Source organism: Serratia sp. 2723 (assembly GCF_050434425.1).
Lineage (GTDB): Bacteria > Pseudomonadota > Gammaproteobacteria > Enterobacterales > Enterobacteriaceae > Chania.
Window position 1 is genome coordinate 57672 of the sequence record NZ_JBNDIN010000017.1, and the last position, 57671, is coordinate 115342.

47 protein-coding genes (2 of these 47 cut by a window edge) are annotated in these 57671 nt (G+C 55.0%); 36 read left to right on the top strand and 11 right to left on the bottom strand.

Annotation, left to right across the window (positions count from 1 at the left end; all coding sequences use genetic code 11):
• Positions 1-780, top strand: the 3' portion of a protein-coding gene (rlmM, locus tag ABIE29_RS20775) for a 23S rRNA (cytidine(2498)-2'-O)-methyltransferase RlmM (RefSeq protein WP_021179890.1). The gene continues 324 nt to the left of window position 1, outside the view; 780 of the gene's 1104 nt are visible here — the last part of the coding sequence; its start codon lies off the left edge, out of view; the stop codon is at positions 778-780.
• 30 nt (positions 781-810) lie between these two features.
• Here rlmM and xni read toward each other — a convergent pair whose 3' ends face one another.
• The 3 genes from xni to queF all read right to left on the bottom strand — a co-directional run bounded on the left by xni (position 811) and on the right by queF (position 4020).
• Positions 811-1569, bottom strand: a complete 759-nt coding sequence (gene xni, locus ABIE29_RS20780; protein ID WP_429620904.1) for a flap endonuclease Xni — start codon at positions 1567-1569, stop codon at positions 811-813.
• Between the two features lie 58 nt (positions 1570-1627).
• Entirely contained in the window at positions 1628-2992 is a 1365-nt protein-coding gene (ppnN, locus tag ABIE29_RS20785) for a nucleotide 5'-monophosphate nucleosidase PpnN (RefSeq protein ID WP_429620906.1), read from the bottom strand.
• A 182-nt stretch (positions 2993-3174) separates the two neighbouring features.
• A complete protein-coding gene (gene queF, locus ABIE29_RS20790; RefSeq protein ID WP_429620908.1) occupies positions 3175-4020 on the bottom strand; it encodes an NADPH-dependent 7-cyano-7-deazaguanine reductase QueF in 846 nt (281 codons plus the stop codon).
• A gap of 63 nt (positions 4021-4083) precedes the next feature.
• Here queF and syd point away from each other — a divergent pair, with 63 nt between their 5' ends.
• Positions 4084-4632, top strand: coding sequence for a SecY-interacting protein (gene syd, locus ABIE29_RS20795; RefSeq protein WP_429620911.1), 549 nt, complete (start codon positions 4084-4086; stop codon positions 4630-4632).
• Positions 4633-5250: 618 nt separating this feature from the next.
• On the opposite strand, the gene ABIE29_RS20800 is transcribed toward syd, so the two are convergent.
• Complete coding sequence (locus tag ABIE29_RS20800) at positions 5251-6489, bottom strand: MFS transporter (protein ID WP_429620913.1); 1239 nt, start codon at positions 6487-6489, stop codon at positions 5251-5253.
• A 152-nt stretch (positions 6490-6641) separates the two neighbouring features.
• Between ABIE29_RS20800 and ABIE29_RS20805 the strand changes: the two genes are divergently transcribed.
• From ABIE29_RS20805 to ABIE29_RS20830, 6 genes are all read left to right on the top strand, one after another.
• Entirely contained in the window at positions 6642-6968 is a 327-nt protein-coding gene (locus tag ABIE29_RS20805; protein WP_429620915.1) for a YqcC family protein, read from the top strand.
• Between the two features lie 148 nt (positions 6969-7116).
• On the top strand, positions 7117-7560 hold the full coding sequence (locus ABIE29_RS20810) for a hypothetical protein (RefSeq protein WP_429620917.1): 444 nt from the start codon (positions 7117-7119) through the stop codon (positions 7558-7560).
• 69 nt (positions 7561-7629) lie between these two features.
• Complete coding sequence (locus tag ABIE29_RS20815) at positions 7630-13623, top strand: MG2 domain-containing protein (protein WP_429620919.1); 5994 nt, start codon at positions 7630-7632, stop codon at positions 13621-13623.
• 55 nt (positions 13624-13678) lie between these two features.
• On the top strand, positions 13679-16042 hold the full coding sequence (pbpC, locus tag ABIE29_RS20820) for a penicillin-binding protein 1C (RefSeq protein ID WP_429620921.1): 2364 nt from the start codon (positions 13679-13681) through the stop codon (positions 16040-16042).
• A 154-nt stretch (positions 16043-16196) separates the two neighbouring features.
• A complete protein-coding gene (truC, locus tag ABIE29_RS20825; RefSeq protein WP_429620923.1) occupies positions 16197-16955 on the top strand; it encodes a tRNA pseudouridine(65) synthase TruC in 759 nt (252 codons plus the stop codon).
• Positions 16956-16988: 33 nt separating this feature from the next.
• Positions 16989-17438 (top strand): flavodoxin, encoded by a 450-nt coding sequence (locus ABIE29_RS20830; RefSeq protein WP_429620925.1) that lies wholly within the window; start codon positions 16989-16991, stop codon positions 17436-17438.
• Between the two features lie 52 nt (positions 17439-17490).
• Here ABIE29_RS20830 and ABIE29_RS20835 read toward each other — a convergent pair whose 3' ends face one another.
• From ABIE29_RS20835 to map, 5 genes are all read right to left on the bottom strand, one after another.
• Positions 17491-18213 (bottom strand): 6-phosphogluconolactonase, encoded by a 723-nt coding sequence (locus ABIE29_RS20835; RefSeq protein WP_429620926.1) that lies wholly within the window; start codon positions 18211-18213, stop codon positions 17491-17493.
• Between the two features lie 215 nt (positions 18214-18428).
• The gene (locus ABIE29_RS20840; RefSeq protein ID WP_021179904.1) at positions 18429-18818 is read right to left on the bottom strand and encodes a DUF3461 family protein; all 390 of its coding nucleotides are present in this window, start codon (positions 18816-18818) and stop codon (positions 18429-18431) included.
• Between the two features lie 187 nt (positions 18819-19005).
• Complete coding sequence (dapD, locus tag ABIE29_RS20845; protein WP_429620929.1) at positions 19006-19830, bottom strand: 2,3,4,5-tetrahydropyridine-2,6-dicarboxylate N-succinyltransferase; 825 nt, start codon at positions 19828-19830, stop codon at positions 19006-19008.
• Positions 19831-19872: 42 nt separating this feature from the next.
• Entirely contained in the window at positions 19873-22551 is a 2679-nt protein-coding gene (gene glnD / locus ABIE29_RS20850; protein ID WP_429620932.1) for a bifunctional uridylyltransferase/uridylyl-removing protein GlnD, read from the bottom strand.
• A gap of 60 nt (positions 22552-22611) precedes the next feature.
• On the bottom strand, positions 22612-23406 hold the full coding sequence (gene map, locus ABIE29_RS20855; RefSeq protein ID WP_411753132.1) for a type I methionyl aminopeptidase: 795 nt from the start codon (positions 23404-23406) through the stop codon (positions 22612-22614).
• A gap of 360 nt (positions 23407-23766) precedes the next feature.
• Between map and rpsB the strand changes: the two genes are divergently transcribed.
• From rpsB to ABIE29_RS20980, 25 genes are all read left to right on the top strand, one after another.
• Complete coding sequence (rpsB, locus tag ABIE29_RS20860; protein WP_021179908.1) at positions 23767-24492, top strand: 30S ribosomal protein S2; 726 nt, start codon at positions 23767-23769, stop codon at positions 24490-24492.
• 117 nt (positions 24493-24609) lie between these two features.
• Positions 24610-25464 (top strand): translation elongation factor Ts, encoded by an 855-nt coding sequence (gene tsf, locus ABIE29_RS20865; protein WP_429620935.1) that lies wholly within the window; start codon positions 24610-24612, stop codon positions 25462-25464.
• A 132-nt stretch (positions 25465-25596) separates the two neighbouring features.
• The gene (gene pyrH, locus ABIE29_RS20870; protein WP_021179910.1) at positions 25597-26322 is read left to right on the top strand and encodes a UMP kinase; all 726 of its coding nucleotides are present in this window, start codon (positions 25597-25599) and stop codon (positions 26320-26322) included.
• A 126-nt stretch (positions 26323-26448) separates the two neighbouring features.
• Positions 26449-27006 carry a ribosome recycling factor gene (frr, locus tag ABIE29_RS20875; RefSeq protein ID WP_024484316.1) on the top strand — a complete coding sequence of 186 codons (558 nt, stop codon included), beginning with the start codon at positions 26449-26451 and terminating at the stop codon, positions 27004-27006.
• Between the two features lie 158 nt (positions 27007-27164).
• Positions 27165-28361 (top strand): 1-deoxy-D-xylulose-5-phosphate reductoisomerase, encoded by a 1197-nt coding sequence (gene ispC / locus ABIE29_RS20880; protein ID WP_429620937.1) that lies wholly within the window; start codon positions 27165-27167, stop codon positions 28359-28361.
• 370 nt (positions 28362-28731) lie between these two features.
• Positions 28732-29490 (top strand): (2E,6E)-farnesyl-diphosphate-specific ditrans,polycis-undecaprenyl-diphosphate synthase, encoded by a 759-nt coding sequence (gene ispU / locus ABIE29_RS20885; RefSeq protein WP_021179913.1) that lies wholly within the window; start codon positions 28732-28734, stop codon positions 29488-29490.
• Positions 29491-29499: 9 nt separating this feature from the next.
• Positions 29500-30348, top strand: coding sequence for a phosphatidate cytidylyltransferase (gene cdsA / locus ABIE29_RS20890; RefSeq protein ID WP_429620940.1), 849 nt, complete (start codon positions 29500-29502; stop codon positions 30346-30348).
• Between the two features lie 32 nt (positions 30349-30380).
• Positions 30381-31736, top strand: coding sequence for a sigma E protease regulator RseP (rseP, locus tag ABIE29_RS20895; RefSeq protein ID WP_429620942.1), 1356 nt, complete (start codon positions 30381-30383; stop codon positions 31734-31736).
• Between the two features lie 35 nt (positions 31737-31771).
• Complete coding sequence (bamA, locus tag ABIE29_RS20900) at positions 31772-34195, top strand: outer membrane protein assembly factor BamA (protein WP_429620944.1); 2424 nt, start codon at positions 31772-31774, stop codon at positions 34193-34195.
• Between the two features lie 162 nt (positions 34196-34357).
• On the top strand, positions 34358-34855 hold the full coding sequence (gene skp / locus ABIE29_RS20905; RefSeq protein WP_429620946.1) for a molecular chaperone Skp: 498 nt from the start codon (positions 34358-34360) through the stop codon (positions 34853-34855).
• Between the two features lie 3 nt (positions 34856-34858).
• Positions 34859-35881: a UDP-3-O-(3-hydroxymyristoyl)glucosamine N-acyltransferase gene (gene lpxD, locus ABIE29_RS20910; RefSeq protein ID WP_429620947.1), complete on the top strand. Its 1023-nt coding sequence runs from the start codon at positions 34859-34861 to the stop codon at positions 35879-35881.
• Between the two features lie 161 nt (positions 35882-36042).
• On the top strand, positions 36043-36498 hold the full coding sequence (fabZ, locus tag ABIE29_RS20915) for a 3-hydroxyacyl-ACP dehydratase FabZ (RefSeq protein WP_021179919.1): 456 nt from the start codon (positions 36043-36045) through the stop codon (positions 36496-36498).
• A gap of 3 nt (positions 36499-36501) precedes the next feature.
• Positions 36502-37290, top strand: coding sequence for an acyl-ACP--UDP-N-acetylglucosamine O-acyltransferase (gene lpxA, locus ABIE29_RS20920; protein ID WP_429620950.1), 789 nt, complete (start codon positions 36502-36504; stop codon positions 37288-37290).
• Positions 37291-37293: 3 nt separating this feature from the next.
• Positions 37294-38442: a lipid-A-disaccharide synthase gene (gene lpxB / locus ABIE29_RS20925; RefSeq protein ID WP_166733227.1), complete on the top strand. Its 1149-nt coding sequence runs from the start codon at positions 37294-37296 to the stop codon at positions 38440-38442.
• Positions 38439-39044 carry a ribonuclease HII gene (gene rnhB, locus ABIE29_RS20930; protein ID WP_179248318.1) on the top strand — a complete coding sequence of 202 codons (606 nt, stop codon included), beginning with the start codon at positions 38439-38441 and terminating at the stop codon, positions 39042-39044. Before lpxB ends, rnhB begins: the two co-directional genes overlap by 4 nt.
• A gap of 139 nt (positions 39045-39183) precedes the next feature.
• On the top strand, positions 39184-42672 hold the full coding sequence (gene dnaE, locus ABIE29_RS20935) for a DNA polymerase III subunit alpha (RefSeq protein WP_429620953.1): 3489 nt from the start codon (positions 39184-39186) through the stop codon (positions 42670-42672).
• Positions 42673-42684: 12 nt separating this feature from the next.
• Positions 42685-43644: an acetyl-CoA carboxylase carboxyl transferase subunit alpha gene (gene accA, locus ABIE29_RS20940; protein ID WP_021806103.1), complete on the top strand. Its 960-nt coding sequence runs from the start codon at positions 42685-42687 to the stop codon at positions 43642-43644.
• A gap of 125 nt (positions 43645-43769) precedes the next feature.
• Positions 43770-45908: a lysine decarboxylase LdcC gene (locus ABIE29_RS20945; protein ID WP_429620955.1), complete on the top strand. Its 2139-nt coding sequence runs from the start codon at positions 43770-43772 to the stop codon at positions 45906-45908.
• A gap of 339 nt (positions 45909-46247) precedes the next feature.
• On the top strand, positions 46248-46637 hold the full coding sequence (locus tag ABIE29_RS20950; RefSeq protein ID WP_429620957.1) for a VOC family protein: 390 nt from the start codon (positions 46248-46250) through the stop codon (positions 46635-46637).
• A gap of 89 nt (positions 46638-46726) precedes the next feature.
• Complete coding sequence (cadC, locus tag ABIE29_RS20955; protein ID WP_429620959.1) at positions 46727-48277, top strand: lysine decarboxylation/transport transcriptional activator CadC; 1551 nt, start codon at positions 46727-46729, stop codon at positions 48275-48277.
• A 343-nt stretch (positions 48278-48620) separates the two neighbouring features.
• Positions 48621-49967, top strand: a complete 1347-nt coding sequence (gene cadB, locus ABIE29_RS20960; RefSeq protein WP_429620960.1) for a cadaverine/lysine antiporter — start codon at positions 48621-48623, stop codon at positions 49965-49967.
• A gap of 96 nt (positions 49968-50063) precedes the next feature.
• The gene (gene cadA, locus ABIE29_RS20965) at positions 50064-52202 is read left to right on the top strand and encodes a lysine decarboxylase CadA (RefSeq protein ID WP_429620962.1); all 2139 of its coding nucleotides are present in this window, start codon (positions 50064-50066) and stop codon (positions 52200-52202) included.
• A 60-nt stretch (positions 52203-52262) separates the two neighbouring features.
• Positions 52263-53723 (top strand): dipeptide permease DtpD, encoded by a 1461-nt coding sequence (gene dtpD / locus ABIE29_RS20970; RefSeq protein ID WP_429620964.1) that lies wholly within the window; start codon positions 52263-52265, stop codon positions 53721-53723.
• Between the two features lie 56 nt (positions 53724-53779).
• Complete coding sequence (gene tilS / locus ABIE29_RS20975; protein WP_429620966.1) at positions 53780-55105, top strand: tRNA lysidine(34) synthetase TilS; 1326 nt, start codon at positions 53780-53782, stop codon at positions 55103-55105.
• 10 nt (positions 55106-55115) lie between these two features.
• Positions 55116-55430, top strand: a complete 315-nt coding sequence (locus tag ABIE29_RS20980) for a c-type cytochrome (protein WP_429620968.1) — start codon at positions 55116-55118, stop codon at positions 55428-55430.
• Between the two features lie 51 nt (positions 55431-55481).
• Here the strand turns inward: ABIE29_RS20980 and rof are convergent, their stop codons facing one another.
• Together rof and ABIE29_RS20990 are read right to left on the bottom strand one after the other, a co-directional pair.
• Positions 55482-55739, bottom strand: coding sequence for a Rho-binding antiterminator (rof, locus tag ABIE29_RS20985; protein ID WP_223499701.1), 258 nt, complete (start codon positions 55737-55739; stop codon positions 55482-55484).
• Positions 55732-55932, bottom strand: coding sequence for a YaeP family protein (locus ABIE29_RS20990; protein WP_024529521.1), 201 nt, complete (start codon positions 55930-55932; stop codon positions 55732-55734). Before ABIE29_RS20990 ends, rof begins: the two co-directional genes overlap by 8 nt.
• A gap of 214 nt (positions 55933-56146) precedes the next feature.
• Here ABIE29_RS20990 and ABIE29_RS20995 point away from each other — a divergent pair, with 214 nt between their 5' ends.
• The 3 genes in view from ABIE29_RS20995 to nlpE are tightly spaced (at most 41 nt apart) and all read left to right on the top strand, a layout consistent with a single transcriptional unit that may run on beyond the window.
• Positions 56147-56695: a YaeQ family protein gene (locus ABIE29_RS20995; RefSeq protein WP_429620971.1), complete on the top strand. Its 549-nt coding sequence runs from the start codon at positions 56147-56149 to the stop codon at positions 56693-56695.
• A gap of 3 nt (positions 56696-56698) precedes the next feature.
• The gene (arfB, locus tag ABIE29_RS21000) at positions 56699-57112 is read left to right on the top strand and encodes an alternative ribosome rescue aminoacyl-tRNA hydrolase ArfB (RefSeq protein ID WP_429620973.1); all 414 of its coding nucleotides are present in this window, start codon (positions 56699-56701) and stop codon (positions 57110-57112) included.
• A 41-nt stretch (positions 57113-57153) separates the two neighbouring features.
• A protein-coding gene (gene nlpE, locus ABIE29_RS21005) for an envelope stress response activation lipoprotein NlpE (RefSeq protein WP_429620974.1) crosses the window boundary here: on the top strand, positions 57154-57671 show its 5' portion. It continues 169 nt past the right edge of the window; 518 of the gene's 687 nt are visible here — the first part of the coding sequence; it begins with the start codon at positions 57154-57156; its stop codon lies off the right edge, out of view.

The window sequence follows — 57671 nt, forward strand, 5'->3', positions numbered from 1 at the left end:
GATACCAACGAAAGCAAAGAGTTGCTGAAGTTCTGCCGCAAGCTGACGGTGCCGCTGCGCGGCGCATTGCGTGAGCAGAAAGTGCTGATGGCGCGTGAGAATCCCTCTCGCCCGGTGGTACACGTGTTCTTTATCGCGCCGGGCTGTTGCTACGTGGGGTATTCCTACAGCAACAACAACTCCCCGTTCTATATGGGGATCCCACGGCTGAAGTTTCCGTCCGATGCGCCAAGCCGCTCTACGCTGAAGCTGGAAGAGGCTTTCCACGTTTTCATCCCGGCAGACGAATGGGACGAACGTTTAGGCAGCGGGATGTTTGCGGTCGATCTGGGGGCCTGCCCTGGCGGCTGGACCTATCAGTTGGTCAAACGCAGCATGATGGTGCATTCGGTGGACAACGGCCCGATGGCCCCGAGCCTGATGGATACCGGGCAGGTGACTCATCATCGTGTCGACGGCTTCCGCTTTGAACCGACCACCAGCAAAAACTACTGGGTGGTGTGCGATATGGTGGAGAAGCCGGCAAAAGTGACCAGCCTGATGATCCAATGGTTGCTCAAAGGCTGGTGCCGTGAGGCGATCTTTAACCTGAAGCTGCCGATGAAAAAGCGCTACGAAGAGGTGGCTCAGAACCTGCAAAGTATCCACGAAGCCTTGGCCAACGAGGGGATTAGCGCAGAGATCCACGCCAAGCAGCTGTACCACGATCGTGAAGAGATCACCGTACATGTGCGCCGCATGTGGTCGGCCATTCCCGGCCGCCGCGACGAGCGCGAGTAAGACGTAAGGGCGTTGCCGTTGGCAGCGCCCTTAATTTATTGGCAAACGTAACTGTTGCAGATTGCCGTCCAGCGTCAGATCGCTACGCAAGGTGGCGACCTGTTTGCTGATATAGGCCAGCTCGCGGTGCTCTAACAGCTTGCCGTGCCACTTCTCCGGCACCTGCTCCAGGTGTTGATACAGACCATCCAGATTCCCCATCTGTTGCAGCAGCAATACTGCCGTTTTTGGCCCGATACCGGCAACGCCAGGGATCTTGCTGCTACCAATGCCTGCCAGCCCCCAATAATCCGTTAGCTGTTGCGGTAACACGCCAAACTCTTGCTGCACAAACGGCAGATCCAACCAGCGTTTCTGGAAGTAGTCACGGATCTGTACGCTGGGTGCCAGTAGTTGGCAGTAGCCTTTGTCGGTAGAGACAATCGTCACCTGGTGGCCGCCAGCGGCAAGTTTTGCCGTCAGGGTGGCAGCCAGATCGTCCGCCTCATTGCCTGCGGAATGCCAACTGGTCACTCCAAGCTCGGCAAACGCTTCGCGCAGTTGCGGCATTTCCTGAAGCAGATTTTCCGGCATCGGCGAACGTCCGGCTTTGTAATTGGGCAGAATTTGATGGCGCCAGCTCTCGCTACGGTCGTCTTCGTCGAACACGGCCACGGCGTGGGTAGGTTGGCTGTGTTGAATCAACTGCTGTAGCGCATGCTTGCAAGCGTTGACACAAGGGGAGCCCTGCACCGCATGAATGCGGCGGATTAGGTTCAGAGCATCGACAATCAGTAAATGTATAGGCATAGGCAAGGCAACAACGTCAGAAAATTAGGGCGGCTATGACGCCGCCCGGAGGTGATGATCAGGCTACGATCTCGTAGCAAGGCACGTAGGCGGTACCCGGCAGTTTCATACGGTGCTGGGCGACAAAGCCCTGCAACAGGCTGTCCATCTGCTTCATCATCAACGGATCGCCATGCAGTTTGTAAGGGCCGAACTGTTCGATGGCATGAATGCCGTTCTCCTTCACGTTGCCCGCCACGATCCCTGAGAATGCACGGCGCAGGGCCGCAGCCAACTGTTCCGCCGGTTGGTTCGGGTACAGGTTGAGATTAGCCATGTTCTCATGGCTTGGCTCGAAGGGGAGCTGCAGGTCCGGTGCAATACGGATAGACCAGTTAAAGCTGTAGGCATCTCCGGTATTACGGCGGTTTTCTTTCACCAACGGCATGGCCTTTTTCATCTGACGGGCCACTTCGGCCGGATCGTCGATGATGATGGTGTAATGACGGCGGGCTTTCTCGCCCAGCGTATTCATGATGAATTCGTCCAGAACGCGGAAGTAATCGGCGCTTTCTTTCGGCCCGGTGAGGATCAGCGGCAGTACCTGTTCGCTGTTTTCCGGGTTCATCAGAATACCCAACAGATACAGCAGTTCTTCCGCAGTACCGACCCCGCCAGGGAAAATGATGATGCCGTGCGCGATCCGTACAAAGGCTTCCAGACGTTTTTCGATATCTGGCATGATCACCAGCTCGTTAACCAGCGGGTTCGGCGGCTCGGCGGCAATGATGGAAGGCTCGGTCATGCCGATAAAGCGGCTGTTGTGGTAGCGCTGCTGCGCATGACCGACGGCAGCCCCTTTCATTGGCGCTTCCATCGCCCCTGGCCCACAGCCGGTACAGATATTCAGCTCGCGCAGACCCAACTGGCTACCGACCTTACGGGCATACAGATATTCGTTTTCATTGATCGAGTGGCCGCCCCAGCACACCACCAGGTTAGGGTCTTCGTCGAGGTGCAGCGTACGGGCATTGCGCAGGATGGAAAACACCAGATTGGTGATATGAACGGAATCTTCCAGATCCAGGTGTTGGAAACGCCCGGCGCTGTCCATTTGGCCGTGGACAAACAGGATATCGCGCAGCACGGCAAACAGGTTGGCCTGCAGTGAGCGAATAATGCGGCCATCGACGAAAGCCTCTTCTGGCGGGTTCACCAGCTCCAGTTTTACGCCGCGTTCACGGCGCAACACGTTGATATCAAAGCTTTCATAACGCGACAGCAACTGCTTGCTGTTGTCGGTCTGGCTGCCGGAGTTTAATACCGCCAGGGAGCAGTTGCGGAACAAACGGTACAGGTCGCTGCTGGCGGTACGCTTCAGCATGTCAACTTCCAGCTGCGACAGCAAATCCATAGCGCCAAGTGGGCTGATATGTGTAATCAAGGTAACTCCTTTGCGCCCATGATGGGGCGATCATAATCCTTACCTGCCTCTGCGCACTGCGGTAAGAATGTTACATTGCCTGCCAGAATGTCTGAGCAAAAAGCGGGCATTCTTGATTTAACCTTACCGCCGTCTCCAGATTTTTACCAATACAAACCGCTTGTTAGCTCAGTTGTTGAGCATTATTGGCGAGCCAGACGGCCACGTGCCGGCTCGAACGCCACATTGCTGCGCCAAGGGTTGATATCCAGACCACCGCGCCGGGTATAGCGGGCATAAACGCTCAATTGTTGCGGCTGGCAGAAACGCAGCAGATCGTTAAAGATCCGCTCAACGCACTGTTCATGGAATTCGTTGTGATGGCGGAACGAAACCAGATAGCGCAGCAGGGCTTCGCGGTTGATCTGTGGGCCGCGATAGCGGATTTGCACCGAGCCCCAATCGGGTTGGTTGGTGATCAGACAGTTGGACTTCAGCAGATGGCTGACCAGCGTTTCCTCTACGATTTGGCTACCGGCGGCGTCTTCTAGGTAGCCCGTATTGAACTCATAGTTATCGATGCTGATGTCTTGCTGGTCGAGGCATTCACCCTCCAACCGGGCAATTGGGCTGCCTTCAAGCCGATCGACGCTGAACAGGCTCACGCTGACATCCCCTTGCGCACAGGCGGCGAGATCGCGTTGCAGCATAGAGCGTACCGCCTCCCAGTCTGGGAAGTGGGTTTGGTTAAAGCTGTTGAGATAGAGCTTGAAGCTTTTGGACTCGATCAGGTTGACGCTGTTGGCGTTCAAGCTGATTTCTCCCACCGCGACCTGCGGCAGCCCCTTGGCATTGAGCCAGGACAGTTCATACAGCGTCCAGATATCGGCACCGTGGAACGGCAGGTTATCGGGATAAAGCCCCAGCGGCTCCCGGTTCATGCTGCGAGGAACCGCTTGCAGCAGTGAGGCATCATAGCTGTCACGGTATGCGGTTGGCTTGCCCAGCGTCAATGCCGCCAGAGCCTGATGATCTTGATAGGAGGACATGAGCTGTCACCTTGGTGTGAGATAGGTACAATAGGCACCAGTTTACCGTATGCGAGAAAAAATATGGACCATGATGTATCGCACGCCCTGCGTGAATTTACCCAGCGCTATGTCGACGAGTGGCTACAGCAGTACGGCCATGCCCCGGCTAGCCAGGAATTGTACGGCGTGGCTTCCCCCTGTATTGTCGAAAATCGCGATGATACGGTACTGTGGCTGCCGCAGCCTTTTACGCCAGCGGCCAGTCTGGAAAAGGTGGAGCAGGCGTTGGAACTCCAACTACAGCCGGATATCCACACTTTCTATACCCAACACTATGCCGGGGATATGAGCGCGCAGTTTGGCGAGCACCCGTTGACGCTATTGCAGGTCTGGAGTGAAGACGACTTTATTCGGCTGCAGGAAAATCTGATTGGGCATCTGGTGACGCAAAAACGCCTTAAGCTCTCGCCTACGTTGTTCCTGGCGACCACGGAATCGGAAATGACGGTGGTGTCGCTGTGTAATGTCAGCGGCAACGTGCTGCTTGAGCAATTTGGCAGCAAAAAACGCACGCTATTAGCCGCCTGTCTGGGGGATTTTCTCAATGCTTTACGCCCCAGGGTTAATTAATCGGTTAATTTGCCTTTAGTACGTGTGAGAGATCTCTCACAAAAGCTGTGAGAGATCGCTTTTAATTTTTCAATTTAGTTAGCCTATTTTTAATTATTAATTATATATATCAATTTGTTATAGTTTTTTACCGGTGTAGGTTAAGTCAAATTTACTGTAATCCGTCCAGCATGCCCTTGTGAACGGAAAGGAAATAAGCGATCTTATGTCTACCGGAAGGAAGCCGGATGGAGCAGGAAAGCGTCAGGATGATGCAGCTTCAGGAAGAAGAAAGGGATGCACTCAGGAAGAGTGGAAGGGATTGGTATCAGGATGATACACAGGATGTTTCAGGATTGAAACCAAGGACACCTCCAGGACGGAGATAGAGAACCAGCACAGGATTGTTGGTGGGTCAGGAAGGCCGAGGAACCGCGTCAGGACGATGCTAGAGGATTTTGCGAAGGATTGTTTTGGTCAGGATGGCCGAAAGGAAAAGTTTTCAGGGATTGAGCAGGGAGCACACTTGTAGCGGGATTAGCTATAAAACGAACCGGGGGCACTGTTAACGCAGTGCCCCCAACTTTTTGTCTGGAGCAAAGGCCAGACAGCAAATCCTGCCTGGCTTCCCCCCAAGGTTTACCCGATTGCCCCCAACGTATCGCCCGTGCTTTGTTTCTTCGGTAGCAGGAACAGCGTGGCGAAAATATCCAACAGGTAAATAGCGGCCAGCAGGCTGATCGCGGCAGTAAAGGAAACCTGAGTGACCAGCGCACCGATCACCAATGGCCCCAGCCCACCGACGCCGCGCCCCAGGTTGAACAGGATATTCTGCGCCGTGGCGCGAGCCTGCACCGGGTAGGTGTCAGAAATCAGCGCACCGTAGCCACCTATCATCCCGTTAACAAACACCCCCATCAGCGCACCGGCAAACAGCATCAGCGTGGGATCGGTGAGTTGTGCATAGCTGATGACCATCACCACGGCACCAATCTGGTAAATGACAAAGATGATCCAACGGGGAAAACGGTCGGCCAATACGCCGAACAGCCAGATACCGAAGGTCATGCCGATCACCGTGACGCCCGTCCAGACGCCGGATTTGGTCAGCGAGAAGCCAAAGTTTTTGGCCAGATAGGTCGGCATCCAGATCATCAGCCCGTAATAACCAAAGTTCTGTACCGAGCAGAGGATAAAGATCCCCAGACTGGCCTTGCTGGTGGCGCGATCTTTAAATAGCAGCTTTAATCGTTGAGTAAAGGAGAGTTGCTGTTCACTGGTTTTTTGCTGCGTAAACGCTTTGGGTTCTCCCATGGTACGGCGAATAAGGAAGGAAACCAGCGCCGGTAGCAGGCCAACCAGGAACATGCCACGCCAGCCGATATAAGGTAGCAATAGCGGGGTGAGGAAGGCAGCAGCAAGTACGCCGAGCTGCCAGCCCATGCCCACATAGGCCGAGGCACGGTTGCGTTTCTCTGCGGGCCAGGCTTCGGCGATTAACGCCATGCCAATACCGAATTCGCCGCCCAGCCCGATCCCCGCCAGGGTGCGATAGGCAAGCAAGTCCCAGTAGCCAACGGCAACGGCGCACAGGCCGGTAAACAGCGAAAACATCAGGATAGTGATGGTCAGCACGCGGATGCGGCCAAAACGGTCGCTGAGATGGCCGAAGATCACACCGCCAATCACTGCGCCGATCAATGTCCAGGTTACCAGCGAACCGGCTTGTGATGAGGTGAGACCCAGTTCAGTGGTGATCACCGGCAGCATAAAGCCGAGTATCAACAGATCGAAGCCGTCCATGGCATAACCGGTTACCGAAGCCAGCATGGCTTTACCGGGCGTAGCGTGATTTTTATTGAGTGATGTTGCGGACATGTCTTTTATCATGAGTGATTTTTGGGTGCGCGTATTGTGCCGCGCCAGGCGTGGTGCCACCAGATAAAATTGGGCGCTTTGGGCTTAAATGTTATGCTTTGCGGCTTGCAGCCGTAGGCTGATTAACATGTTTAAATTGTTCGGGAATGTCGATGAGTATATCCAACCAGGTTCGCCACAATTTACGGGCGATTGAACAGTCCATGCGGGATTTGGCGCTGTGGCAGTTGACGCCGCCAGAAGCCGAGGCGTTTGCCAGCACGGAACCTTTTTGCATCGACAGCATGCTGGCCGAAGAGTGGTTGCAGTGGGTGCTGTTACCAAGGATGCATGCGTTGCTCGATGCCAATGCGCCACTGCCAACGCGTTTTGCCATCACCCCTTATTTTGAAGAAGCCTTGAAGGATAGGCAACCGAGCTGCCTGCCGCTGCTGGTACTGCTGCAACGGCTGGATTCACTGCTTAACATCGAGCTGTAATCGTACTGCATATTCGACCGTAGCGGCGCTGCATGCTGCGCCCGCAATGCCGCAATTCACGCTGTATGGCTAAAATAGAGTTTCCACCGCCGTGTGGAACTAGTAGATAATGTGCAAATTATCGCGAGTTACCAAGGAGGGTTTCTTAATGCTCAGGAAAAATATATTCGGTTGGTCGGGGATCGCGCTAGGCGGTTTGGCGTTGTTATTGGCGATGGTACATTTCTATGCCGGGCCATTTGCCCCTCAGCAAACGCTGGAAAGCCTCGTTGCGGGTAAGGCGGTGGCCATCAAAGAGTCACTGCTGGCCTCACTGGCTGGTCATGGGATCCCTGAAAAAGTCTCTCAGCCCCACTATGATGTCGATCGGATATTGAAGATCGTCATAGCTGTGCTGGCGGTGGGAGCTGTGGTCCTGGGCGCTATTGCCGGGGTGTGCAAGGAAAACCCGCGCGCGGTTTCTGCTGCGTTAATGCTCGGTATTGGCACGCTGGCTTTTCAAATTGCCATGTTTGCTTTTGGCGTGGTCATGGTCATTTTCCTTATTGTAATGGTATTGTCACTGATTTCTGGCATGGGGGCAGGCTGTTAGCTGCTTAGGATCCGTCGTCGGGAATGTGGTCTCTGGGTGTTTTTCAAGGATTAAAAAGGTGCTGCAATCATGGATTTGCTGAAGTTTATCCTCCGTTTGCCTTTTACGTTGTTCAAAGGCCTGTTCCGCCTGTTGGCCCTGATTTTTGGGCTGTTGGGGCGGCTGTTCAAGCCGGTAGTGGGCAACCTGAACTGGAATGCACCGGCCTGGTGGGCAGCGGTATCCGGCGGGGTGAAGCGCGGCTTCCTGCGGCTGGAAGGTGGGGTAGACAAATATCCCAAAGCCATTAGTCTGTCGTTGCTGGTATTGTTGTGCGCCGCTGGTGGTGCCTTCTACGGATGGCACTGGTGGCTGAATCGGCCACAGCCGATTGAACCGGCACCGATGGTGTATCAGGAAACCAGCGTGCGGGTCTCCGATCCCGAGCCGGTTAACTATGCCGTACAGAAATCTGTGCCACAGCAAATCACCCTCACTTTCAGAAACTCCGTGGCACCGTTGACCGATACCGGCAAGGTTGTGGAAAAAGGCATCTCCATCAGCCCGGCCCTCGAAGGGCAGTGGAAGTGGAATAACGCCTGGACCCTGGTCTTCACGCCGAAAAACCCATTGCCGATGGGCAGCAAATATGAGGTTAAGCTCGAGCCTGCCGTGTTGCTGGCCCCGCAGATTAAACTCGCCAACACCCACTACAGCTTTAGTACCCCGGCTTTTGGCTATCAACTTGGGCAAGCTGAGTATTATCAAGACCCACAAGATCCGCAAAAGCGGAGCGCTATCTTCAACGTCAAATTCAATGCGCCGGTAGACGTGGCCAGCTTTGAAAAGCAGATCGCCATGGGGTTGATCGAAGCCGGTGCCAAATCTGAAAAGAAACTCAATTTCTCCCTGGTCTACGATGCCAAGAAGCTGAACGCCTGGGTGCATTCTGAACCGCTGAAAGCACTGGATCACGGCGGTAAAGTGCATCTGGTACTGGGCAAGGGCATCAAGTCGGTGGTGTCTGCCAATGAGATCGCTCAATCGAGAGACGGTTGGGTTTCGGTGCCAACCCTGTATAGCCTCACGGTGAAGGATGCCAGCGCTCAGGTGGTCGACAGCGATGGCACCAAAGGCCAGCGTGCGCTGATCGTCGCCTTCAGCGATGCGATCAAAGACAAAGATGCCGGGCGTGCGGTCAAGGCCTGGTTGTTGCCGCAGCATAATCCTAACGACCCCGAAGCCAGTAACGAACCGGACGATTTTTATCAGTGGGGCGGGACCGAGAACATCGAAAACAGCGTAATGGCCCAGTCTACGCCGCTGACGCTGACCCTGAATGAAGCGGAGGAGAGCTATCAACCGCAGTTCAGCTTCAAGTTTGACGCACCGGCACACCGCTTTATGCTGCTGGAAATCACCAACCTGATGACCTCTTCGGGCGGCTATAAAATGCCGGAGAAAGTCTACCGTATCGTCGAGGTACCGGACTTCCCGAAAACCTTGCAGTTTATGTCACAGGGTTCTCTGCTGTCGGTGAACGGTGACAAGCAAATCAGCGTGGCGGCGCGTAACGTTCCCGGCCTGCGCCTGGATATCAAACGGGTGATCCCGAGCCAGTTGCAACATATTGTCTCATTCAAGAGCAGTGAATACTCGTCGGCCCAGTTCAACCAGCTTAACGATGAATATTTTACCGAACACTTTAACTATCAAACGGCCATCAATAACGATCGGCCGGGTGAAGTGAGCTACAAGGGCATCGATCTCTCACGTTACCTGTCCACCAGCACGGATTCCCATCGCGGCGTGTTCCTGCTGACGCTGTCAGAATGGCAGCCGGAAAAGAAAAAAATGCAGGCCGCAGAGGATGAAGGCGATCAGGGGGAACAGGAAGAGGATGACTCGCGCTCCGTCGGGGATTCGCGTTTTGTCGTCGTGACCGATCTGGGCATTATTGCCAAACGTTCGCAAGATAAAACGCGCGACGTGTTTGTCCAATCGATCCACAGTGGTGCGCCAGTCGGTAACGCCAAAGTTTCGGTGATCGCCAAAAACGGCGTAACGCTGCTCAGCCAGGTGACCGATGCCAATGGGCACGTGCGTTTCCCATCGCTGGACGTGTATACCAACGAACGCCAGCCGGTGATGTTCCTGGTGGAAAAAGAGGGCGATGTCTCCTTCTTGCCGACCACCCGCTACAACGACCGTGGGCTGGATTTCTCCCGCTTTGATATTGAAGGCGAAGAAACCCCGATCGATCCACGCACCCTGAGCAGTTATCTGTTCTCCGATCGTGGCGTGTACCGTCCGGGCGATACCTTCAATATTGGTCTGATTACCCGTGCCGCCGATTGGGGCGTAGCCCTGGCTGGCGTACCGGTGCGTGCCGAGATCCGCGATCCGCGCGACAAACTGATGACGACGGTGCCGCTGACTCTCGGTGGCAGCGGTTTCAATGAGTTGAGTTACACCACCGATGAGAACGCGCCAACGGGCGAGTGGAACGTCTACCTGTATCTGATTGGCAAAAATAACGACACTTCCACCTTGCTTGGCCATACCGCCGTCAACGTGAAAGAGTTTGAGCCGGACCAACTGAAGGTGAAGCTGGAATTGACGCCGAACCGGCAGCAAGGGTGGGTAAAACCTTCTGAACTGCAGGCGAACATTGATGTGCAGAACCTGTTTGGCACGCCAGCCCAGGATCGCCGTGTCACCTCGAAACTGACGCTGCGGCCGATGTATCCGAGTTTTGATCGCTTCCCGGATTACGCCTTCTTTGAGAACCGCCAAAACAGCGACGGTTTTGAAACCGAGCTGGAAGACCGCACCACCAACGAACAGGGTGTGGCGAATATTCCGCTGGATCTGAAGTCCTATGCGGATGCCACCTATCAGCTGCAACTGCTGTCGGAAGCCTTTGTGGCTGGCGGTGGGCGTTCCGTTGCCGCCACCGCACGGGTATTGGTGTCGCCGTATGACTATCTGGTCGGAGTGAAGTCAGACGGTGATTTAGGCTATATCAACCGGGGTTCGGTGCGAAATCTGCACGTGATTGCCGTCGATCCTTCCCTGAAACAGATCGCGCTCGCCGATCTGAAACAGGTGCTGATCGAGCAGAAATACATCTCGGTGCTGACCAAGCAGGATTCTGGCGTTTATAAATACCAGTCGAAGATGAAAGAGGTGCAACTGTCCGAGCAGCCGTTGGCGCTGAGCGAGCAGGGCAGCAATCTGACCTTGGCGACCGAAACGCCGGGTGACTTTGTGCTGGTGATCGAGGATGCGCAGGGCAAGGTGCTAAACCGTATCGCCTATAGCGTGGCAGGTAATGCCAACCTCAGCCGTTCGCTGGATCGCAATGCCGAACTGAAGCTAAAACTGAACCAGGCGCAATATCAGCCGGGTGAAGAAATTGAAGTGGCGATCAACGCGCCTTATACCGGCAGCGGTTTGATCACCATCGAAAAAGACCGTGTCTATGCCTGGCAGTGGTTCCACACCGACACCACCAGTTCGGTGCAGAAAATCCGGGTTCCGGCCGGGATGGAAGGCAACGGTTATATCAACGTGCAGTTTGTGCGCGACGTGAACTCCAGCGAGATCTTTATGAGCCCGCTGAGCTATGGCGTCATGCCGTTTAAAATCAGCACCAAAGCCCGGCAAAACGGCCTGGAAATAGTGACGCCTGAGGTGATTAAGCCGGGTGAAAACCTGACGATGACGGTGAAAACCGATGGTCCTCAGCAGGTGGCACTGTTTGCCGTAGATGAAGGGATCTTGCAGGTCGCGCGTTACCGCCTGAAAGATCCGCTGGAGTACTTCTTCCGTAAGCGTGAGCTGAGCGTGGAAAGCTCGCAGATCCTCGATCTGATCCTGCCGGAATTCAGCAAGCTGATGGCGCTTTCGGCGGCACCGGGCGGTGATGCCGGTGAAGGGCTGGATCTCAACCTGAATCCGTTCAAACGCAAGCGCGACAAGCCGGTGGCCTATTGGTCTGGCATTACCGAGGTCAACGGCGAGAAGCAGTTTACCTATCCGGTGCCGGATTACTTCAACGGCAAGATCCGCGTGATGGCCATTTCGGTGACGCCAGGCAAAATCGGCAAGGCCCAAACCTCCGCGACGGTACGCGACAACTTCATCATGACGCCGAACGTCCCTTACATGGTGGCACCAGGGGATGAGTTTGACGTCAGCGTAGGGGTCAGCAATAACCTCGAAGGGTTGAACGGTAAGCCTGTGGCGATCGCTGTGCAATTGACGCCGCCGCCGCAGTTGGAAGTAGTGGGTAAGGCCGAGCAAAGCCTGTCATTGGCCGAGAAACGCGAAGGCGTGATCACCTTCCGCCTGCGTGCCAAGGCAGCATTGGGTGATGCTCCGCTGGTGTTTGATGCGCGCTACGGGGATAAAACCAGCCGCCGTACCATTAGCACCTCGGTACGTCCGGCAATGCCTTACCGCACCCAGACGGTGATGGGCAGGATGAGCGGCAGCCAGAATATTGATAATCTGCGGCAGATGTTTGATGCCTATGCGCAACGTAGCGCGGCGGTATCTCACTCACCGTTGGTGTTGACCAACGGTCTGGCGCAGTATCTGGCAGATTATCCGTATTACTGTTCTGAGCAGATCGTCAGCCGTTCCATTCCGCTGATCATGCAAAGCCAGCATCCGGAAATGAAAAGCAGTCTGAGTCAGGCCGAAGTCAGCACTCAGCTGAAAAACCTGCTCGGCGTTCTGCGTTCTCGTCAGAACGACAGCGGGGCCATTGGTGCCTGGCGTTCATCGCCGGAAACCGATCCTTTCGTCACGCCATACGTGGTGCAATATCTGCTGGAAGCCAAAGCGGCGGGTTATGCCTTGCCGGTGGGAATGCTGGAAGAGGCCAACGGCGCGCTGCGTGAACTGGCAGCCAACCGTTATGATGATATGTATCATCTGCGTCTGCGTGCCTGGGCGGTCTACCTGCTGACCTTGCAGGGCGAAATTACCACCAACTCGCTGGCCTCGGTGCAGGATACGTTGCAGAAACTGTATCCGGACAGTTGGAAAACCGATCTGAGTGCCCTGTACCTGGCATCGTCTTACCGTCTGCTGAAAATGGACAATGAGGCCAATGCCTTGTTGCAGCCTAGCTGGAAGCAACTGAGCAAAGCCTATGACAAAGGCTGGTGGACGCAGAATTATTTCGATCCGCTGGTGCAGGACGCAACGCGTCTGTACCTGATCGCTCGTCACTTCCCGGAGAAGGTCTCTTCCATCCCTCCACAGGTGTTGGAGAATATGGTCAAGGCGTTGAAAGAAGAGCGCTACACCACCTATTCTTCGGCGATGAGTATCCTGGCGCTGGAAAGCTATTCGGCTCAGGTCGCGGCGCAGGCCAATGCCACCGATTCGCTGACGATTGCGCAGCTCGGCAAGCAAGGTAACGTCGATCCTCAGGTGATTTCAGAGATGATAGGGCTGTTTGCCAAAGGCCAGTTTACGGCCGAGGCCAAGGCCGTTCGCTTTACCAACAGCGCCGACGCTCCGGCCTGGTATGTGGTCACTCAGGCCGGTTACGATCTGGCTGCTCCACAGAAAGCCATTGCTCGCGGTTTGGAAATTACCCGTGATTACACCGATGAACAGGGTAAACCGGTGACTCAGGTCACGCTGGGGCAGAAGATCAACGTTCATCTGAAAATCCGCGCCAATTCGAAAGAAGGGCAGAGCAATCTGGCGATTGTCGATCTGCTGCCTGGCGGATTTGAAGTGGTGCAGCAAACGGCACCAGAGCCAGAATCGACCGGCGAAGACGGTGAAGCCAGCGAGAATACGGACGCGGGCTGGCAGTCACCACTGGCAGCCTCCGGCTCCACTTGGGCACCTGATTACAGCGATATCCGCGAAGACCGGGTGATCATCTATGGTAGCGCCAGCACCGACGTACAGGAATTTGTCTACCAGATTAAAGCGACCAACACCGGTAGCTTTGTGATCCCTCCGGCCTATGGCGAAGCCATGTACGATCGTGAAGTGCAGGCCATGTCGGCCAGCAGCGGTAAACTGGTGGTTGTGCCGGCGGAAAGTCAATAAGCCATCGCGATGCCCCGCAGCGTTGAGCTGCGGGGTTCGTGGGTACCGAGACGCAATGAAAATCCTTCCTGTATCTGCTGTGGCAAAACGCTGGCTGCAAAATATCTTGATGGCGGTATTTCTGCTGGCGCTGGGCCTGGTGGGCGCGCGGCTGTGGCCGCATCCTCCTCTTTCGCAGGGCGTGCCATTCTCCACGGTTTACTACGATCGCCACGGGACGCTGATGCGCCTCACGTTGGCCAATGACGATCGTTATCGTCTGTGGACGCCGTTGGAAAAGATCTCGCCGCTGGCGGTGCAGGGTATTTTGCTGCATGAAGATCGCTGGTTCTATTACAACCCCGGATTTAACCCCGTCAGCCTGCTGCGTGGCTTTTGGCGCAGCTACGTAGCCGGTGGCAAAATGCAGGGCGGTTCGACCATCACCATGCAGCTGGCGAGAATGCGTTGGCATCTGAATACCCGCACGCCTGGCGGTAAACTGATGCAGGTACTGCGGGCCGTTCAGTTGGAACTCAGCTACTCCAAGCACGATATTCTGGAAGCCTATCTCAATTACGCCCCTTATGGCCGCAATATTGAAAGCATCGGTGCGGCCAGCCTGATCTATTTTGCCAAGACGCCGCAGGAGCTGACCCTGCCGGAGGCGCTGACGCTCTCCGTGTTGCCGCAGTCGCCTAGCTATCGCATCGACCCTAAAACCGGCGTATTGGGGCAAGCCCTGACGCAGGCCCGTAACCGCCTGTTTCAACGCTGGCAAGGGGTTTATAGCACCGACAGTAGCCAGCGTGCGTTGTTTCAACTCCCTTTGGCACTGCGCCAGCCAGAACGGATGCCGTACATTGCCCCACACTTTATCGAACAGTTGCGCCAACAGACCCAGCAGTTGGTGCAGTTGGATACCCGTGTGGACACTGAGTTGGATGCTGGATTACAGCGGCTGATCGAAAGGCAGGTGAACGCGTTTATCGTCCGCAACCAGAGCCGGGGGATCCATAATGCCGCGGTGTTGTTGGTGGACAGCCGTGATATGGGAATACGGGCGCTGGTGGGTTCTGCTGATTATTACAACCGCGAGATCCAGGGGCAGGTGAACGGGACCAATGCCAAGCGTTCCCCTGGCTCGACCCTCAAGCCCTTTATTTATGCCTTGGGGATGGAGCAGGGCGTGCTGCATCCGATGACCATCCTGAAGGATGTGCCTTCGTCCTTTGGTGCCTATGCGCCAGAAAACTTTGACCGGCGTTTCCTGGGGCCGGTAACGGCGACGGATGCGCTGAACTTCAGCCGCAACATTCCTGCGGTGTACGTGGCTTCGCAGCTACGACAGCCGACGTTTTATCAGTTTTTAAGCCTGTCCGGCATCGCCAAACTGGCCAGCGAGAACCATTATGGGCTTTCGCTAGTGTTGGGCGGTGGCGAAATCACTGCCCAGGAACTGGCGAAGCTGTATGCGCTGCTGGCCAACCGGGGCGTATTGCGGCCATTACGGATGCAAAAGAGTGATACCTATCCGCCACCAACCCGTTTGCTCAGTGCAGAAGCCAGTTTCACTACGCTGGATATGCTGCGCCAGCATCGTCGGCCTGGTGACACCTTGGCGCAACGCTCGTCATCGTTGCCGGTCTATTGGAAAACCGGGACCTCCTGGGGCTTCCGCGATGCCTGGAGCGTCGGGATCTTCGGGCCTTACGTGCTGGTGGTGTGGGAAGGGAATTTCGACAGCAGAGGCAACAACGTGTTTGTGGGGGCCGATGCCGCAGCCCCGCTATTTTTCAATATTATCGACAGCATTAACGCCAGCTATCCGGCCTTGCTGGAGCCGAAACATCCTTTCCCGAAACAGTTGAAGCGGGTCGATATCTGCCTGGCCAGCGGCAACCTGCCGACTCAGTGGTGCCAGCAGAAAGGCAAAACCTGGTTTATCCCCGGCAAGTCGCCGATCAAGGTAGATACCGTCTATCGCCCGGTGGTGTTGGACATTCACAGCGGTGAGGTGGCTTGCCCACCGTATGATGAGACGCAAACCCGCACCGAGGTGTTTGAGTTCTGGCCTTCCGATCTGGCTAACGTGTTTGCGCAGGCTGGATTACCCAAGCGTGCCCCACCGGTAAATCATTGCAAGGATAATGCTGCGGTGGTCAGTGGCAGCCCGCCGCGCATTACCTCGCCGCTGAAAAATACCACCTATACCTTGCGGCAATCGCAGCAGGGGCGTGACAAAATCTCCTTCAATGCGGTGACGGACGCGGACAGTAAAACGGTGTATTGGTTTGTCGATGATATTTATCTTGGCAGCAGTGCCAATAAAACCGCCATCGATTGGCGGCCGGTCAACAATGGTCAGTATCGCATCCGGGCGGTGGACGATCATGGCCGGGCCGATAGCCGCCTGATCGCCATTGAGCTGGTGAACTAAGATGCCACCCACTCGGACTCTTAACATGTAGGATTTAATGGTTTTTCGACGTATTTGATGGGACAATAAGAGATCATGTCACCTTAATAAAAACAAACAAAATCAATAAAATACACAGAAAAGCATTAGAGAAATCAGATAGAGACAGACGTATATGATAGTTTTGTATCAGGACGAACATTTGATCGCCGTTAACAAACCCTCCGGCTGGCTGGTGCATCGTAGCTGGCTGGATCGTCACGAGACGAAGTTTGTGATGCAAACCGTGCGCGATCAGATTGGCCAGCACGTATTTACCGTACACCGTCTGGATCGTCCTACTTCCGGCGTATTGCTGATGGCGTTGTCCAGCGATGTGGCTCGGTTACTGTCGCAACAGTTTGAACTGCATCAGGTACAGAAAACCTATCATGCGGTGGTGCGGGGCTATGTTTTAGAGGGCGGCACCGTTGACTATGCGCTGACGGAGGAGCTGGATAAGCTGGCGGACAAGCACGCCAACCCGGACAAAGGTCCAAAACCGGCCGTAAGTCATTATCAGCCCTTGGCAACGGTAGAGATGCCGGTGGCGATTGGCCGCTATGACACCTCGCGCTATAGCCTGGTTGAGCTGAAACCGGAGACCGGGCGTAAGCATCAGCTGCGCCGTCATATGGTGCATCTGCGCCATCCGATTATTGGTGATACCGCTCATGGCGATCTGCGGCAAAACCGCGGGATGGCCGAACATTTTGGTTGTTCACGCCTGATGCTGCACGCCAGCCATCTTCAGCTTACTCATCCGGTGAGTGGCCAACCGCTGCAGATTTCCGCGCCCTGGGAGGCGGATTGGCAGGGTGTCATGTCACAATTTGGCTGGCATGATGTGCTGCCAGAACTTGAGTTTCCACAGGCTAACGGTCAGGATAGCTAATCATTTCTTAAAGGTCATAAGGGAGCAGCAACGATGGCTCAGGTCGGCATTTTCGTCGGAACGGTCTACGGTAACTCTTTGTTAGTGGCGGAAGAGGCAGAAAATATCCTTCAAGAACAGGGTCATGAGGTCAAAGTGTTTGAGGAAGGGACGCTGGCAGAGTGGCAGTTTTACCGCCAGCATTATGCGCTGGTCGTGACTTCCACTACCGGGCAGGGGGACTTGCCTGACAGTATTGCACCGCTGTTCCAGGCCATTCGTGATCAGGTGGGCTATCAGCCGGAGCTGCGTTATGGCCTGATTGCTCTGGGCGATAGCAGCTATGACAACTTCTGCGGTGCCGGGCGTACCTTTGATGCTTTGCTGCAAGAACAAGGGGCGACGCGCGTAGGTGAAGTGCTGGAGATCGATGCGATCGAGCAACCCGAACCGGAAGTGGTCTCCTGCCCGTGGGTCGAGCAGTGGGGCACATTGCTGAAATAGTTTCCTGTTGCCTGGTGGTGAGCTACCAGGCTCCACTTCCAATCACCCCAGGTCAGACCGTGAGCCGCGAGGCTGCCGCAAAGTCGGCCAACAGGGTGCATGCCGGGTGAAAACGCAGCAGGGAAGCCGGGATACTTTCTGTCAGTGGCCCTTCCAACGCCTGTTGCAGTATCGCCGCCTTGTTCTCTCCGCTGACCAGCAGCAGGATATTTTTGGCCTGCATGATGCTTTTAAGCCCCAAAGAGAAATAGGCGTCGGGGACGAGTTCCATCCCACCCACTTCCTTGGCCAATACCGCCATCAGTTCGGGATTGGCGTGGTCGACGGCAATCCGGTGTGCCTCACTGTCAAAAGGTGTACCCGGCAGGTTGGCGGCAAGGTGCCCGTCACCGCCTAGCCCAAGGATCAGCAGATCTATCCCACCTTCGGCGGCTATCTGACGATCGGCCTGGCAATAATTGCTGCCGTTCAGAGGATGAATACGCTCATCGGGCACGCCTGCCGGATGGAACAAATGGCGTTGCAGATGTTGATAAATGGCCCCGGTCTGGTTTTCAAGGGGATGGAAGGGCACCTCATCCTGCGTGTAGTAATGGACATGTTGGTAGCGCTGATCGTCGCGCAGATGCGGAATTAACAGCCGATACAAGGTTAACGGGGTGGTACCGCCAGTGGGGGCAAAGTTGAAGCGCATTTGCTGCTGCATGGCCTGCAAGATATGCGTAGCGGCCTGCCGGCTTAGCTGTTCCATGTTGGGGAATAATTCTATCTTCATCAGTATCTTCCTGAAGGTGATGCGGTGAATTCAGAGTAAAAAAAAACCTAATCCCTTAAGCACTCAAGGCCGCAGCCATCAAGCGTTAAAGAATTAGGTTTTGCCTGCCGGAGCAGTAGCAATCCATCGATTACCGGTTAACCCTACCACACAGAAAACCGGCAAAATGTGAACTCACTGGCACACAGGCGATCACATCATCGCCTAGGGGGCAGTTATTTGCCGCGCGTCAGCTTTTCCAGATCGGATTCGATCTCGGCAATCTTGTTGGTGACCACGTTTTGCAGATGCTGCAGGTCATCAAGGATCTTGCGTTTCAGATCCACTTCCACCTGATCGCGCTGGCAGAGTTGATCCAGCTCATCGATCACATAGCGCAGGTTGGGGTTGATCTCATGGATCTCTTTGTAACCCTGGCCGGCATTGTCTGCTACCACGGTTTTGCGCTGGCGTGGGTACTTGAACTTCACGCTCTTGGCAAAGAACTCGCCCTTATCTTTGCGGAAGTAAATCTTGAGGATGTCGTTATTGGCCTCCTGACGCAGGCTATAGCGATCGATATCTTCCGGTTGATTGATACCCAAGCTTTTCAGGTTGTCATACATAATCAGCGCCACCTTTTATTTAACTTTATTCCCCTTAACGTGAAATGAGCAGTGTTGTGAGCTGCAAATATCAACATATAAGGAATATTCCACTGCCAGAGAGTATGGCGAAAACGCCCGTCAGAGACTGTGACGGCCCGCGTATTGCAGACAAAAAAATGGCGGGTGATACACCCGCCGCTTAAGCTTAGTCGATGGTGCGCAATAACTCATTAATCCCGACTTTACCACGGGTCTTGGCATCCACTTTCTTGACGATCACTGCGCAATACAGGCTGTAGGTACCGTCTTTGGAAGGCAGGTTGCCAGACACCACCACGGAGCCAGCAGGTACGCGGCCATAGTGTACTTCACCGGTTTCACGATCGTAGATACGGGTGCTTTGGCCCAGATAAACGCCCATCGAGATCACCGAGCCTTCTTCGACGATCACGCCTTCAACCACTTCTGAACGCGCGCCGATAAAACAGTTGTCTTCGATGATGGTTGGGTTGGCCTGCAACGGCTCCAGCACGCCACCGATACCGACGCCACCGGACAGGTGAACGTTTTTACCGATCTGCGCGCAAGAACCCACGGTGGCCCAGGTATCTACCATGGTGCCTTCGTCGACGTAGGCACCGATGTTGACATAAGAAGGCATCAGTACGGTGTTACGAGCGATAAATGCCCCCTGACGCACGGTAGCCGGTGGCACCACGCGGAAGCCTTCCTTCTGGAAGCGAGCTTCATCGTAGTCAGCGAATTTCATCGGCACTTTGTCGTAATAGCGGGTTTCTGCACCGTCCATTACCTTGTTGTCGTTGATACGGAAAGACAGCAGGACGGCTTTTTTCAGCCACTGATGGGTAACCCACTGCCCCTCGATCTTCTCGGCAACGCGCAGGGCGCCACTGTCCAGCAGAGCGATGACCTGGTTTACCGCTTCACGCGTTACGGTGTCAACGTTGGCCGGGGTAATATCCGCACGGCGTTCGAAGGCGCTTTCAATAACGTTCTGTAATTGCTGCATGTTGTTCTCTGTCCTGATTTTATTTATCAAAGGTTACTTCTATCACATTTTATCGGTTGGATTGAGTGCCTCTGTCAACCGTTGTTCTAATTTTCTGCGTGTTTGCGGATCCAGTGCCCGGCGATCGGCATCGGCCAAAATAAACAAATCCTCGACCCGTTCGCCGATGGTGGAGATACGTGCGCCGTGCAGCGACAGGCCCAGATCGGCGAAAACTTCACCCACGCGTGCCAGCAGGCCAGGCTGATCGAGAGCGATCAGCTCCAGATAGCTGCGGCGATCGGTGTGGGTTGGCAGGAAGCTGACTTCGGTCGGTACGCTGAAATGGCGTAGCTTGGACGACGGACGCCGCGCGCGCGGCGGTTGATAATCTCGCTGGGTGATGGCTTGCTCCAGCGCATGGCGGATCGCGGCATGACGATCCTGGGCCAGCGGGCTGCCATCCGGCTCCAGCACGATAAAGGTGTCCATGGCCATACCGTCGCGGTTGGTGAAGATCTGAGCGTCATGCACGCTCAGATTGCGCCGATCCAGCTCACCGGCAACGGCGGCGAACAGATAAGGGCGATCCGGGCTCCAGATAAAGATCTCGGTGCCGCCACGCGTGGCCTGGTGGCTGACCAGCACCAGTGGCTTGGTCGAGTCATGGGCCAGCAGGTGGCGGGCGTGCCAGGCGAGTTGATTCGGCGAGTGACGCAGGAAATAGTCGGCGCGGCAGCGGCTCCAGATATGGTGCAGCGCCTCTTCATCGATATTATCCATGCGCAACAGGGCCAGTGCCTGTAAACGATGGTGACGCACCCGCTCGCGCAGATCCGGGCTGTTCTGCATGCCACGGCGCAGTTGCTTCTCGGTGGCGAAGTACAGTTCACGCAACAGACTCTGTTTCCAACTGTTCCACAAGGTCTCGTTGGTGGCACAGATATCGGCCACCGTCAGGCAAACCAGGTAGCGCAGCCGGGTTTCGCTTTGCACTTCGCTGCTGAACTGCTGGATCACGGTCGGATCCTGAATATCACGCCGTTGCGCGGTAACCGACATCAGCAGGTGGCAGCGTACCAGCCAGGCAACCAGCTGTGCTTCGCGTGAGTTCAGACCATGCAATGCGGCAAACTCCAGGGCGTCTTGCGCGCCTAAAATGGAGTGATCGCCGCCGCGCCCTTTGGCTATGTCGTGGAACAGCGCTGCCAGCAACAGCAATTCGGGATGAGGCAGGCGAGGATAAAGTTCCACGCACAGCGGATGGCGTGGGCGTGTTTCTTCATCGGAGAAGCTTTCCAGCTTTTGCAGCACGCGAACGGTATGTTCATCGACGGTATAGGCATGGAACAGGTCGAACTGCATTTGGCCGACGATGCTGCCCCATTGCGGCATATAGGCCCACAGCACGCTGTGGCGATGCATCGGCACCAACGCCCGTGAGACCGCGCCAGGGTGACGCAGGATGGCCATAAACAGCTCTCTGGCCTCGGGAATGTTGCACAGCGGCTGTTGCAGGTGGCGGCGGGCATGGCGCAACTGGCGCACGGTGGTGGAGTAGATGCCTTTGATTTCGCGGTTGCGTACCATCAGGTAGAACATGCGCATGATGGCTTCGGGCTGGCGGATAAACAGCGTTTCGTCGCGCAAATCGATCAGATCGCCACGCAGTTGAAAATCATCGTTCAGCGGGCGCGGCTTCTCTGTGGCGTCCAATGCCAGGATCGCTTCATCAAACAGCTGTAGCAGCATATGGTTCAGCTCGCCGACGCGGCGCGTCATGCGATAGAAATCCTTCATCATGTGCTCTACCGGTTCATTGCCTTCCCCCTGGTAGCGCAACAGCTGGGCCACGCTGAGTTGGCGATCGAACAGCAGGCGGTTGTCATAACGCGGTAGCGCCAGGTGCAGGGCAAAACGAATACGCCACAGGAAGCTTTGGCATTCGTTCAATTCGTTGCGTTCGGCCTGGGTCAGGAAGCCAAAACCGACCATTTCATCGAGCGAGGTGGCACCGAAATGGCGGCGGGCCACCCACAGCAGCGTATGGATATCACGCAGGCCGCCGGGGCTGCTCTTGATGTCTGGCTCCAGGTTGTAGCTGGTGCCGTGATAGCGCTGGTGGCGTTGCTGTTGCTCGATCAGTTTGGCGTCAAAGAATTTGGGCGAAGGCCAGAAGCCGTCGCTGAAAATGTGTTTCTGCAATTGCAGGAACAGGGCGACGTCGCCGCAGATCATGCGGGATTCGATCAGGTTGGTGGCAACGGTCAGGTCCGCCAAGCCTTCCTGCAGGCACTCTTCCAGCGTGCGTACGCTGTGGCCGACTTCCAGCTTGAGATCCCACAGTAGGGTAATGAATTCACCGACGCGAGCGGCCTGCTCATCGTTCAGGCGAGTCTGGCTGAGCACCAGCACGTCGATATCAGACAGCGGGTGCAGTTCACCACGGCCATAGCCGCCGACGGCCAGCAGCGCCGTTTCGGGGATAGTGTCAAAGCCGTAGAATAGCCAGAGCCGCCGCAATAGCCGATCGATAAATTTGCTGCGCGCCACCACCAGGCTCTCGGCACTGGAACCGGCATTGAAGGCTGCCGCCAGCCACAGCTGAAACTGCTCAAGCCGCTGTTTAAGGACCAGGCAATTGATCTCTTCATCGCCATAGGTGCTGGGAGCATCCGGCTGCTTGGGAACGGCCTGTGGTGGAATGGCCGGGGTCTCTGGCTCACGATAATTTTCAGACATGTTTCGCCACCCATAAAAAAAGCCGGCACAGGCCGGCTTGTCACAAGAACCCTGTGGTTCTTACATCTCGTGCGTAATGATGTTGGGGATGGTGTCATCCTTGCGCAACGTCATTATCTCGCAGCCGTTATCAGTCACCACAATAGTATGCTCATACTGTGCCGACAAGCTGCGATCTTTGGTTTTCACCGTCCAGCCGTCTTTCATGGTGCGGATGCGATAATCACCGGCGTTGACCATAGGCTCGATGGTGAAGGCCATACCGGCCTGCAGCACCACGCCGCCGTCATCGGCATCGTAATGCAGCACCTGCGGCTCTTCGTGGAAACCTTCGCCGATGCCGTGGCCGCAATATTCGCGCACTACGGAGAATTTCTCTGCTTCCACAAACTGCTGGATGGCTTTACCCAGAGTGCGCAGGCGGATACCCGGTTTGACCATCTTCAGGGCCAGGTACAGGCTTTCCTGAGTGATGCGGCACAGGCGCTCGCCCAGAATGGTCGGTTTACCGACGATGAACATCTTGGAGGTATCGCCGTGGAAGCCGTCTTTGATCACGGTCACGTCGATATTGACGATATCCCCGTCTTTCAGCACTTTGTCGTCACTTGGGATGCCGTGGCACACCACTTCGTTCACCGAGATACAAACCGATTTTGGGAAGCCGTGGTAGCCCAGGCAGGCCGAAATTGCCTGCTGCGCATTGGTGATATGCTCGTGACAGATCCTGTCCAGCTCGCCGGTGGTGACGCCGGGTTTTACGTGGGGCTCGATGATTTCCAGCACTTCTGCGGCCAGGCGGCCCGCAACGCGCATCTTTTGAATGTCATCAGGTGTTTTAATTGAAATTGCCATGAAAGTTAGTCCGCAGGTGTCGTTATGGTCGACAAGGTAGAAAGATAAGGCATTGAGTTATGGTATCAGCCCGGCTTGAGGCTGCCAAATTTCATTTGTGAAGGGTCAGGCCAACCGCAACAAAAGTTGGTGTCTGGGGCGGGTTTATGGTATAAAGCGCGCCGGCAGATCCGCATTCGGCCTTGAGTGCCAGTGAGGAAATGACCGAAAGTAGTTTAACTGCACTCACATTGTGTAAATAACACACACGTATCGACACATCCGCCGGGGTGCCTTGAGATGACTCACGTCGTTGTCCGGGTCGGCGTTATGGGATACGTGGAGGCATAACCCCAATCAACTCTAATAGAGGTTTTAATCATGGCAACTGTTTCCATGCGCGACATGCTCCAGGCTGGTGTACACTTTGGTCACCAGACCCGTTACTGGAACCCGAAAATGAAGCCTTTCATCTTCGGCGCACGTAACAAGGTTCACATCATCAACCTGGAAAAAACCGTACCAATGGCCAACCTGGCTTTGGCTGAACTGACCAAGATCTCTTCCCGTAAAGGTAAGATCCTGTTCGTTGGTACCAAGCGCGCAGCAAGCGAAGCGGTAAAAGAATATGCTAACGGCTGCGATCAGTTCTTCGTGAACCATCGCTGGTTGGGCGGCATGCTGACTAACTGGAAAACCGTTCGTCAGTCAATCAAACGTTTGAAAGATCTGGAAATCCAGTCCCAAGACGGCACCTTCGACAAGCTGACCAAGAAAGAAGCGCTGATGCGCACTCGTGAACTGGCCAAGCTGGAAAACTCCCTGGGTGGTATCAAGGACATGGGTGGTCTGCCAGACGCTCTGTTTGTTATCGATGCCGATCACGAACACATCGCGATCAAAGAAGCCAACAACCTGGGTATCCCGGTATTCTCTATCGTTGATACCAACTCCGATCCAGACGGCGTTGACTTCATCATCCCTGGTAACGACGACGCAATCCGTGCAATCAAATTGTACCTGACCGCCGTTTCTGCCGCCATCCGTGAAGGTCGTTCTCAAGATCTGGCCGTTCAGGCGGAAGAAAGCTTCGTAGAAGCTGAATAATAAGGTCAAGCCCTTATTAACCAGGTATTGAATATGTTGGTTAGGGGGGCCTTTAAGGGCCCCCTTTGCTTATCTGAATGAGAACTATCTCCGAGCGAGATAACCGAGGAAAAAGAAATGGCTGATATTACCGCTGCCCTGGTAAAAGAACTGCGTGAGCGTACCAGCGCAGGCATGATGGACTGCAAAAAAGCGCTGATCGAATCTAACGGCGACATCGAGCTGGCAATCGAAAACATGCGTAAGTCTGGCGCGATCAAAGCGGCGAAAAAAGCAGGCAACGTAGCTGCTGACGGCGTGATCAAAACCAAGATCGTTGGCAACTACGGCCTGATCTTGGAAGTTAACTGCCAGACCGACTTCGTTGCTAAAGACGGTGGTTTCCAGGCGTTCGCTGACAAAGTGCTGGATGCAGCTTTTGCTGGCAAAATCACTGACGTTGACGTGCTGAAAGCGCAGTTCGAAGAAGAGCGCGTTGCGCTGGTGGCAAAAATCGGTGAGAACATCAACATTCGCCGCATTGCTGCCCTGGAAGGCGACGTGTTGGGTAGCTACCTGCACGGTGCTCGCATCGGTGTTCTGGTTGCCGCTACCAAAGGTGCGGATGAAGAGCTGGTTAAGCAGCTGGCAATGCACGTTGCCGCTAGCAAGCCTGAATTCGTCAAGCCTGAAGATGTGTCTGCTGAAGTGGTAGAAAAAGAGTACCAGGTTCAGTTGGACATCGCCATGCAGTCTGGCAAGCCGAAAGAAATCGCAGAGAAGATGGTTGAAGGCCGCATGAAGAAATTCACCGGCGAAGTTTCTCTGACCGGTCAGCCTTTCGTGATCGAACCAAGCAAGAGCGTTGCCCAAGTGCTGAAAGAGCACAACACCGACGTGACCAATTTCATCCGCTTCGAAGTGGGTGAAGGCATCGAGAAAGTTGAAGCCGACTTTGCTGCTGAAGTTGCAGCAATGAGCAAACAGTCTTAATGCCTGTTAATGGAGCCGCCGAGAGGCGGTTCCATTTTATCCAGCCAGAGAAACGCCGATGGCGGGCCCCGCGTGCCCAGGCTAATCGGTTGAAAACCCCAATACTATTACTGCTTCTTAGGACAGAACACCATGGCAACCAATGCAAAACCCGTTTATCAGCGTATCCTGCTCAAACTGAGTGGTGAAGCCCTGCAAGGTGCAGAAGGCTTCGGGATCGACGCTAGCGTTTTGGATCGCATGGCTCAGGAAGTGAAAGAGCTGGTCGAGCTGGGCATCCAGGTCGGTGTAGTTATTGGCGGTGGCAATCTTTTCCGTGGTGCAGGTCTGGCACAAGCCGGCATGAACCGCGTAGTGGGCGACCACATGGGAATGCTGGCTACCGTGATGAACGGTCTGGCTATGCGTGATGCACTGCACCGTGCCTATGTGAACGCCCGCCTGATGTCTGCCATTCCGTTGAATGGCGTGTGTGATAACTACAGCTGGGCAGAGGCGATCAGCCTGCTGCGTAACAACCGCGTGGTGATTTTCTCCGCCGGTACGGGTAATCCGTTCTTTACCACTGATTCTGCGGCTTGCCTGCGCGGCATCGAAATTGAAGCCGATGTGGTATTGAAAGCGACTAAAGTGGATGGTGTATACTCCGCTGACCCGGTGAAAAACCCGGACGCAACGCTGTACGAACAGATCACCTACCAGGACGTGTTGGAGCGTGAGTTAAAAGTGATGGATCTGGCGGCGTTTACGCTGGCCCGCGATCATGGCTTGCCGATCCGCGTATTCAACATGAACAAGCCGGGCGCTCTGCGTCGCGTGGTGATGGGTGAGAACGAAGGTACTCTGATCACCAAATAACGGCTGTTTGGCCAAATTTCGCAGGAGCGGGTAACGCCAGGCGTTGTGTGCTTCTGATAAGTAAAATTCACGGGCTATACTTTTCAGTACTGCCTGCCAAGTAACCAGCTTCCAAGGGTTCGCAACGTGATTAATGAAATCAGAAAAGATGCTGATTCACGCATGGAAAAAAGCGTCGAAGCATTCAAAAACCAAATCAGCAAGATCCGTACTGGCCGTGCTTCTCCAAGCATCCTGGACGGCATCATGGTGGAATACTACGGTGCAGCAACGCCGCTGCGCCAACTGGCTAACGTCACGGTAGAAGATTCCCGTACGCTGGCGATCAACCTGTTTGACCGTTCTCTGGGCTCGGCAGTCGAAAAAGCCATCATGTCTTCCGATCTGGGCCTGAATCCTAGCTCGGCTGGCACCGTGATCCGCGTTCCGCTTCCTCCGCTGACGGAAGAGCGCCGTAAGGATCTGATCAAGGTCGTACGTGGCGAAGCCGAGCAGGGCCGTGTGGCCGTGCGTAACGTGCGCCGCGATGCCAACGACAAAGTGAAGGCACTGCTGAAAGACAAAGAAATCAGCGAAGATGAAGATCGCCGTTCACAAGACGATATCCAGAAAATGACCGATGCCTACATCAAGCTGCTTGATGCGGCATTGGCCGATAAAGAAAAAGAACTGATGGATTTCTAATCTCCATCGCCTTGAAATAGAGCGTCGCCTTGGCGGCGCTTTATTTTTTGTGGCGAAGATCTCGTTTTATCGTACGCACAGAGCGTAAACCAGCCGTGATGCAAGTTACACTGTGGTGTACCTCCGATCTCATCACGCAGTAGATTCAGAGCGATCTCATGAAGCAACTGACAATTCTGGGTTCCACCGGTTCCGTGGGCACCAGCACCCTGGCCGTGGTCAGGGAAAATCCCGACCTTTTCGCGATCAAGGCACTGGTAGCTGGCCGTAATGTGGCGGTCATGGCGCAACAGTGCATAGAGTTCCGCCCGAGCTATGCGGCAATGGCCGATGAGCAGGCCGCCAATGAGTTACGCGCCGTGCTGGCAGAAAACGGTGTGAAAACCGAAGTGCTGGCAGGTGAAAAGGCAGCCTGCGAGCTGGCCGCATTAGACGACGTTGATCAGGTGACGGCCGCTATTGTCGGGGCTGCGGGGCTGTTGCCCACCCTGGCCGCTATTCGTGCCGGTAAGCAGGTGCTGCTGGCTAACAAAGAGTCTCTGGTCACCTGTGGCCGCCTGTTTATGGACGCGGTACAAAAGAGCCAGGCACAGCTGCTGCCGCTGGACAGTGAGCACAACGCCATCTTCCAGAGCCTGCCAGAAAGCATCCAACGCCAACTGGGTTATAGCTCGCTGGAAGCCCACGGCGTTTCGCGCATCGTGCTGACCGGTTCTGGTGGCCCGTTCCGAACTACGCCGATGGAACAGTTCGCCACGATGACGCCGGATCAGGCTTGTGCTCATCCCAACTGGTCGATGGGGCGCAAGATCTCGGTAGATTCCGCCACCATGATGAACAAGGGGCTGGAGTATATCGAGGCTCGCTGGCTGTTCAACGCCTCGGCAGAGCAGATGGAAGTGATCCTCCACCCGCAGTCGGTGATCCACTCCATGGTACGCTATGCCGATGGCAGCGTGTTGGCCCAACTGGGTACGCCGGATATGCGCACGCCTATCGCCCATGCCATGGCCTATCCGCAGAGGGTCCATTCCGGGGTGGCAGCGCTCGATTTTTGCCGTATCGGGGCGCTGACCTTCTCTGAGCCGGAGCGTGAGCGCTATCCTTGCCTGTATTTGGCGATCGAAGCCTTCGACGCAGGCCAGGCCGCGACCACCGCACTCAACGCGGCCAATGAAATTGCCGTAGCGGCATTTTTACAGCAACAAATTCGTTTCACTGATATTTCAGCCGTGAACCAAAAGGTTGTTGAATGTATGGCGCTGGCGGAGCCCACCAGCATTGAGATGGTGCTGGAGATCGATCGCCAGGCTCGTGAGGTGGCTAGCGGTTTAGTGCGTAACATGCGAGTTTAATCACTTGAGTAGGTCCGTGCCGCGGGCAAACTCGGTTTTGCTGCATTGTCTGAATTTGTTGATAAACTAGCCAGGCTACCTTGGGGTTGTTTGTTCAGGCTTCACGGAGGTGTTATAGTCTGCGCCATAATCACCGGTTATACCGTTGAATAATGACCGGATTGGCAGCCCTTTTTATCTGACAAACGCGGCCAATAGGGCCGTGCCAAGCCAGAAGACGGGGAAACTTACGCCAATCTTTGCCGGGAGCTCCTTGGGGCATCAGGCAGGCAGACTGAAAAGCTGTGTCAGGCACACGGCTTTTTTTGCGCGTAAGGTCCGATATTCCGGCAAGGCTGTGGTGTTTCTACCGAGGAAATAAGTACGAGTTATGTCGTCCGCAAACCAACAAGAAGCTAATCTTTCTGCTCATGGGCCACGTCATGTCGCGATCATTATGGACGGCAATGGGCGTTGGGCTAAACGCCAGGGCAAGTTACGTGTCTTCGGTCATAAAGCAGGGGTGAAATCGGTACGCCGTGCGGTCAGTTTTGCCGCCAGTCACCATTTGGATGCACTCACGCTTTATGCCTTCAGCAGCGAAAACTGGAACCGCCCGGCGCAGGAAGTCTCCGCGCTGATGGAGCTTTTTGTCCGCGCACTGGACAGCGAAGTAAAAAGCCTGCATAAACATAATGTCAGGTTGCGCGTGATCGGCGATGTCAGCCGTTTTAGCGCACGTTTGCAAGAGCGTATTCGCCGCTCGGAGCAACTGACAGAAAATAACGATGGCCTGACGCTTAACGTTGCCGCCAATTACGGTGGCCGTTGGGATATTATTCAGGGAGTGAAGGATCTGGCCGAGCAAGTGCAGCAGGGTACTCTGTGCGTGGACCAGATCAGCGAGGAGTTACTGGGCGAGCGCGTTTGCATGAGCGATCTGTCCCCGGTGGATCTGGTGATCCGTACCGGCGGCGAACATCGCATCAGTAACTTTTTGTTGTGGCAAATTGCTTACGCCGAGCTTTACTTTACTGATGTACTCTGGCCAGATTTTGATGAACTTGTCTTTGAAGGTGCGCTGAATGCATTTGCACAACGCGAGCGTCGCTTCGGAGGAACAACACCTATCGACGCCAATGCGTCCTAGGGGGAACTTTTGCTGAAGTCTCGCATCATAACGGCTCTGATTTTAATTCCGATTGTTATCGCAGCGCTGTTCTTGCTGCCGCCGGTGGGCTTTGCCCTGGTAACACTCGCTGTATGCATGTTGGCCGCCTGGGAATGGGGGCAGTTGGCCGGTTTTACCGCCCGTCCTCAACGTATCTGGCTGGCGATATTATGTGGCCTCCTATTGGCGCTGATGATGCTCAGCGTGCCTGCCTACCATCAGTCTGTTCACCAATTGCAGATCGCTGGCCCGCTGTGGCTGTCGCTGGGGTGGTGGCTGGTAGCCCTGCTGCTGGTGCTGTTCTATCCAGGCTCGGCGGCGCTGTGGCGTAATTCGCGCCTCTTGCGGCTGGTATTTGGCCTGTTGACCATCGTGCCGTTTTTCTGGGGCATGCTGGCACTGCGTCAGTTCGGCTATGAAGAGAATCATTTTACCGGTGCCTGGTGGTTGCTGTACGTTATGCTGCTGGTCTGGGGCGCAGATTCCGGTGCCTACATGTTCGGCAAGCTGTTTGGCAAACACAAGCTGGCACCGAAGGTCTCCCCGGGCAAAACCTGGGAAGGGCTGGTCGGCGGGCTGGTAACGTCTGCCGTGATTTCGTGGCTGTTTGGCCGCTATGCGCCGCTGAACGTGGTGCCTATGACCCTATTGGCCTGTTCGGTGATTGCGGCGCTGGCTTCGGTGTTGGGCGATCTGACGGAAAGCATGTTCAAACGTGAAGCCGGTATCAAGGACAGTGGTCATCTGATCCCGGGGCACGGCGGCATTCTGGATCGTATCGATAGCCTGACCGCAGCGGTACCGGTATTTGCCTGCTTGATGCTGTTAGTGTTTTAATCCGTCACCGGCGGGGGGAGTAAAGGGATTCTATGGTCAGCGTACTCTGGAACTTGGTCGCGTTTATTATCGCTCTGGGTATCTTGATCACCGTGCACGAGTTCGGGCACTTCTGGGTGGCCCGACGCTGTGGTGTCCGTGTGGAGCGTTTCTCTATCGGCTTTGGCCGTGCGCTATGGCGCCGCACCGATCGCCAGGGCACCGAATATGTCGTCGCCATGATCCCCCTTGGCGGCTATGTCAAAATGCTCGATGAGCGCGTCGAAACGGTCGCTCCCGAGCTGCGTCATGAGGCGTTCAACAATAAAACCGTCTGGCAGCGCGCGGCGATTGTCAGCGCAGGCCCCATTGCCAATTTCCTGTTTGCCATTCTTGCCTATTGGATCGTCTTTATCATCGGCGTGCCGAGTTACCGCCCGGTCATTGGTGAAATTGCTCCGCAATCCATTGCCGCCCATGCCGAAATTTCTCCGGGAATGGAACTTAAGTCCGTTGACGGTATCGAAACGCCTGATTGGGAATCTGTTCGCCTGGCGTTGGTGACCAAAATCGGTGATGCGCAAACCGAGGTAGAAATTGCTCCGTTTGGTTCTTCACAAAAGGTGAGCAAGACCCTGGATTTGCGCCACTGGAGCTTTGAGCCGGATAAAGAAGATCCCGTGCGTTCTCTAGGCATGATCCCGCGTGGTCCGCAGATTGAATCCGTGCTGGCAGAAGTCCAGGCCGGGTCGGCTGCGCAAAAGGCAGGTTTACAAGCGGGGGACAGGATCGTTAAAGTCGATGGCCAGCTACTTGGCCGTTGGGTTACGTTGGTTAAACGTATCCACAATGCTCCGGGGCTTCCGCTGGTTTTAGAGATAGAAAGAAACGGTGCCCCCTTGTCTTTAACGCTGATACCAGATACAAAGCCGGTGGGAAAAGACAAAGCGGTGGGTTTTGCCGGGATTATTCCTAAGGTTATCCCTCTGCCGGATGAGTACAAGACCATCCGTCAATATGGGCCGTTCTCTGCGCTGTATCAGGCGGGGGACAAAACCTGGCAGCTGATGCACCTTACGGTCAGCATGGTAGGTAAATTAATTACCGGTGATGTGAAGCTGAACAACCTGAGTGGCCCGATTTCCATTGCACAGGGAGCAGGAGCATCAGCAGAGGTGGGTTTTGTGTATTATATGATGTTTCTGGCGTTGATTAGCGTCAACCTGGGCATCATCAACCTCTTCCCATTACCGGTATTAGATGGTGGGCATCTCCTCTTCCTGGCGATAGAAAAGCTGAAGGGGGGGCCAGTTTCTGAGCGAGTACAGGACTACAGCTACCGCATTGGTTCGATCTTGTTGGTACTACTGATGGGTCTTGCACTTTTCAATGATTTTTCTCGTCTTTAGGGGCGGGGACAGGTTAGGAAGAACGCATAACAACGATGGCGATGAAAAAGTTGCTCATAGCGTCGCTGCTGTTTGGCAGCGCCACCGTATACGGTGCAGACGGGTTCGTAGTGAAGGATATTCATTTCGAAGGCCTGCAACGAGTCGCCGTCGGTGCGGCGTTACTCAACATGCCGGTTCGCGTAGGCGATACCGTCTCTGATGATGATATCGGTAATACCATCCGTGCCTTGTTTGCCACTGGCAACTTCGAGGACGTTCGCGTACTGCGCGATGGTGATACGCTGATTGTTCAGGTTAAGGAACGCCCTACCATTGCCAGCATCACTTTCTCCGGTAACAAATCGGTAAAAGATGACATGCTCAAGCAAAACCTGGAAGCCTCTGGCGTCCGGGTTGGTGAAGCACTCGACCGCACCACCTTATCCAGCATTGAAAAAGGGTTGGAAGACTTCTACTACAGCGTCGGTAAATACAGTGCCTCGGTGAAAGCCGTTGTCACGCCGTTGCCGCGCAACCGTGTTGACCTGAAACTGGTGTTCACGGAAGGGGTTTCCGCCAAGATTCAACAAATCAACATTGTCGGCAATCATGCCTTCACCAACGATGAGCTGATCGCGCACTTCCAGTTGCGTGATGATGTGCCGTGGTGGAACGTAGTGGCCGATCGCAAGTACCAGAAGCAAAAGCTGGCGGGGGACCTTGAGAGCCTGCGTAGCTTCTATCTGGATCGCGGCTATGCTCGTTTCAATATCGATTCGACGCAGGTCAGCCTGACGCCAGACAAAAAAGGCATCTATATCACCGTCAACATCACCGAAGGCGAGCAGTACAAGCTTTCCGGCGTGGTGGTGAATGGCAGCCTGGCCGGGCATTCGGCAGAAGTGGCGCAGTTGACCAAGATTGAGCCGGGTGAGCTGTTTAACGGCACCAAAGTGACCAAAATGGAAGATAACATCAAGAAGATGTTTGGCCGTTATGGTTACGCCTATCCTCGCGTACAGACTCAGCCTGAAATCAACGACGCGGATAAAACCGTGAAGCTGCACATCAACATCGATGCGGGTAACCGTTTCTATGTGCGTCGCATCAAGTTCGAAGGCAACGACACCAGTAAAGATTCCGTTCTGCGCCGCGAAATGCGCCAGATGGAAGGGGCGTGGCTGGGTAACGATCAGGTCGAGCAGGGTAAAGAGCGTCTGAATCGTCTGGGCTATTTCGAGACGGTTGATGTTGAAACCCAGCGCGTACCGGGATCCGCCGATCAGGTTGATATCACCTATAAGGTGAAAGAGCGTAACACCGGGACGCTGAACTTTGGTGTGGGTTACGGTACCGAAAGTGGCGTCAGCTTCCAGGCGGGTGTCCAGCAGGATAACTGGCTGGGTACGGGTTACTCCGTTGGCATCAGCGGCACCAAGAACGACTACCAGACCTATACCGAACTGTCGGTAACCAACCCGTACTTCACCGTGGACGGTGTGAGTCTGGGCGGCCGTATCTTCTATAACGACTTTAAAGCGGATAACGCCGATCTGTCCGACTATACCAACAGCAGTTACGGTGTTGATGGCACGTTGGGCTTCCCGATCAACGAGAACAACTCGCTGCGCGCTGGCCTGGGTTATGTCCATAACTCCTTGTCAGAAATGCAGCCGCAGATTGCCATGTGGCGCTATCTGAACTCGATGGGGCAGGATCCTAACCTGATCGATCGCGCCAGCTTCAAGGCCGATGACTTCACGCTGAACCTGGGTTGGACCTATAATAACCTGGACCGTGGCTACTTCCCTACCCAGGGTAACCGTACCACGTTCAACACCAAGGTGACCGTGCCGGGCTCCGACAACTCCTACTACAAGATGACGTTGGACACCGCACAGTATATGCCGCTCGACGACGACAAGACCTGGGTGTTGCTGGGTCGTGGCCGTCTGGGCTATGCCGATGGATTGGGCGGTAAAGAAATGCCGTTCTATGAAAACTTCTATGCGGGTGGCTCAAGTACCGTACGTGGCTTCCAGTCCAATACCATTGGTCCAAAAGCCGTGTACTATAACTCCAACTCGTATTCTTGCCAGTACGCGCCGGGCGGCACTTCCGCTCAGCCGATTTGTAGCTCGAACGATGCGGTGGGCGGTAACGCCATGGCCGTGGCAAGTATGGAGTTGATCACCCCTACGCCGTTCCTCAGCGAAAAATACGCCAACTCGGTGCGGACTTCACTGTTTGTCGATGCCGGTACCGTGTGGGATACCCACTGGGAAAACACCGATCAGACACTGATGTACGGGGTGCCAGACTACAGCAAGGCGAGCAACATTCGCGTGTCTGCCGGTCTTGCGTTGCAGTGGATGTCTCCACTGGGGCCGTTGGTCTTCTCCTATGCGGATCCGATCAAGAAATACGACGGCGACAGGTCGGAGCAGTTCCAGTTTAACATCGGTAAAACCTGGTAATAACCGGTTTCACCTGTGGGCATAGCGGTACAAGAATCGCAAATGCCAGGCTTAAAGCAGCTCATAGCGAGAGAAATCTCATTGTGTATGTGATAAGTCTGGCAGATTGTGTACTTTCAAAAGTGTCATGTGACACGAATGGGTGATGGTAAGGAGTTTATAGTGAAAAAGTGGTTATGTGCCGCAGGCCTCGGTTTAGCAATGGCTGCTTCTGCTGGCGTTCAGGCAGCTGACAAGATTGCTGTTGTTAACGTTTCTAGCATTTTCCAACAGCTGCCAGCTCGTGAAACCGTAGCCAAGCAATTGGAAAACGAATTCAAAGGCCGCGCAGGAGAACTCCAGAACATGGAACGTGATCTGCAAACCAAAATGCAGAAACTGCAGCGTGATGGTTCAACCATGAAAGCCAGCGATCGCACCAAGATGGAAAAAGACGTGATGGCTAAGCGTGAACAGTTCTCTCAGAAAGCGCAGGCTTTCGAGCAGGACAATCGTCGTCGCCAGATGGAAGAACGTAACAAGATCCTGAGCCGTATTCAGGATGCTGTGAAAGCTGTTGCCAGCAAAGAAGGCTATGACGTCGTGGTTGACGCCAACGCCGTTGCTTACTTTGCGGCAGGTAAAGATATTACTGCAGACGTGCTGAAACAGGTTAAATAACACATGCCTTCAATTCGACTGGCTGATTTAGCGCAGCAGTTGGATGCACAATTGCACGGTGATGGCGATCTCGTCATCACCGGCATTGCTTCTATGCATTCTGCACAGCCTGGCCAAATCACGTTTTTGTCAAACAGCCGCTATCAACAGCAGCTGGCCTCCTGCCAGGCGAGTGCCGTGGTACTCACCGAAGCGGACCTACCGCACTGCCGTAGCGCCGCGCTGGTGGTTAAAAACCCTTACCTGACCTATGCGCGTATGGCGCAGTTGATGGATACCACGCCAGCACCCGCAGCAGATATCGCGCCAAGCGCGGTGATCTCTCCGGAGGCCAAGCTTGGGCAGAACGTTGCCGTTGGGGCGAATGCGGTTATCGAATCCGGTGTCGAGCTGGGTGATAACGTAGTCATCGGCCCGGGTTGTTTTATCGGCAAGCGGGCACGCATCGGCGCAGGTACGCGTCTGTGGGCCAACGTAACGATTTATCATGAAGTGGAAATCGGCCAGCACTGCCTGATCCAGTCGGGAACGGTGATTGGTGCGGACGGTTTCGGCTACGCCAACGAGCGTGGCAACTGGATCAAGATCCCGCAGCTTGGCACGGTGATCATTGGCGATCGCGTTGAAATTGGTGCCTGTACCACCATCGATCGCGGCGCGTTGGATAACACCCAGATTGGGAATGGTGTTATCATAGACAACCAGTGTCAGATTGCACACAACGTGGTGATTGGCGAGAATACTGCCGTCGCGGGTGGTGTGATCATGGCAGGTAGTCTGAAAATCGGGCGCTATTGCCAAATTGGTGGCGCCAGTGTGATCAATGGTCACATGGAGATTGCTGACCAGGTAGTTGTCACCGGGATGGGAATGGTTATGCGACCAATCACCGAACCTGGGGTATACTCCTCTGGCATTCCGTTACAACCCAACAAAGTTTGGCGTAAAACCGCGGCGTTGGTGATGAATATCGATGAGATTAGCAAGCGTTTGAAAGCTGTCGAACGAAAAGTCGGAAAAGACTAATCACCACGGCCCGTGATGCTGGGTATAAAACGAAACGCGTTGGCAATGATGCCAAAAGCGCAAAGAGTTGTTAATTTGCGGCCTGCCTGATGATCTCCTTTTTGGGGTCAACGCAGGCCGTGTTGTTGATGCCATCAGTTTTTAGAGACAGGAAGAGTATTTTGACTACTGACACTCATACTCTAGATATTGCAGAAATTCTGGAACTGCTTCCTCACCGTTATCCATTCTTGTTGGTTGACCGTGTATTGGATTTCGAAGAGCATAAATATCTGCGTGCAGTGAAGAACGTATCCGTTAATGAGCCGTTTTTCCAGGGGCATTTCCCTGGTAAACCGATTTTTCCAGGCGTGCTGATTTTGGAAGCTATGGCTCAGGCCACGGGTATCCTGGCATTTAAGAGCGTGGGTAAACTGGAACCGGGCGAACTGTACTATTTCGCCGGTATTGACGAAGCTCGCTTCAAGCGCCCTGTGGTGCCAGGCGACCAGATGATTATGGAAGTCACTTTCGAAAAAACCCGTCGTGGTCTGACCCGCTTTAAAGGCGTGGCGACCGTTGATGGAAAAATTGTCTGTGAAGCAACCATGATGTGTGCCCGCAGCCGGGAGGCATAAGCCGTGATTGATAAAACCGCCTTTATCCATCCAAGTGCGATCGTTGAAGAAGGCGCCGTCATCGGCGCTGGTGCGCATATAGGTCCCTTCTGCTACGTCGGCTCCCAGGTGGAAATCGGCGCGGGTACGATCCTCAAATCGCATGTGGTGGTGAACGGTATCACCAAGATTGGCCGCGATAACGAGATCTATCAGTTTGCCTCTATCGGCGAAGTGAATCAGGATCTGAAATACGCTGGTGAACCGACTCGGGTTGAAGTCGGCGATCGTAACCGCATTCGTGAGAGCGTCACCATTCATCGCGGTACCGCACAGGGAACGGGCCTGACCAAAGTCGGTAATGACAACCTGCTGATGGTCAACGTGCACGTTGCTCATGACTGCGTGGTGGGCAATTCCTGCGTGTTGGCCAACAACGCCACGCTGGCTGGCCACGTGGAGATCGACGATTTTGCCATCATTGGTGGCATGACCGCGATCCACCAATTCTGTGTGATTGGTGCTCATGTGATGGTCGGTGGTTGTTCCGGTGTGGCTCAGGACGTACCGCCTTTTGTCATCGCGCAGGGTAACCACGCGACGCCATTTGGTATCAACGCCGTAGGTCTGAAACGCCGTGGTTTTGATAAGGATGAAATGCAGGCGATCCGCAATGCCTACAAAATCCTCTATCGCAGCGAGAAGACCTTCGACGAGGCTAAAGCAGAGATCGAAACCCTGGCGCAACAGCAGCCGGTGGTACAGCAGTTCCTCGATTTCTTTGCGCGTTCTACCCGTGGGATTATTCGCTGAGTTATGCCAAATCGTCCATTGACTATCGGATTGGTCGCCGGGGAAACCTCCGGTGATATTCTGGGTGCCGGATTAATTCGTGCGCTTAAGACGCACTACCCAAGCGCCCGCTTTGTCGGTGTCGCTGGCCCGCTGATGCAGGCCGAAGGGTGTGAAACCTGGTACGAAATGGAAGAACTAGCGGTGATGGGCGTGGTAGAGGTGCTTGAGCGTCTACCACGCCTGTTGAAGATCCGTAAGGATCTGACCCGCCGATTCAGTGAGTTGAAGCCTGACGTGTTTGTCGGTATCGATGCGCCAGACTTCAACCTCACGCTGGAAGGCCGCCTGAAACAGCGCGGTATCCGCACTATTCACTATGTCAGCCCGTCCGTGTGGGCCTGGCGTCAGAAACGCGTTTTCAAAATTGGTAAAGCGACCGACCTGGTGTTGGCATTTCTCCCTTTCGAAAAAGCGTTTTACGATCGTTTCAACGTTCCTTGCCGCTTTATCGGTCATACCATGGCCGATGCGATGCCATTGCAGGCGGATAAGCTGGCCGCACGCGCTACGCTGGGCATTGCCCCTGGCGCTCGCTGTTTGGCATTGCTACCCGGCAGCCGCAATGCCGAAGTGGAAATGCTCAGTGGTGACTTCCTGCGTACAGCCCAGCTATTACGCGAGCATTACCCCGATCTGGAAGTGGTGGTGCCGTTGGTCAATGCCAAGCGCCGCGAGCAGTTTGAGCGCATCAAGGCCGAGGTAGCACCGGAACTCAAGGTTCACTTGCTGGATGGCAAAGGGCGTGAGGCGATGGTAGCCAGCGATGCGGCACTGCTGGCTTCCGGCACCGCGGCGCTGGAGTGCATGTTGGCAAAATGCCCGATGGTGGTGGGCTACCGTATGAAGCCATTTACCTTCTGGCTGGCAGAGCGACTGGTGAAAACCCCGTATGTCTCATTGCCTAACCTGTTGGCGGGGCGTGAAATCGTCACTGAACTGCTGCAACACGATTGTGTCCCGGATAAGCTGGCCGCGGCGTTATTGCCGCTGCTGGAAGACAGCCCGCAGGCGGAGCTGTTGAAACAGACCTTCCTTGAATTGCATCAGAGCATTCGCTGTGGTGCCGATGAACAGGCCGCTCAGGCTGTGTTGGAGCTGGCAAAAGCATGATGGAACCCTTTGTTTACCCTGCGGCCCGGCTGTTTGCCGGTGTGGATGAAGTGGGGCGCGGGCCTTTGGTGGGTGCCGTTGTGACCGCTGCGGTGATCCTCGATCCGGCACGGCCGATTGTTGGCCTGGCAGACTCCAAAAAGCTCAGTGAGAAGCGTCGCCTGGCGTTATACGACGAGATCGTGGAAAAGGCGCTGTCCTGGAGCCTGGGGCGGGCTGAGCCGGTCGAAATCGACCAACTGAATATCCTGCATGCCACCATGTTGGCAATGCAGCGCGCGGTAGCGGGTTTGCATATCGCACCGGACATGGTGCTGATTGACGGCAACCGTTGCCCTAAATTGCCGATGCGTTCGTTAGCGGTAGTGAAAGGGGATAGCCGGGTCGCGGAAATCAGTGCCGCATCAATTCTGGCCAAGGTGACTCGCGATCGCGAAATGACCGAGCTGGATGCGATTTTCCCGGATTACGGCTTTGCCCAACACAAGGGCTACCCCACCGCGTTCCATCTGGAAAAGCTGGCCGCATTGGGTGCCACCGAGCATCATCGCCGCAGCTTTGCCCCGGTAAGACGTGTGCTGGAATCTGGCTCGTTCGCATAGTTCACACGATGCTTAAAATTACGCCCCCTCTCCTTTTGGGAGAGGGTCGGGGTGCGGGGAAATGGCTACGGTGATCTTCCCCATACCCTAATGTAACCCTGGTTCAGTTTGCTGAACCCCAACACGTTGGTATCTGGATATGGCCGAACCTCGTTTTATTCATCTGCGCGTGCACAGTGACTACTCCATGATTGATGGATTAGCCAAGATCGGCCCGTTGGTGAAAAGAGCAGCCGCGTTAGCCATGCCAGCCTTGGCCGTTACCGACTTCACCAATATGTGTGGTCTGGTGAAGTTTTATGGCAGCGCGCACGGTGCCGGGATCAAACCGATCATCGGTGCGGATTTCCATGTGCAAAGCGAAGAGCTGGGCGATGAGCTGGCGCAGCTTACCGTGCTGGCAGCCGATAACGATGGCTATCAAAACCTTACCCTATTAATCTCCAGGGCGTACCAGCGCGGTTATGGCCCGGCAGGCCCGGTGATCGATCGCGACTGGCTGATAGAACACCGCAGCGGGTTGATCCTGCTTTCCGGTGCGCGCATGGGCGACGTCGGCAAGTTTCTGCTGCGTGGCAACCAGGCCCTGGTCGATCAATGCCTGGCGTTTTACCAGCAGCATTTCCCGGACAGCTATTATCTAGAACTGATCCGCACTGGCCGTGCAGATGAAGAAAACTATCTGCACGCTGCGGTAGCCTTGGCGACCGAACGTGGGTTGCCGGTAGTCGCCACCAACGACGTCCGTTTCCTGGTGGAGGATGACTTTGACGCCCATGAGATCCGCGTAGCGATCCATGATGGCTTCACGCTCGACGATCCCAAACGCCCGAAAAACTACAGCCCACAACAGTACATGCGCAGCGAAGAGGAGATGTGCGAGCTGTTTGCCGACATCCCGGAAGCGTTGCTAAACAGCGTGGAAATAGCCAAGCGCTGTAACGTCACCATCCGTTTGGGCGAATATTTTCTGCCACAGTTCCCCACCGGCGATATGACCACCGAAGATTTCCTGGTGCTCAAGTCCAAAGAGGGGTTGGAAGAACGCCTGGAGTTCCTGTTCCCGGATCCGCAAGTCCGTGCCGAGCGCCGTCCTGAATACGATGAGCGTCTGGATCTGGAACTGAAAGTGATCAACCAGATGGGATTCCCGGGCTACTTCCTGATCGTAATGGAATTCATCCAGTGGTCGAAAGATAACGACGTGCCGGTAGGCCCGGGGCGTGGCTCTGGTGCCGGTTCGCTGGTGGCCTATGCGCTGAAAATCACCGATCTCGACCCGCTGGAGTTTGACCTGCTGTTCGAACGCTTCCTGAACCCGGAACGTGTCTCGATGCCCGATTTCGACGTCGACTTCTGCATGGAAAAACGCGACCTGGTCATCGAGCACGTGGCGGACATGTATGGCCGTGAGGCGGTATCGCAGATCATCACCTTCGGTACCATGGCGGCGAAAGCGGTGATCCGCGACGTGGGGCGCGTGCTGGGCCATCCTTATGGCTTTGTCGACCGTATCTCCAAGCTGGTGCCGCCCGATCCGGGCATGACGCTGGAAAAAGCCTTTGCCGCAGAGCCACAGCTGCCGGAAATCTATGAGGCAGACGAAGAGGTCAAAGCGCTGATCGACATGGCGCGCAAGCTGGAAGGTGTGACGCGTAACGCCGGTAAACACGCCGGGGGCGTGGTGATTGCGCCAACCAAGATCACCGACTTTGCCCCGCTCTATTGCGATGCCGAAGGAAACCACCCGGTCACCCAGTTTGACAAGAACGACGTGGAATATGCCGGGCTGGTGAAGTTCGACTTCCTCGGCCTGCGTACTCTGACCATCATCGACTGGGCGCTGGGGATGATTAATGCCCGGCGTGCCAAAACCGGGCTGGAACCGATAGATATCGCGGCCATTCCGCTCGATGACAAGCAAAGCTTTGACATGCTGCAACGCTCGGAAACCACCGCGGTATTCCAGCTTGAATCGCGCGGCATGAAGGATTTGATCAAACGTCTGAAGCCCGACTGCTTCGAAGACATGATCGCACTGGTGGCGCTGTTCCGTCCCGGCCCGTTACAGTCCGGCATGGTAGATAACTTTATCGACCGTAAGCACGGGCGCGAAGAGATCTCCTACCCTGATATCCAGTGGCAACATGAATCGCTGAAACCGGTGTTGGAGCCAACCTATGGCATCATCCTGTACCAGGAACAGGTAATGCAGATCGCTCAGGTACTGGCCGGCTATACGCTGGGCGGTGCGGACATGTTGCGTCGCGCCATGGGTAAAAAGAACCCGGTCGAGATGGCCAAGCAGCGTGGTGGTTTTGAAGATGGTGCGAAATCTCGCGGTATTGACGGCGAACTGTCGGTAAAAATCTTCGATCTGGTAGAAAAGTTCGCGGGTTACGGCTTTAACAAATCTCACTCCGCTGCCTATGCTTTGGTGTCTTACCAGACGCTGTGGCTGAAGGCCCACTATCCGGCCGAGTTTATGGCCGCGGTCATGACCGCCGATATGGATAACACCGATAAGGTGGTGGGGCTGGTGGATGAGTGTTGGCGTATGGGCTTGAAAATCCTGCCGCCGGACATCAACAGCGGGCAGTATCACTTCCACGTGAATGACGAGGGCGAGATCGTCTATGGCATCGGCGCCATCAAGGGCGTGGGGGAAGGGCCGATCGAAGCGATTATCGAAGCGCGTAATTCCGGCGAACAGGGGTATTTCAAAGATCTGTTCGACCTGTGCGCCCGCTCCGATATTAAAAAGCTCAACCGCCGTATCCTGGAAAAGCTGATCATGTCCGGGGCGTTTGATCGCCTGGGGCCACACCGTGCCGCGTTGATGAACTCCCTGGGGGATGCGCTTAAAGCGGCCGATCAGCACGCCAAAGCCGAAGCTATCGGCCAGGCGGACATGTTTGGCGTATTGGCGGAAGCGCCGGAGCAGGTGGAACAATCTTACGCCAACGTTCCCCCTTGGCAGGAACAGGTAGTGCTGGATGGTGAACGGGAAACGCTGGGGCTGTATCTTACCGGCCACCCCATCACCCAGTACCTCAAAGAAATCGAGCGCTATGCCGGAGGCCAGCGCCTGAAAGATATGCATCCGACGGAGCGTGGCAAGATGACTACCGCCGTCGGATTGGTGATCGCCTCCAAGATCATGATGACCAAGCGCGGTAATCGCATCGGTATTTGTACGCTGGATGACCGTTCTGGCCGTCTGGACATCATGTTATTCACCGATGCATTGGAAAAATACCAGCATTTGTTGGAAAAAGACCGTATCCTGATCGCGACTGGACAGGTCAGCTTTGATGACTTTAACGGCGGGCTTAAAATGACCGCTCGTGAATTAATGGACATCAGTGAAGCACGTGAAAAATACGCTCGCGGGCTTGCTATCTCGCTGACGGACAGGCAAATTGATGACCAGCTTTTGAACCGTCTCCGTCAGTCTTTGGAACCCCATCGCTCGGGGACGATTCCAGTGCATCTCTACTATCAACGGGAAGATGCACGGGCAAGATTGCGCTTTGGTGCAACTTGGCGCGTGACGCCGACCGACCGCTTGTTGATAGATTTGCGGAACTTGGTAGGTAATGAGCAGGTGGAACTGGAATTTGACTAAAATAGGAATGCTATGAGTCTGAATTTTCTTGATTTTGAACAGCCGATTGCAGAGCTGGAAGCGAAAATTGACTCGCTGACCGCAGTCAGCCGTCAAGACGAAAAATTAGATATTAATCTGGACGAAGAGGTTCAGCGCCTGCGTGAGAAGAGCGTTGAGCTGACGCGCAAGATTTTTTCCGATCTTGGGGCCTGGCAGATTGCCCAATTGGCACGCCACCCGCGCCGTCCTTATACCCTGGATTATATCAAACACATCTTTACCGACTTTGAAGAGCTGGCAGGCGATCGCGCCTATGCCGATGACAAAGCCATTGTCGGTGGTATTGCGCGCCTCGATGGCCGTCCGGTGATGATCATTGGTCATCAGAAAGGGCGTGAAACCAAAGAGAAAATCCGCCGCAACTTCGGTATGCCGGCACCGGAAGGCTATCGCAAAGCGCTGCGCCTGATGGAAATGGCTTCCCGCTTCAAGATGCCGCTGATCACCTTCATCGACACCCCAGGCGCTTATCCTGGCGTGGGTGCGGAAGAGCGTGGCCAGTCTGAGGCGATCGCTCGCAATCTGCGTGAAATGTCTCGCCTGAATATCCCGGTGATCTGCACCGTGATTGGCGAAGGCGGCTCCGGCGGGGCATTGGCGATCGGCGTGGGCGATAAAGTGAATATGCTGCAATACAGCACCTATTCGGTGATCTCACCGGAAGGCTGCGCCTCGATCCTGTGGAAAAGTGCCGATAAGGCACCGATTGCCGCAGAAGCGATGGGCATCACTGCACCGCGTCTGAAAGAGCTGAAGCTGATCGATTCTGTGATCCCTGAGCCTTTGGGCTCTGCTCACCGCGACGTACCGGCAATGGCGGCTTCGTTGAAAGCCCAGTTGTTGGCGGACCTGGCGGATCTGGATGGCCTGAACAACGAAGAGTTGCTCAACCGTCGCTATCAGCGTCTGATGAACTACGGCTATTGCTGAGTTGGTACGCCCTATGACTAACCGCCTCCGGGCGGTTTTTTTATGCGCGCAAAATACTGGGGTACACAGCCCCGGCTTTTCATGTTGTTATAGGCTATTGGTAGTTAACTGACAGGATCCATTCGATGAATATCATTGCGATCATGAGCCCGATGGGCGTTTATTACAAAGACGAGCCTATCCGCGAGCTGCACGTGGCGCTGGCCTCAATGGGCTTTCAACTGGTGTTCCCGAAGAACAGCGGTGACCTGCTCAAGCTGATTGAACACAATGCGCGTATCTGCGGGGTGGTGTTCGACTGGGACGAATACAGCCTGGAGCTGTGCAGCGAAATCAACGAACTGAATGAATACCTGCCGCTGTATGCGTTTATCAACACCCACTCTACCTTCGATGTCCACCTGCACGAAATGCGTATGGTGCTCTATTTCTTCGAGTATGGCCTGAACGCTGCCGACGATATTGCCCAGCGTATTCGCCAGTATACCGATGAGTATATGGATACCATCACCCCTCCGCTGACCAAGGCGCTGTTCACCTATGTGAAGGAGGGGAAATATACCTTCTGTACGCCGGGCCATATGGCGGGCACCGCGTTCCAGAAAAGCCCGGTGGGCTGCCTGTTCTACGATTTCTTTGGTGCCAATACCTTGAAGGCGGATATTTCCATCTCGGTGACGGAGCTGGGCTCGCTGCTGGATCACACCGGCCCGCATCTGGAGGCGGAGGAGTACATTGCCCGCACGTTCAACGCGGAGCAGAGCTATCTGGTGACCAACGGTACCTCTACCGCCAACAAGATTGTCGGCATGTATTCGGCCCCTGCCGGTAGCACGGTGCTGATTGATCGTAACTGCCATAAGTCACTGTGTCACCTGCTGATGATGTGTGACATCGTGCCGATTTACCTGCGCCCGTTGCGTAACGCGTACGGCATTTTAGGCGGTATTCCCCAGCGCGAATTTACCCGTGACAGCATTGCCAAGCGGGTGGCGGAGACAGCCAACGCCAGCTGGCCGGTACATGCGGTGATCACCAACTCGACCTATGATGGCCTGCTGTATAACACCGATTACATCAAGCAAACGCTGGACGTGGCATCGATCCACTTCGATTCGGCCTGGGTGCCTTACACCAATTTCCACCCGATTTATGATGGCAAGAGCGGCATGAGTGGCGATCGCATCCCCGGCAAGGTGATCTATGAAACTCAATCGACCCACAAGCTGCTGGCGGCGTTCTCTCAGGCTTCGATGATCCACATTAAAGGGGATTATGACGAGAGCACTTTTAACGAAGCCTACATGATGCATACCACCACTTCGCCGCATTACGGCATCGTGGCTTCGATGGAAACCGCTGCTGCGATGCTGCGTGGTAATCCGGGGCGGCGCATGATTAACCGCTCCGTGGAACGAGCCCTGCATTTTCGCCGTGAAGTGCAACGTCTGCGTGCCGAGAGTGATACCTGGTTCTTCGATATCTGGCAGCCGGAAGAGATTGATGAGGCGCAGTGTTGGCCGCTGAACCCGGACGATAACTGGCATGGCTTTGGCCAGACCGACAGCGATCATATGTATCTGGATCCGATCAAGGTCACCATTTTAACGCCGGGGATGAACGAACTGGGTGAGCTGGAGGAAAGTGGTATCCCCGCCGCGCTGGTAGCGAAATACCTGGATGAGCGCGGGATCGTGGTGGAGAAAACCGGCCCGTACAACCTGCTGTTTCTGTTTAGTATTGGCATCGACAAGACCAAGGCATTGAGCCTGCTGCGCAGCCTGACGGATTTCAAACGGGCTTACGATCTTAATCTGCGGGTGAAGAACATGCTGCCGGATCTGTATGCTGAAGATCCGGACTTCTACCGCCATATGCGCATTCAGGATCTGGCTGCCGGGATCCACCAATTGATCCGCCAGCACGATTTACCGGGCCTGATGCTGCGTGCGTTTGACGTGCTGCCAGAAATGAAGCTGACGCCGCATGAGATGTTCCAGCAGCAGGTGCGCGGCAATGTGGAAACCTGCGAGATCGACCAGTTGATTGGCAAAGTGGCGGCGAACATGATCCTGCCTTATCCGCCGGGCGTGCCGGTTGTGATGCCGGGGGAGATGATCACCGAAGAGAGCCGCGCGGTGCTCGATTTCCTGCTGATGCTGTGCTCGATCGGCGAACACTATCCAGGGTTTGAAACCGATATCCACGGGGCTAAACTGACCGAAGACGGGCGCTATCTGGTGAAGGTGCTGAAAACCAGTTAGATAAGAATGGCCCCTCACCCTATCCCTCTCCCAAAGGGAGAGGGGACCGACTGTGCCACATCCTGACTTTTGTTTCTGACTTCGGCTCCGGAGTGGGAGGGGAAATAAAACGTGCTACAGATCGACTCCCATACCTGACAACGGCTCTGTATTAGCTCCCTCTCCCTGTGGGAGGGGGGTGGGGTGAGGGGGAAAACGAGCTACAGATTGACTGGTATGTCCGGCTATAAATCTGGGTACAGATCGACACCCGAACCTGATTACGACGCCGATCGGCTCCCTCTCCCCGTGGGAGAGGGTTGGGGTGAGGGGTCACTAAACAACTTACGGAGTCCATCCATGTTGGCATTACGACAGGTTCACCATATAGCGGTGATTGGTTCTGATTACGCTGCCAGTAAGCACTTTTACTGCGATATCCTGGGATTCACCCTGTTAGCGGAATACTACCGCGAAGAACGTGACTCCTGGAAAGCCGATCTGGCGCTGAATGGCCAATACGTGATCGAACTGTTCTCCTTCCCGTCACCACCGGCTCGTGTTAGCCGCCCGGAAGCCTGTGGTCTGCGCCACCTGGCATTCAGCGTAGAGGATATCGAGGCATCGATAGCGCATTTACAAGCCGCAGGGGTCGTTTGCGAGCCGGTTCGGGTCGATCCCTATACCCAATCCCGCTTTACCTTTTTCAGCGATCCAGATGGATTACCGCTCGAATTATATGAACTATGAATGCTTAATCTGTTGAGGACGGCCCAAGTTATGGGTCGTTATGCTATCATCGCGCCCTTGCCCTCAGTGTCCACAGAGTTATTTCCGCCATGCAAGAGCCTGTTTTCCGTGTCGGGGAGTGGCTGATCACCCCGGCCGACAACCGCATAAGCCGCGATGGGCGTCAACGGACGCTGGAGCCGCGCCTGATCGATATGTTGCAGTACTTCGCTCAACACCCGGACATGGTGCTCAGTCGCGATGAACTGATTGATAACATCTGGAAGCGTAATATCGTCACCAACCATGTGGTGACCCAATGCATTTCCGAACTGCGTAAATATCTGAAAGACGGCGATCCAGACAGCCCCGAATACATCATCACCGTCCCCAAGCGCGGTTATAAACTGACGGCACCGGTCATGTGGTGTGAAGAGGGGGAAGACGCGCCGCCGTTGGCACCCCAGTTGGCCGTAGTGATGCATGAACCGGAGGATGGCAGCGAGGAAGAGGCTCCCACCTATGTACCGCCGCGTCCGGCTACCAAGCCGAAGGCCCTGTTACCCACAGCGGCAGGTCATTTTTATCAACGCTCACCCTTTTGGGTCTGGCTGGCTTTCCTGGCGGCGCTGTCTGCCTGTGTCGCCTTTGTTGGCATTGCGACCCTGTCTCAGCGTATTCCAGTGTCCACCATGCCGGTGTTACTCAACCCGCGTGATATCGATATTCGTATCCAGGGCGGCAACAGCTGCAGCAACTGGACGCCACAGCTCTCTTACGTGGTTGGCGTGAGTGAACTGGTTACTGATGCGCTGAATACCTATTCCACGTTCCTGGTACACGATCAGACCAACTATAACTTTACCGGGCCGAGCAGTTCCGGTAAGTCGTTGTATATCGAGTTCGTTAACCAACGCCACTACCGCGCCCAGCAATGTTTCCTGTCGGTGCGGCTGGTGGATAATGCCGACAGCTCGATCATGCTGGATAAGCGCTACTTTATTACCGCCGATAATCAGCTGAAAATTCAGCAGGATTTCCTCACTAGCCTGTCGGCGGCGTTGAAACAGCCTTGGCCGCAGCAACTGGCGCAACGTTTGGCGCTGCTGTTGCCACAGAATGGCCCGGCGTTGCAGCGTTTCTATCAGGCACATCAACTGCTGGTACAAGGAGATGCGGATTCACTGACCCGCGCCAGCAGTCAACTGGAGGCGATAATCAAAGCCTCGCCGGACTTTGAGTATGCCGTAGCCGAAAAAGCACTGGTGGATTTGCTGCGTAACTCCTACCAACCGCTTGATGAAGCCGAACTCGCCAAACTACGGGCGGACATTACCCGCCTGGGGACGTTGCCAGTATTGGCTGATTCCCCCATCTTGCAGCAAATCATTACCGTCGATACCCTGTCACAGGGAAAAACGGATGAGGCTTACCGTGCCATAAACAAGGCTATCGATCTGCAGATGTCATGGTTGAATTATGTCTTGCTGGGTAAAGTTTACGAAATGCAGGGGCACAATCATCAGGCTGCCGATTCTTATATTACCGCCTTCAATCTTCGCCCCGGTGAAAATACGCTGCATTGGATCCGCAATGGCGTGTTCCAAACATCGGTGTCCGCCGTTGTGCCTTATTTAGATAACTACGACACGCAAAAATAACCTCATCGGCAGCTATTGAGCACAGGGATGTGCAGTCAAATGGGAGAAAGGTGTGTCGGCGTTCCGTATGGCTCCCATCTGCCTCACTCCTGGCTATCGTCATTTTACGCTAATATCTTATTGTTTTTAAAGAGTCTTTATCTTTTCTTTAGCTCATCCTGCCATCTTGATAGTCGGCTGAAAAACCTCCGGATATCATTTGTAGGATCATGAGCGTAATTTCACCTTATCTTTAGGACTTTATTCCCTCCGATCGTTAGCATCCTGATTATCAAGTCCGTTCATTAATGTTTCTGGCTAATGAGCAGGACTTATAAGCATCGAAAATCAGGAGAAACTGACCATGGCTTCATCCAAGAAAATAGGGCTTATTGCCTGCACCGGCGTCGTCGCCGGTAATATGATGGGGAGCGGGATTGCCTTATTACCGGCAAACCTGGCAAGTCTGGGATCTATCGCCATCTGGGGATGGGTGATTTCTATCATCGGCGCAATGTCATTGGCTTATGTTTACGCCCGCCTGGCGACCAAAAACCCACAGCAAGGCGGGCCAATTGCCTATGCAGGGGAAATATCCCCGGCGTTCGGTTTCCAGACCGGTGTGCTTTATTATCACGCTAACTGGATCGGTAACCTGGCAATCGGTATTACCGCCGTTTCCTATCTTTCTACTTTCTTCCCCGCGTTGAATAATCCGGTTCCGGCCGGGGTTGCCTGTATCGCCATCGTCTGGATATTCACCTTTGTCAATCTGCTGGGAGGAACCTGGGTCAGCCGCCTGACCACGCTGGGCCTGGTACTGGTGTTGATCCCGGTAGTCGTCACTGCCGTAGCCGGTTGGCACTGGTTTGATGCTGCAACCTATCACGCCAACTGGAATACCTCGGGTACCACCGACAGCCATGCAGTGGTGAAAAGTATCCTGCTCTGCCTGTGGGCGTTTATCGGCGTTGAATCCGCCGCCGTCAGCACCGGGATGGTGAAAAATCCCAAGCGTACCGTGCCGCTGGCGACCATGCTGGGTACCGGCCTGGCAGGGATTATCTATATTGCCGCCACTCAGGTGATGAGCGGTATGTTCCCGGCGGCACAAATGGCCGCCAGCGGTGCACCATTCGCCATCAGCGCCTCCGCCATTATGGGCAACTGGGCGGCCCCGATGGTATCCGCCTTCACCGCCTTTGCCTGCCTGACCTCGTTGGGCTCCTGGATGATGCTGGTAGGGCAGGCCGGGGTGCGTGCGGCTAACGACGGCAACTTCCCGAAAGTGTATGGCGAACTGGATAAAAACGGCATTCCGAAGAAGGGGCTGCTGTTGGCAAGCTGCAAAATGACCGCGCTGATGGTGTTGATCACCGTGATGAACTCCAGCGGCGGCAAGGCTTCCGACCTGTTCGGCGAACTGACCGGGATTGCGGTGTTGCTGACCATGCTGCCTTACTTCTATTCCTGCGTTGACCTGATCCGCTTTGAAGGCGTCAACGTGCGTAACCTGCTGAGCCTGGTGGCGTCGGTACTGGGCTGTGGGTTCTGCTTTATTGCCCTGATGGGCGCCAACTCCTTCGAGCTGTCCGGCACCTTTATCGTCAGCCTGATCATCCTGATGTTCTATGCCCGCAAAATGAATACCCGCCAGGTTGCCAAAGCAGCCGCAGCGGTCAACGACAGCGCCACGGCCAAAGCGCACTGAGATTGCGTGCTCTGACCCACTGAATTTACCCAGCCCCTTTCTTTCCGACCTGTCAGCCGCGACGGGAAGGGGCCCGCTTTGCCTGGAGAAATGATTATGAACGTTATTGCCATCATGAATCACATGGGTGTCTACTTCAAAGAAGAGCCGATCCGCGAGCTGCATCAGGCGTTGGAAAGCCTGGACTTCCGCATCGTCTACCCAAATGACCGCGAAGATTTATTAAAGCTGATCGAAAACAATGCCCGCCTGTGCGGCGTGATTTTCGACTGGGACAAATACAACCTTGAGCTGTGCGAAGAGATCAGCCAGCTCAATGAATACATGCCGCTGTATGCCTTTGCCAACACCTATTCGACACTCGATGTCAGCCTCAACGATCTGCGTATGCAGGTGCGTTTCTTTGAATACGCGCTGGGCGCGGCAAAAGATATCGCCGCCAAGATCAAACAGAACACCGACGAGTATATCGATGCCATCCTGCCGCCGCTGACCAAGGCGCTGTTCAAATACGTACGTGAAGGCAAATATACCTTCTGTACTCCAGGCCATATGGGCGGCACCGCCTTCCAGAAAAGCCCGGTAGGCAGCCTGTTCTATGACTTCTTCGGCCCGAATACCATGAAGTCTGACATCTCCATTTCGGTTTCCGAACTGGGTTCGCTGTTGGATCACTCCGGCCCGCACAAAGAAGCAGAAGAGTATATCTCCCGCGTGTTCAATGCCGAACGCAGCTACATGGTGACCAACGGCACCTCCACCGCCAACAAGATTGTTGGTATGTATGCTGCTCCGGCAGGCAGCACCGTGCTGATCGACCGTAACTGCCACAAATCATTGACCCATCTGATGATGATGAGTGATATCACGCCGATCTACTTCCGTCCTACCCGTAATGCCTACGGTATTCTCGGCGGCATCCCGCAGAGCGAATTCAGCCGTGCCACCATCGCCAAACGAGTGAAAGAAACGCCGAATGCCAACTGGCCAACGCATGCGGTGATCACCAACTCCACCTACGACGGCCTGCTGTACAATACCGATTTCATCAAAGAGACTCTGGAGGTTAAATCGATCCACTTCGATTCTGCCTGGGTGCCTTACACCAATTTCCATCCGATCTATAAAGGCAAATGCGGCATGAGCGGGGGCCGGGTTGAAGGCAAGGTGATCTATGAAACCCAGTCGACCCACAAACTGCTGGCGGCGTTCTCGCAGGCTTCGATGATCCACGTGAAGGGTGACATCAACGAAGAGACCTTTAACGAAGCCTATATGATGCACACCACCACTTCGCCGCATTATGGCATTGTGGCGTCCACCGAAACCGCCGCTGCGATGATGAAGGGCAACGCCGGTAAACGCATGATTAACGGTTCCATCGAGCGTGCCATCAAGTTCCGTAAGGAGATCAAACGGCTGAAAGTGGAGTCCGAAGGCTGGTTCTTTGACGTCTGGCAGCCGGAGCATATCGATGAGCCAGAATGCTGGCCGCTGCGTTCCGACAGCGCCTGGCACGGTTTCAAAAACATCGATAACGAGCACATGTACCTCGACCCGATCAAGGTGACTATTCTCACCCCAGGGATGAGTAAAGAAGGTGAAATGCAGCCGTTCGGTATCCCGGCCAGCCTGGTCGCCAAGTACCTGGATGAGCATGGCATCATCGTGGAGAAAACCGGCCCGTACAACCTACTGTTCCTGTTCAGTATTGGTATCGATAAAACCAAAGCGTTGAGCCTCCTGCGTGCGATGACCGATTTCAAACGCTCGTTCGATCTGAACCTGCGGGTGAAAAACATGCTGCCATCGCTGTATCAGGAAGCGCCTGAGTTCTATGAAAACATGCGCATCCAGGAGCTGGCGCAGAACATCCATCGCCTGGTCGAACATCACAACCTGCCGGACCTGATGTACCGTGCGTTTGAAGTGTTGCCAACCATGGTGATGAACCCTTACCATGCCTTCCAGAAAGAGCTGCATGGCGAAGTGGAGGAAGTCTATCTGGAGGAGATGATCGGCAAGGTCAATGCCAATATGATCCTGCCTTATCCTCCAGGTGTGCCGTTGGTGATGCCGGGAGAAATGCTGACCGAAGAAAGCCGCCCAGTGCTGGAGTTCCTGCAAATGCTGTGTGAAATCGGCGCGCATTATCCGGGCTTTGAGACCGATATTCACGGGGCTTACCGCCAGCCGGATGGCCGCTACACGGTGAAAGTGTTGAAAGCGGAATAATGGCATCACAAGGGGAAAGCACAGACGCTTTCCCCTTGGTTATCCTGATGGGAGAACACCATGAAAACACCCTCACAGCCGCGCGCTATCTACTATGTCGTTGCGATCCAAATCTGGGAGTATTTTAGTTTTTACGGCATGCGCGCGTTACTGATCCTCTATCTGACCCACCAGTTAGGCTATTCCGATAGCCACGCCATCACTCTTTTCAGCGCTTATGCTTCTTTGGTTTATGTCACCCCCATTCTGGGCGGCCTGCTGGCCGATCGCCTGTTGGGCAACCATGTCTCGGTGATTGCCGGGGCAGCCTTGATGACCTTGGGCCACATCGTACTGGGGCTGGGGGCGGTCTCGGCCAACTCTCTTTACCTGGCGCTGGGCATTATCATCTGCGGCTACGGCCTGTTTAAATCCAATATCAGCTGCCTGCTGGGAGAGCTGTATCAGGCGCAGGACCCACGGCGGGAAGGAGGGTTTTCTCTGCTGTATGCTGCGGGGAACGTTGGCTCCATCCTGGCTCCGATCGCCTGTGGGTTGGCTGCCGAACGTTATGGCTGGCACGTCGGCTTTGCGCTGGCGGGAATAGGGATGTTTGCCGGGCTGATGATCTTCCTGTCGGGGAGCAAGCACTTTCGGCAGACGCGCGGGGTGAATATCCCGCTGATACAGGCCACCACGCTACGCTTGCCACATTGGTTCTGGCTGGTGGCTGCGGTGCTGTGTGCACCGCTGTTTTTCGCACTGTTGTTCATTCACGACTGGGCCGGCTATCTGCTTGGCGTGGTGTGTGCCGCTGCGGTGGTGATCGTCATGCGTATTCTCTGGCGGGTGAGTGGCGAGCAACGGCGGGCGTTATGGCAAATCATCATCCTGATGCTGCTGGGGACGCTGTTTTGGGCCTTTGCCCAACAGGGCGGCAGTTCGATCAGCCTGTTTATCGATCACTTTGTTGATCGGCAATGGTTCTCCTGGTCGGTGCCTACGGCGCTGTTCCAGTCGGTAAACGCTTTTGCGGTCATGCTGGGCGGCGTGCTGCTGGCCTGGTTGATGCGTAGCAGCCGGGGAAACGCTCAGACCGTGCGCATCTGGTGCAAGTTTGCCTTTGGCCTGCTGTTGATTGCCGTGGGTTTTATGTTGATGGCGTTAAATGCGCGCTGGGGGCAACTGCATGGCCAAGCCTCAATGGGGATGATGGTGGCCGGGTTGGCGGTAATGGGATTTGCCGAACTGTTTATCGATCCGGTGGCGATGGCCCAAATCACCCGGTTGGATATTCCTGGTGTCACCGGCGTGCTGACCGGTATTTATATGCTGGCGACCGGTTCGGTGGCTAATTACCTCGCGGGCCTGATTGCCAACCAGACCACCGAAAGCCAACTGGGTAATGCAATGATCGAGGCTTACGGCAAGGTTTTCACCCAGATTGGCTGGGGGGCGGCAGGCTGTGCGGCCTTGGTGCTGGTGGCTCTGGTGCTGTGGTGGGGAATGGCCCGGCGTAATCATAGCGCGGTTAATGCTTGATTGATGGCGGTGGGCTGGTTAACGTGCAGCTATGTAGATGTCACTAAGCCCAATTGATGAAGACCCACCACCTCCTGACACAGATTGCCGACCATCTAGGGGCTGAGCGCCAACTGCTGCTGGCGTTCAGCGGCGGCCTGGACTCCAGCGTACTGCTGCACCTGCTGGTGCTGTTGCGCCAGCAGCAACCGGACATTGCCCTGCGCGCGGTGCATGTCCACCATGGCCTGAGCCGTTTTGCCGATGATTGGGTGGCACACTGCCAGCAGCAATGCGAACGTTGGCAGGTACCGCTGGTGGTACAGCATGTACAGCTTGCCGGGCGGCCTGGGGGTATCGAGGCAGCGGCCCGTTCGGCCCGCTACGCTGTTTTCGCAGAAACGCTGACCACAGAGGAGACTTTGCTGACGGCGCAGCATCTCGACGATCAATGTGAAACCTTTTTGCTGGCCTTAAAACGGGGCAGCGGCCCTGCGGGTCTGTCTGCCATGGCCGCACAAACCCGGTTGGGTAACAATCCCTTATTGCGCCCGCTGCTGGGAATATCGCGCCAGCAGCTGGAAGCCTACGCACACCAGCATCAACTGCAGTGGATCGAGGACGACAGCAATCAGGATCCCCGCTTCGATCGCAACTTCTTACGTCTGAACGTTCTGCCGATATTGCATCAGCGTTGGCCGCATTTTGCTGCAGCCACCGCGCGCAGCGCTGCATTATGTGCCGAGCAGGAGCAACTGCTTGATGAGCTGCTGGCCGAGCAATTGGCCCAACTGCTGGATGGCGAAAACTCGCTCGCTATCGCCGAATTGGCTACCTGTTCTGCGGCCAGGCGCTATGCTTTGCTACGGCGCTGGATTGGGCTGTTTGGCGTCACCATGCCCGCGCGCGATGGTTTGCATCGGCTCTGGCAGGAGGTTGCGTTAAGCCGGGAAGATGCCGAACCACAGCTGCAACTCGGGGACTACCAGATCCGCCGTTTTCGCCAGCGCTTGTACCTGCTACCGCTGATGGCTGACCTGAGCGGCACACAATTGCCCTGGCCTGATGAGGCTCCATTGGCGTTACCCGACGGGCTGGGTACCCTGCTCGTGGGCGAAGGTGAATGTCAGGTACGGGCTCCTTTAGAGCATGAGTCGGTCAGCGTGCGCTTTACCGCCAAGGGTAGGGCGCGAATTGTTGGCCGTGCCGGTTCACGGCCGATCAAAAAACTGTGGCAAGAGTTGGCTATTCCACCGTGGCAGCGTGAACGTATCCCGTTGGTCTACTATGATGAGCAGTTAATCGCTGCCGTGGGCGTATTTATTACTGAGCAAGGGCAAGCGCCTGCGGGGCAACCGGTCTGGCGGCTTGGCTGGAAAAAAAATAATCATCATCCGCTGTGAGGAGTGAGTAATGAAATTGGTGAGCGTAATGGTAGTGATGGCTGGTGTGCTGAGCTTTTCCGCCATGGCGGCGGGCGATGCGGCGGCAGGCAAGGATAAATCGGCCAGTTGCATGGCCTGCCATGGCGCGGAAGGTAAGGTTTCGGTACCTATGTACCCGAATCTGGCCGGGCAGAATCAAATGTATCTGGAGCACTCTTTGCAGGCTTACAAAAAAGGGGAACGCTCTGGCGGGCAGGCGGAAGTGATGAAGGCCTATGTCTCGCCGCTGTCGGATGAGGATATTGCCGATCTGGCGGCCTATTACGCCAGCCTGAAGCCTTAAATGACGAGGGCAGCCCTTGGGCTGCCCTGTGGAGATGGCGTTACCGCAAAATCAGTCTGACAGGCTGACGACCACGGTACCGATTTCCGGATGACTGAAACTGAGGATGTGATCCAGACGCAAGCTGAGAGCACTACCGGCCTGATCGACAATCAGGTACTCAACGCCCTTGGTAAATTTCAACTCGGTGGCAATGCCTTCGAATTTCTCTCCGTCGCGTAACTCTAGCTTCAGAATGTAGTTATGCTGACAGGCGAGTTCCAGGCTTTCATAGTCATCGCAATTGATGGATTGGTACTCATCATTCATCAACATGGTCGCTCACCAATAAGTTAGCGGCGGCAAATGCCGCCTGTTCCCTAACGGAGGACGGTAGCTCGCTATTCGCGGCAACTTCGTCCAATGCCTTTAACACACATGCTAGTGCATCCGGCACGTAGCCAAGATCTCCACTGCCGATCTGAGCGTAAAAACGTCGTACTAACTCACAGTATTGTTGCACAATGGCCTCCCTTTAGGATCTCTGCATTATCGCCACGCAGGCTGCAATAAGGCACAGACACTCGGGGTTAAATCCTATTTAAAGGACTATAGCACAGGTGCCAGGGAGTTATTAGCTCCTCTTTATGGGCATTAGTCCACTCCTGATGCTCCCCGTGCTGGCTGCGGACTGCCCTGATCAAGTACAATGTGGCTTGTTAATAATGAGGTTACCCATGGCGCTGAAAGCAACAATTTATAAAGCCACGCTCAATATCGCTGATATGGATCGTCACTTTTACTTTGATACCACACTCACCCTGGCCCAGCATCCTTCAGAAACCGAACAGCGCATGATGCTGCGCCTGCTGGCCTGGATCTGCCATGCCGATGAACGCCTGGTGTTTACCAAGGGCCTGAGCGCGGAAGACGAGCCGGAAATCTGGCGGCGCAACGACCATAACGGGTTGGAAATGTGGATAGAGCTGGGGCTACCGGACGAGAAACGCCTCAAGAAAGCCTGCAATCAGTCACCTCGGGTGGTGCTTTACGCCTATGGCGATCGCGCTGGGCATGTCTGGTGGCAGTCTATGCAGAGCAAGGTGGCCAACCACAAGAACCTGAGCATTCGCTTTCTCGATGATGAACAACTGTCCCGCTTGACCGCGCTAGCCAGCCGCAATATGACGCTACAGGCCACGCTGCAGGAAGGCACCATCTGGCTGTCGGACCTTCAGAATAGTCTGGAAATTCAATTTGCCGAATGGCAGCTGGCGCAGGAATAACCGGTGCTGCAACTGTCAAGAAACGTAGCCATACCGGACAACGAAATAGAATTAACGGCGATCCGCGCGCAAGGGGCGGGTGGTCAGCATGTCAATAAAACCTCAACGGCGATCCATTTGCGCTTTGACATCCGGGCGTCCAGCCTGCCAGAGTACTACAAAGAGCGGCTGCTGGCGTTTAATCATCATTTAGTGACTTCCGATGGGGTGGTGATTATCAAGGCGCAGGAATATCGCAGCCAGGAAATGAATCGTGAAGCGGCACTGGCCCGGCTGGTGGCGCTGATCCAACAGGCGATGGTGGTCGAAAAGACGCGCAGGGCAACCAAACCCAGCAAAGGGGCCAAATTACGCCGTCTTGAAGGCAAGGTGCGCAAAGGCGCCACCAAGGCACTGCGCGGCAAGGTTCAGCCTTAGCCTACGCCATGGATATCAATGGATGACAACAGGAGAGTAACTTGAAGCAAATAACGATCGCCCTGTTTTTAGCGGCAGGAGCCCTTTCATTGCTGGGATGTAACAATCAATACCAGCCAAAAGAACAAACGCTTCAGCCGATGCAGCAGAGCTATCAGGGCTTATTGCCTTGTGCAGACTGCTCCGGGATGGACACCTCGCTGTTCCTTGATGAGGATGGTACCTTTGTTTTGCAGGAAACCTATCGTGGCGCTAAAGGTGGTGATCAAACCTTTGCCAGCTATGGCACATGGGCGCGTACGGCAGATAAGCTGGTGCTGACCGAAAGCAACGGTGAAAAACGCTATTTCCACCCGGAAGGCAAGCAATTGAGAATGCTGGACCGCAGTGGAGAACCGATTGTGTCTCAGCTTAATTATGTGCTGTCGCCGGTGGCGAAAGCCTTGCCGAAAACGCCGATGCCGTTGACCGGATTGTATACCTATATGGCCGACGCGGCGGTATTCCAGGATTGTGCCACCGGCAAAACCTTCCCGGTAGCGAATAATATCGCGCTGGA

What these genes read in the sequence shown, in the direction of transcription:
- glnD (WP_429620932.1), bottom strand. Translation starts at nt 22,551, where the DNA reads ATGTCTGAAAATTATCGTGAGCCAGAGACCCCGGCCATTCCACCACAG.
- ABIE29_RS20950 (WP_429620957.1), top strand. Translation starts at nt 46,248, where the DNA reads ATGTTGGCATTACGACAGGTTCACCATATAGCGGTGATTGGTTCTGAT.
- ABIE29_RS20815 (WP_429620919.1), top strand. Translation starts at nt 7,630, where the DNA reads ATGGATTTGCTGAAGTTTATCCTCCGTTTGCCTTTTACGTTGTTCAAA.
- cadB (WP_429620960.1), top strand. Translation starts at nt 48,621, where the DNA reads ATGGCTTCATCCAAGAAAATAGGGCTTATTGCCTGCACCGGCGTCGTC.
- ABIE29_RS20800 (WP_429620913.1), bottom strand. Translation starts at nt 6,489, where the DNA reads ATGTCCGCAACATCACTCAATAAAAATCACGCTACGCCCGGTAAAGCC.
- ABIE29_RS20835 (WP_429620926.1), bottom strand. Translation starts at nt 18,213, where the DNA reads ATGAAGATAGAATTATTCCCCAACATGGAACAGCTAAGCCGGCAGGCC.
- dtpD (WP_429620964.1), top strand. Translation starts at nt 52,263, where the DNA reads ATGAAAACACCCTCACAGCCGCGCGCTATCTACTATGTCGTTGCGATC.
- lpxD (WP_429620947.1), top strand. Translation starts at nt 34,859, where the DNA reads ATGCCTTCAATTCGACTGGCTGATTTAGCGCAGCAGTTGGATGCACAA.
- pbpC (WP_429620921.1), top strand. Translation starts at nt 13,679, where the DNA reads ATGAAAATCCTTCCTGTATCTGCTGTGGCAAAACGCTGGCTGCAAAAT.
- tsf (WP_429620935.1), top strand. Translation starts at nt 24,610, where the DNA reads ATGGCTGATATTACCGCTGCCCTGGTAAAAGAACTGCGTGAGCGTACC.
- ABIE29_RS20840 (WP_021179904.1), bottom strand. Translation starts at nt 18,818, where the DNA reads ATGTATGACAACCTGAAAAGCTTGGGTATCAATCAACCGGAAGATATC.
- lpxB (WP_166733227.1), top strand. Translation starts at nt 37,294, where the DNA reads ATGCCAAATCGTCCATTGACTATCGGATTGGTCGCCGGGGAAACCTCC.
- map (WP_411753132.1), bottom strand. Translation starts at nt 23,406, where the DNA reads ATGGCAATTTCAATTAAAACACCTGATGACATTCAAAAGATGCGCGTT.
- syd (WP_429620911.1), top strand. Translation starts at nt 4,084, where the DNA reads ATGGACCATGATGTATCGCACGCCCTGCGTGAATTTACCCAGCGCTAT.
- rnhB (WP_179248318.1), top strand. Translation starts at nt 38,439, where the DNA reads ATGATGGAACCCTTTGTTTACCCTGCGGCCCGGCTGTTTGCCGGTGTG.
- queF (WP_429620908.1), bottom strand. Translation starts at nt 4,020, where the DNA reads ATGTCCTCCTATCAAGATCATCAGGCTCTGGCGGCATTGACGCTGGGC.
- bamA (WP_429620944.1), top strand. Translation starts at nt 31,772, where the DNA reads ATGGCGATGAAAAAGTTGCTCATAGCGTCGCTGCTGTTTGGCAGCGCC.
- pyrH (WP_021179910.1), top strand. Translation starts at nt 25,597, where the DNA reads ATGGCAACCAATGCAAAACCCGTTTATCAGCGTATCCTGCTCAAACTG.
- rseP (WP_429620942.1), top strand. Translation starts at nt 30,381, where the DNA reads ATGGTCAGCGTACTCTGGAACTTGGTCGCGTTTATTATCGCTCTGGGT.
- ABIE29_RS20945 (WP_429620955.1), top strand. Translation starts at nt 43,770, where the DNA reads ATGAATATCATTGCGATCATGAGCCCGATGGGCGTTTATTACAAAGAC.
- accA (WP_021806103.1), top strand. Translation starts at nt 42,685, where the DNA reads ATGAGTCTGAATTTTCTTGATTTTGAACAGCCGATTGCAGAGCTGGAA.
- ispU (WP_021179913.1), top strand. Translation starts at nt 28,732, where the DNA reads ATGTCGTCCGCAAACCAACAAGAAGCTAATCTTTCTGCTCATGGGCCA.
- cadC (WP_429620959.1), top strand. Translation starts at nt 46,727, where the DNA reads ATGCAAGAGCCTGTTTTCCGTGTCGGGGAGTGGCTGATCACCCCGGCC.
- dnaE (WP_429620953.1), top strand. Translation starts at nt 39,184, where the DNA reads ATGGCCGAACCTCGTTTTATTCATCTGCGCGTGCACAGTGACTACTCC.
- rpsB (WP_021179908.1), top strand. Translation starts at nt 23,767, where the DNA reads ATGGCAACTGTTTCCATGCGCGACATGCTCCAGGCTGGTGTACACTTT.
- ABIE29_RS20810 (WP_429620917.1), top strand. Translation starts at nt 7,117, where the DNA reads ATGCTCAGGAAAAATATATTCGGTTGGTCGGGGATCGCGCTAGGCGGT.
- ispC (WP_429620937.1), top strand. Translation starts at nt 27,165, where the DNA reads ATGAAGCAACTGACAATTCTGGGTTCCACCGGTTCCGTGGGCACCAGC.
- tilS (WP_429620966.1), top strand. Translation starts at nt 53,780, where the DNA reads ATGAAGACCCACCACCTCCTGACACAGATTGCCGACCATCTAGGGGCT.
- truC (WP_429620923.1), top strand. Translation starts at nt 16,197, where the DNA reads ATGATAGTTTTGTATCAGGACGAACATTTGATCGCCGTTAACAAACCC.
- ABIE29_RS20830 (WP_429620925.1), top strand. Translation starts at nt 16,989, where the DNA reads ATGGCTCAGGTCGGCATTTTCGTCGGAACGGTCTACGGTAACTCTTTG.
- cadA (WP_429620962.1), top strand. Translation starts at nt 50,064, where the DNA reads ATGAACGTTATTGCCATCATGAATCACATGGGTGTCTACTTCAAAGAA.
- xni (WP_429620904.1), bottom strand. Translation starts at nt 1,569, where the DNA reads ATGCCTATACATTTACTGATTGTCGATGCTCTGAACCTAATCCGCCGC.
- ABIE29_RS20805 (WP_429620915.1), top strand. Translation starts at nt 6,642, where the DNA reads ATGAGTATATCCAACCAGGTTCGCCACAATTTACGGGCGATTGAACAG.
- rof (WP_223499701.1), bottom strand. Translation starts at nt 55,739, where the DNA reads ATGAATGATGAGTACCAATCCATCAATTGCGATGACTATGAAAGCCTG.
- ABIE29_RS20995 (WP_429620971.1), top strand. Translation starts at nt 56,147, where the DNA reads ATGGCGCTGAAAGCAACAATTTATAAAGCCACGCTCAATATCGCTGAT.
- ABIE29_RS20980 (WP_429620968.1), top strand. Translation starts at nt 55,116, where the DNA reads ATGAAATTGGTGAGCGTAATGGTAGTGATGGCTGGTGTGCTGAGCTTT.
- dapD (WP_429620929.1), bottom strand. Translation starts at nt 19,830, where the DNA reads ATGCAGCAATTACAGAACGTTATTGAAAGCGCCTTCGAACGCCGTGCG.